This window comes from Rhodoplanes tepidamans (assembly GCF_030813915.1).
Taxonomy (GTDB): domain Bacteria; phylum Pseudomonadota; class Alphaproteobacteria; order Rhizobiales; family Xanthobacteraceae; genus Rhodoplanes; species Rhodoplanes tepidamans.
The window spans coordinates 57,672-113,145 of record NZ_JAUSUJ010000001.1 but is presented as its reverse complement, the minus strand read 5'-3'; the positions used below and the strand labels follow the sequence as shown (position 1 = coordinate 113,145).

Here is a 55,474-nt window from a genome sequence, read left to right as displayed (position 1 = left end):
GCCGCCCCCCGCACGTCTGGGGCCCGGCTCGCGCCGCACCGCTTCGCGCTACGCCGCGTCCGGGACACGGAGGCCGGACGTCGACGCCGGTCGATCCGCCTCCCCACATGCGGCGAGAGGTGGAAAGACACCATCCCTGGCGCGACTCTTGCTTGACTGTGCGGCTGCGAAACACCTCGCGGGCCCTCGCCCTGCGCCGTCGCCGGCCCTTGCATGGACGGCCCGGCCCAGACCAGGATGAGGGCTCTCGCCGCCACAACCCCGCCGGGATTCAGACTCCGTCATGATCCGAACCGCGCTCGACACGCTCTATCTCCTGGCCGGCTGGCTCGCCGGCGGCTTCCTGGTCCTCATCTTCGTGCTGATGATGCTGCTGTCGGCCGGGCGGCCGCTCGGCCTCAACATCCCGGCCGGCGACGACTTCGTGTCGTGGTGCATGGCCGCGATGGCGTTCCTCGGCCTCGCCCACACGTTCAGGTCCGGCGAGCTGATCCGGGTCGGTCTCCTGATCGACCGGTTTCCGGATCGCATCCGGCGGGTGTTCGAGATCGGCGCCCTGGTGGTCGGCTGCGGCTTCGTCGGCTTCTTCGCGTACAACGCCGTGGTGATGACCTGGTACTCCTGGCTGTTCGGCGACATGACCCAGGGGGTGGTCGCGATCCCGCTGTGGATCCCGCAGCTCGGCTTCACGTCGGGCCTGGTGATCCTCGCGGTCGCCTTCGTCGACGAGCTCGTGTGGATGGCGACCGGCGGAGCGAACCGCCACGAGAAGCCCCGGCCGAAGTCCGCCGAGGAGGTCGTCGAGCAGGCGATCCAGAGCGGCGTCTGAGGCGACCGTCATGGAGCTCCTGGAAATCGCGGCCCTGCTGCTGCTCCTGCTCGCGGTGCTGCTCGCCGGCGGCGTGTGGATCGCCATCACGCTGATGGCCTGCGGCTTCGTCGGCATGCAGTTCGTCGGCGGTCACATTCCGGCCGGCAGCGTGCTCGCCACCACCATCTGGGGCAACTCGGCGTCGTGGACGCTCGCCGCGCTGCCGCTGTTCATCTGGATGGGCGAGATCCTGTTCCGCACCAGGCTCTCGGAGGAGATGTTCCGCGGGCTGGCGCCGTGGCTCAACTGGCTGCCGGGCCGGCTGATGCACGTCAACGTGCTGGCCTGCGGCATCTTCGGCGCCGTGTCGGGCTCCTCGACCGCGACCTGTGCGACGGTCGCCAAGATCGCGCTGCCCGAGCTCAAGCGCCGCGGCTACGACGAGATGGTGAGCCTCGGCTCGCTCGCCGGCGCCGGCACGCTCGGCCTCCTGATCCCGCCGTCGATCATGATGGTGGTCTACGCGGCGACCGCCAACGTCTCGATCATCCAGGTCTTCCTCGCCGGCTTCCTGCCCGGCCTTCTGGTGATGGTGCTGTACTCGGGCTACCTGATCGTCTGGTCGCTGCTCAATCCGGCGAAGACGCCGCCGGCCGATCCGCCGATGACGTGGCGGGCGAGGATCCAGGAATCGGCCAAGCTGATCCCGGTCGCCCTGCTGATCCTGCTGGTCTTCCTGTCTCTGATTCTCGGCTGGGCGACGGCGACGGAGTGCGCCGCGTGGGGCGTGCTCGGCTCGCTCGCCATCGCCTGGTGGCACGGCGCGCTGACCCGGGAGCTGTTCTGGACCAGCGTGATGGGGGCGACCCGCGTCACCTGCATGATCATGCTGATCCTGGCCGGCGCCTCGTATCTGTCGACGGCGCTCGCCTACACGGGCATTCCGACGGCGCTCGCCGAGTGGGTGCAGGCGCTGGCGCTCAGCCCCTACGCCCTGATCGCCGCGCTGACCGTGATGTACATGGTGCTCGGCACCATGATCGACGGCATCTCGATGATCGTGCTCACCACCTCGGTGGTGATCCCGATGGTGCGCCAGGCCGGCTTCGATCCGGTGTGGTTCGGCATCTTCGTCGTGCTGGTGGTGGAGATGGCGCAAGTGTCGCCGCCGGTCGGCTTCAACCTGTTCGTCCTGCAGACCATGAGCGGCAAGGATTCCAACACGGTCGCCTGGGCCGCCCTGCCGTTCTTCCTGCTTCTCGTCGCCGCGGTCGCGATCATCACGGTCTTCCCGCAGATCGTGATGGTCGTCCCGCAGCTCGCTTTCTCGAACTGATCGATTTCAACGGAGGAGACTTCATGATCCGCTCGCTCGCGACGCTCGCCTTCGCGGCCGGTGCCGCCGTCCTCGTCTCGGGGCCGGCCGCCGCGCAGACCAAGTGGAATCTGCCGGCCGCCTATCCGCTCGACAATCCGCACACCGTCAACCTGATGGCCTTCGCCAAGGACGTCGGCGACGCCACCGGCGGCAAGCTGCAGATCGCCGTCCACGCCAGCGCCTCGCTGTTCAAGGCGCCGGAGATCAAGCGCGCCGTGCAGACCGGCCAGGCGCAGGCCGGCGAGGTGCTGATCTCGATCCACGAGAACGACGACCCGATCTTCGGCATCGACGTGATCCCGTTCCTGGCGACAAGCTATCCGGAGTCGCTGAAGCTGTGGAAGGCGAGCCGGGCGGCCGTCGAGCAGCGGCTCGACCGCCAGGGGCTCAAGCTCCTGTTCGCCGTGCCGTGGGGCCCGCAGGGCATCTACGCCAAGAAGGACATCGACAAGGTCGAGGACATGAAGGGCCTGAAGTGGCGGGCCTACAATGTCGGCACGGCCCGCATCGCCGAGCTGGTCGGTGCCCAGCCGGTGACGATCCAGGCGGCCGAGCTGCCGCAGGCGCTGGCGACCGGCGTCGTCAACTCGTTCATGACCTCGGGCTCGACCGGCTACGACAGCAAGGCCTGGGAGACCATGACCCACTATTACGACACCCAGGCCTGGATTCCGAAGAACCTCACCTTCGTCAACAAGGCCGCCTTCGCGGCGCTCGACAAGCCGACCCAGGAGGCGGTGCTGAAGGCCGCCGCGGTCGCCGAGGAGCGCGGCTGGAAGATGGCCGAGGAGAAGGCCACCTGGTACCTGGAGCAGCTCAAGGCCAACAAGATGAAGGTGCTGCCGCCGAGCCCCGAGCTGAAGGCCGGGCTGACCAAGATCGGCGACCAGCTCACCGCCGACTGGCTGAAGAAGGCCGGCCCGGACGGCGCCGCGGTGATCGAGTCTTATAAGAAGATGTGACGCCAGCGCCGCCCGCTGGCGGCGCTTCCTTCTCCCCGCTGGCGGGGAGAAGGTGGCTCGCCGCGCCGCGCCGCGGCGAGTCGGATGAGGGGGCGCCGCCCTATCCACCGAGCGGGCGCCGCCGTTCCACGAAACGCCCCCTCACCCGGACTTCGCGCCTGCCGGCGCAAAGTCCGACCTCTCCCCGCGCGGCGGGGAGAGGTGAGACCGCGCCGCGCGTCCGCGACAGATTACTCGTAGATCTCGATGACCCGGCGGGTGCGCGGGTCGACCACCACGCGGCGCTCGTTGACGACCGCGTAGGCGTAGGAATCGTGGCCCCGCACGGTGTGCAGCCTCACGCGCGGCGGCAGCGGCTGGCCGACGACGACGCGCTCCTCCACGGCGACCGAGGGGACGCGCTCGCGCATCACATAGGTGCGCACCTCCGCCGGCGGCGGGCCCAGCACCATGTTGGCGGCGCCGCCGACCGCGCCGGCCGCCCCGCCCACGATCGCCCCGACCGGGCCGCCCGTGGTGCCGCCGCGCTCGGCCCCGACCGCCGCACCGCTCACCGGATCGTTCTGGGCCGAGGCCAGCGGCGGCGCCGCGACCACGAGAGCCAGCGCTCCGAGAAGAACCTTCGTCCGCATCGTCTGCCTCCTCTGTCGATACGACTGCGGGGTGAACGTGAAGACCGGGCCCGCGTTCCCGCTGCGGACGGGCGGACTCCGCCGGCCGGATCGTCTATGCTGCGTTGCAAGATCCGGCACAGGATCCAGCGCGGGATCCGGCGCGGGATCCGGCGCGGGATCCCGGGACCAGGATCCGGTGCAGGCTCGGGAGGAGGCGATGTCGATCGAGACCCCGTGCATCAAGGTGTGCAGCGTCGATCGGGCGACGAACCTGTGCGTCGGCTGCGGGCGGACGCTGGCCGAGATCGCCGACTGGTCCGACCTGTCGCCGGAGGAGCGCCGCCGGATCATGGCCGAATTGCCCGGCCGGCTCGACCGCCTGCCCTCCGGCCCGCCCCCACGCGTCGCCGTCGCCTGACAGTGACCCGGGCTTCCTTCCCCAGCAGACCGCCCTCGAAACGGGCGGGGCCCGGAACGGTTTCCCGCCCGGGCCCCAAACGATCAGCCGGCCTGTAAGCCGGGTTCTGTAGGGCGGCGGGTCGCCCCGCCGCGCGACGGCCATTCCTCTGGGACGCCGGTTGCCCGGCGCCTCGAGCGACCTACCCGGACGGCTGGATCCAGACATCGATCCGCAGGCGCGCCCCTTGCGAGGCGAGCCTGCGCGCCGTCCCTATTCGGTTTTGCTCCCGGTGGGGTTTGCCGTGCCGCTTCCGTTGCCGGACGCGCGGTGCGCTCTTACCGCACCGTTTCACCCTTGCCGACGGCCAGAACGCAACGCGGCCGCAGGCGGTCTGTTCTCTGTGGCACTGTCCCTGGGGTCGCCCCCGCCGGACCTTATCCGGCACCGTATGTCCATGGAGCCCGGACTTTCCTCCCCGGCCACCTTTCGGTGCTCGCCGGGACGGCCGTCCGGCCGACTGACGGACCAGGAATGGGGAGGCGAGGCTGCGACGTCAAGGCCCCACCTCCCCACACCGGCAGTGCGGCCAGTGTCCGAAGCACGTCCGTCCCGCGAAGTCGGAGGTCACCTTCGCGGGGAACGGAGGACGCGCCCTAGATGGACCGGCCGAGAATCCGGGGCGGCGCCAGCTTCTGCCGCACCCGCTGCGGCGACGGCGCGAACTGGGCGGCGCGGAACGACTCGCGGAAGAACTCCCCGGCCGCGCAGTACCCCGCCTTGGCCAGCGTCGCGAGACCGACCGGCCGGCCCGACTGGGCCCGGGGCAGCAGGCCCTGAGCCGCGGCATGCGAGAGTGGATGGCGGGGATGCATGGTGGTTCTCCCAATCGAATGACCACGACGGGTATGATATTCGGGAACGAGCGGCTGATAATCGGCCACCCCGGAAACGCATCTTGGACGCGACGGATCGAATTTCGCGCAAGCCTCTCTCCCCGCAATGAAAACCCGTCCCGATGCGCGACCGCGCAATGTTGCGTCGCGATAATGAATCGAGAGTCACTTCCTTCAGGGCAGCAAAAAGGCCCGACGGGCGAGCCCGCCGGGCCTCTTGGGCGGCCGGTCCGGCCTCCGGAGCGGGGCAGCGTCCGGAGCGGAACGGCCGGTCGGATCCGGCGGCGGGTCAGTGCCAGCCGGTGGGGGTCCAGGTGCGGATCGGCTGCGGATTCTTTCGCGCTGCAATCGTGTCGTAGTGTGCACCGCCGAGACGGTCGATCAGCCGAAGGAACCGGCTGGTCAGGGTCTCGGACGGACGGGCGCCATCCTCCAGGAGGGAGGCGTCGCCACGAAGCTCGTAGAGGGTCATCGGATCGTGCTCTTCACTGTGACGTTGGCTCTCCATGTATTCGAAAACCCGCCAAACATAATCACTTCCGCGAGAAAACGACCTTGGAATTCCAGGACCGAGTGAGGGAGCCCGCCTGATGGACCAGGTCACCGACATGCGGGCTTTCGTGCAGGTGATCCAGCGCGGCAGCTTCTCGGCGGCGGCCGAGGATCTGGGCCTCACCCCCTCGGCCGTGTCCAAGCTGGTGTCCCGCCTGGAGGACCGGCTGGGGGTCCGGCTGCTGCACCGCACAACGCGGCGGCTGGCGCTGACGCCCGAGGGCGAGACCTATCTGGTGCGGGCCCGCGACATCCTCAGCGCCATCGAGGACGCCGAGACCGAGGTGGCGCGGGCGAGCACGACCCCGCGCGGCAAGCTGCGGCTCAACACCGGCAGCGCCTTCATGCTGCACGAGCTCGCCGCCGCCCTGCCCGACTTCCTGGCCCGCCATCCCGAGATCGAGATCGAGATCACGGTGACGGACCGGGTCGACAACCTGGTGGAGAACGCCGACGTGGCGATCTGCATCGGGCCGATCGCCGACCGGTCGCTGGTGGCGCGGCGCTTCGCCTCGACCGAGCGCGGCATCTACGCGGCGCCCCGCTACCTGGAGCGGCGCGGCATCCCGCAGACGCCGGACGAGCTCGACAATCACGACTGCATCGTGCTGAGCTCGGTGCCCTCCATCAACCACTGGCCGTTCCGCGCCGGCAACGAGATCCGCACCTTCGAGGCGCGCGGACGGCTGGTGGTGGACGACGCCGAAGCGGCGCTCCGGCTCGCGGTCAGCGGCGCCGGGCTGGTGCATCTGAGCGATCTGCTGGTCGGGAACGCGGTGCGGCGGGGCGAGCTGGTGCCGCTCCTCACCCAGCACCACATGGTCGAGCCGGTGCCGGTGTCGGCCGTCTACCCGCAGGGCCGGCACCGCATGCTCAAGGTGCGGGTGTTCATCGACTTCCTGGTGGAGCGCTTCGGCGACGCCCCGTGGCGCACCCGGGTCGGCCGGCCCGGCCTGTCGAGCCCGACGCCCGCCGGGTCGTAGGCTGCGCCCGTCGGGCCGCCGGCGGTCCGGCGGCGGACCCGAGCGGCGGCGCCCCGGGCGTCCGGCGCGAGGCCGGACGCGCCGCGACCGCTCAGAAGCGCGGCATGTAGTAGGTGTTGAACGCCGAGTTCAGCATCGCCCGGGCGGCCCGGGAGAACAGGCCGGCCTTCTCGCCCTTCGGGGCGGCATGCTCGGCGGTCTTGGCGGCCTCGGTGCGGGCGATTTTCTCAGACATCAATTCATTCCTTTCGGGGGCGACTGCCGACCGGCAGCCGGCAACGTCCGTGTTTATACGCAGGACGCCCTCTCCCGAAAAGATGGTGCGTCGCACAACGACCTGTGAACGGCCGGACGCAATCCCTGAATCGTAGTTTTAGCCCACGACCCGATCGGTGTCGGGCTCAACAAGTGAATCTTTCTTCTCGATAATGCGCTGCAGGGTGGCGACCGTGGAGGCGTCGGCGATGCCGTCGACCCGGGCCGGGCGGAAATGGCGCTGGAACGCCGCGACCACCAGGGCGGTCGGCCCGCCATAGGCGCCGTCGCGCGGCACCGCGTAGCCGAAGCCGGCGAGCCCGGCCTGCAGGGCAGCGACCGCCTGCCCCTCGTCGCCGGGCGCGAGCGCCGGCCCCGGCGTGTCGAGCGGCGCCGGCGGCCCCCACAGGCCGACCCCGGCGCCGGCCAGGGCGTCCCACGGAAAGATCTCGCCGGGATCGCGCTTGCGGTCCGGCGCGACGTCCGAATGGGCGAGCACCCGGTCGGCCGGGATGCGGTGGCGGGCCAGGATGTCGCGGCACAGCGCCGTCACCGCCTCGATCTGCACGGGCGGGAACGGCGGGCAGCCGAAGTCGTGGCCCGCATTGGCGATCTCGATGCCGATCGCGCGCGAGTTCACGTCGGTGTCGCCGGCCCAGCACGACACCCCGGCATGCCAGGCCCGCCGCGCCTCGGCGACCATCTGCACCACCGTGCCGTCCTCGCGCACCAGGTAGTGGCACGAGACCTTGGCGGCCGGATCGCACAGCCGGGCCAGCGCCTCCACGGTCGAGACCATGCCGGTGTAGTGCAGGAGCAGGATGTCGGGGCGGCCGCCGCGCCGGCCGGCGGCGCGCGACTCGTGACTGGGCGACGGATGGATCTCGGCGACGAGCGGCGAATCGGCGGACGGCACGGGCATGGCCCCACTGTGCCGCCGCCGCCGGGCCGGACGCAATCCCGCGCCGCCGCGCGCGGACCGCGGCGGCCGAAACGACGAACGGCCCGGAGCGTGCTCCGGGCCGTTCGCCGGTCTCGTGGATCGGATCGGGATCAGCGGTTCGGCGTCCCGGTCGCGGCGCCCGAGCCGGTGCCCATGTTGGTGCGCGGCGTGGTCGCAGCGCCACCGCCCGTCCCGGCCGCGCCCGAGCCGGCGCCCGTCGTGGTGCGGTTGGTGTCGTCCGAGGTCTTGAACTCGGCCTGCTGCTGGAGCTGGTCCTTGGTCATCGACAGGCGGAGCTGGTCGGAGCTCGTGTTGTTGCGCCCGCTGTTCGCCGCGATCACCTGGAACGACGACACCGGCAGGGCGATGTCCTTCTGGCCGATGCCGAGGAAGCCGCCGACGCCGACGATCAGCGCGTCGACCTTGCCGGACTTGTCGAACAGCACGTCGCTGACGTCGCCGATCTTGGCGTCGTCGGTGCCGATCACGTCGGTGCCCATGAACTTCGACGCGAGCCACTGGTTCGGGCTCTGCTGGGTGATCACCGCGCCGGCGCCGGCGCTGGTGTTGGAGCCCATGGCGCCGGAGCCGGAGCTCGAGCCCATGCTGCTGCCGGTGCTGCTGCCGGTGCTGCCGGGCGTGGCGTTCGGCGCCGGCGACTGGGCCAGCGCAGTGGACATCATCAGGCCGCTCACGGCCGCGACGGCCACGAGATTGCGGATCATTGGAGTGCCTCCATCGTCGATGAATCGTGCAGGGCCGAGCGTCGCCCCGTGGCAGGGCCGAGCATCGCCCTGTGCCGTGACAACCCCCGCCCCGGACACCTGTTCCGCAGGTCTCGTGGTGAAACCCTACTGTGCGGCGGGCTGCGCCTCGCCCTCCGCCGGCGTGTCGCCGGCGGCGACGGAGCGGCGTACCACCGTCACGGTGCACGGCGCCTGAGCGACCACCTGGGCCGAGACGCTGCCAAGGTAGCGCCGCAGCGAGGACGAGCCGCGCGCCCCCATCACGATGTGGTCGACGTTGTTGTTGCGGGCGTATTCGACGATGGCGGCGGCCGGATCGGGCGACTCGAAGACGTGATAGGTGATGCGGTCGCCGTCGACCGGCAGCGGCCGCGCCCAGTGCTTCAGCTCGACCAGGCGCTGCAGATGCGGATTGCGGCCGTGCGCGTCTTCCAGCGGATCGAGGGCGATGCGCGAGGTCTTGAGCACGTTGACGCAGGCGAGCCGCGCGTCCGGCACGGTGGCGAGCACGCGACGCAACGCCGCGGCGATGGCGTCGCCGAGGTCGTCGGCGGCGCCGAGGTCGACGGCGGCCATCACGATCGGCGAGCGGTCGATGACGCCGGCGATGCTGCGCATCCGCAGCGGCGGCGCGTTGCGCACCTTCAGCCAGCGCGACAGCACGGTGAGCGGGCCGTCGCGGTCGCGCCGCGCGGCGCGCTCGGTCAGCGCGACGCCGTCGGGATGCTGCAGGTCGAAGCGCAGCTGCGCCGCCGAGGCGTAGCGGGCGTCGCGGTCGATCTCCAGGCAGCGCAGGATGATCTCCTGCAGCCAGGGCGGCACCAGCGGGTTCCAGCGGGTCGGCGGGAACGGATCGCGCCATAGCCGCCGGCGCCACTCGGCCTCGCGCTCCGGCTCGCCATAGGGCCGCTCGCCGGTCGCCAGGAAGTACATCGTCACGCCCAACGAGAAGATGTCGCTCCGCGGATCGCCGCGGAAGCGACGCACCTGCTCGGGCGCCACATAGGCGCCGGTGCCGACCGGCTCGTCGAACTCCTCGGCGATCAGGTCGGGCAGCTGGTCGTGCCGCGACAGGCCGAAGTCGATCAGCACGGCGGAGCCGTCGTCGCGCAGGATGATGTTGGACGGCTTGAGGTCGAGATGGGTGACGTGCTGGCGGTGGATGCTGTACAGCGCCTCGGCGATCGCGGCGCCGATGCTCGCCACCTGGGTGGCCGGCAGCGGCGTCTCGGCGAGCAGCGTCTTGAGCGGCCGCCCGGCGACGTGCTCCATCACGATGTAGGGCCGCTCGAAGTCGCCGGAGGCGACGAAGCGCGGCACGTGCGGGCCGGAGAGCCGCGCCAGGATCATCTGCTCCTGCTCGAAGCCGACGATGGTGAGCGGATCCTCGCCGCGCCGCAGCAGCGGGATCTTCATGATCAGCGGCAGCGTGTCGCCCTCGCGCGAGACGCGCCAGAAGTCGGCCATGCCCCCTGGGTCGAGCTGCTGCTCCAGCTTGAAGCCGTCGATCACCTGGCCCGCCGAAAGCGACCGCACATTGATCACGGGAGGGGGTCCTGTATGTCGACGGCGCCGCACCGCATGGCACGATCGTCGTGATCCGCTCGTCCCCGCGAAGGCGGGGACTCAGCGGCGACACGGCAGGACGGCTGGAGTCCCGTTTTCGCGGGAATGAACGGAGTGCGCGGCACCGCCACCTCAGTACCCCTCGTACAGCCGGTAGGCGAGGCCGACCGGGAGGCCGGCCTCGATGATCTTCCGGGCGGCGCCGTCGATGTCGTAGGGCACCCGGACATAGGTGAGCACGTCGGTGGCGTCGTCGAGCACGGCGTAGCAGGCGGCCGGGTTGCGGTCGCGCGGCTGGCCGACCGAGCCGATCACGGCGAGCCAGCGCCGGCGCTGGGTGAGCGGGATCTCGACCCGGTCGACCGGGTCGAAGCTCGCGAACTTGCCCGTCACCGACATGTGGAACAGGGCCGGCACGTGGGTGTGGCCGCAGAAGGTGACGTGCGCCTGGGTCGCCACCAGGGCCCGCGACGCCGAGTAGAGGTCGGTGATGTAGCCCCAGCCGGCCGGATCGACCGGGTCGGCGTGTACGTAGAGCACGCTGCCCCGCTCGGCCACCAGCGGCAGCCGCGCCAGGAAGTCGCGATGCGCGTCGCCGATCACGGTGCGGGTCCAGGCGATCGCGGCGGCCGCGTCGTCGTTCATGTCGGACCGGGTGCCGATCGCCGCCGCGTCGTGGTTGCCGAGCACCGCGACCGCACCCCGCGCGACGAAGTCCATCACGGTGTCGAGCACGAAGGCCGGATCGGCCCCGTAGCCGACGAAGTCGCCGAGGAAGACATAGGCGTCGATGCCCGACCGCGCGGCATGGTCGAGACAGGCCTCGAGCGCCTCCCGGTTGGCGTGAATGTCACTGATCAGGGCTGTGCGCATGAGCGGATGCCGCCCCCCGGCTGCCGGCAACGTTTCCTTAAGTTTAACCGCTGCTAATCGACGTGTCGCGGGCTCTCGTCGGGCCCGCGGATCACGCTGGATTCCATTGACGCCCATACCATCCCATGGTATCCCAACATTACCCAGCGTTCATGTCCTTGTCCGCCCCGGCCGGCGTGCCCGGCGCCCGGCGGACCGCGTACGAGGCCAGCGTCAGGCCGGCGTGGAGTCCGCAGTCGCATGGACCGCTTCGTGGGACAGTTCACGGCGCGGCTCGATGCCAAGGGACGGGTGTCGATTCCGGCCCCCTTCCGCGCGGTGCTCGCCCGGGACGGCTTCGAGGGGCTGTACTGCTATCCGAGCCTGGACCGGCCGGCGGTCGACGTGGGCGGGCATGCCCTGCTCGGCGAGATCGAGCAGCTGATCGCCCGGTTTCCGCCCTACTCGGACGAGCGGGAGGAGTTTCTGGTCGCGCTCTACGGGCGGAGCGAGACCCTGCGTGTGGACGGCGAGGGCCGGGTGGTGCTGACCGAGATGATCAAGACTCACGCCGGGATCGGCGACACGGTCGGCTTCGTCGGGCTCGGTCACAAGTTTCAGATCTGGGAACCGGACGGCTTCCGCGCGCATCTAGCCAAGGCCACTGCGACGGTGCGCGCGACGACCAAGCGGCTGGGTTCCGAGCGCGGGGCGCCTGGCGCCGGAGCACGGGAATGACGGCGGGCCGCGACGCCCCCGGCCGAGAGGCCCACGGGGGTGTCGCTGGCGGACCGGCTCGCCACATTCCCGTGCTCGCCGCCCCCGCCATCGACCTGCTGGGGGTCCGGGAAGGCTTGGCGGTCCGCGACGCGCCGAACACCGGGGCTCTCTACATCGACGGCACCTTCGGGGCGGGCGGCTACACCCGCGCCATTCTCGATGCCAGCCCCGCGGCCCGCGTGATCGCGCTCGACCGCGACCCGACCGCCATCGCGGCCGGCCGGGACCTCGTCGACGCGTCGGGCGGCCGGCTGACCCTGGTCGAGTCCCGCTTCTCCGAGCTCGACGCGGTCGCCGCGCCCGGCACGGTGGCCGGCGTCGTGCTCGACATCGGCGTCTCCTCGATGCAGATCGACGACCCGGAGCGCGGCTTCTCGTTCCGCTTCGACGGCCCGCTCGACATGCGCATGGGCCCGGACGGACCGTCGGCCGCCGACCTCGTCGCCCGCGCCGCCGAGCGCGATCTCGCCGACGTGATCTTCCAGCTCGGCGAGGAGCGCCACTCGCGCGCCGTCGCCCGCGCCATCGTGCGGGCCCGCGCCGAGGCGCCGATCGCCACCACGGCGCGGCTCGCCGAGATCGTCGCCCGGGTGGTCCGCCACAAGCCCGGCGACATTCATCCCGCGACCCGCACGTTCCAGGCGCTGCGCATGATGGTCAACGACGAGCTCGGCGAGCTGGCGACCGCCCTCCTCGCCGCCGAGCGCGTGCTGGCGCCGGGCGGCCGCCTCGTCGTCGTCTCCTTCCACTCGCTCGAGGACCGGCTGGTGAAGACCTTCCTGGCCGGCCGCTCCGGCGCCGGCGGCGTCTCCCGCCACATGCCCGAGACCGCCCGCCCCGCCGCGAGCTTCACGGTGCTGACCCGGCGGCCGGTGACGGCCGACGACGCCGAGCTCGCCGCCAATCCGCGCGCCCGCTCGGCCAAGCTGCGCGCCGCCGAGCGCACCGCCGCGCCGGCCTGGACGGCGGCGCCGGCCGGCCTGCCGCCGCTGCCCGACCTCGACGCCATGCTGCGGGGAGGCTGACATGCGGCTGCTCAACGTCATCGTCGTGGTGCTGCTCGTCGTCGCGGCGGCCTATGTCTACAAGATCAAGTTCGAGGCGACCGTCGAGGCCGAGCGGGTCGCCAAGCTGCGCACCGAGATCGCCCGCGAGCGCGACAAGGCGGCGGCGCTGCGCGCCGAGGCGGCCAAGCTCGAGAATCCCGGCCGCATCCAGGCGCTGGCGCAGCGCCACCTGAAGCTCCAGCTCCTCGACGCGACCCAGATCGAGTCGTTCGACAAGCTGCCGCCCCGCCCCGCCCCGCCGGCGCCCGTCGACGCCGATCCGATCGGCGCCATGCTGGACGCCGCCGCCCCGGCCGAGGCCACCGGCAGCGTGCCGTCCGGCGCGCCCGTGACGGGCGTGGCAGGAGGCCGCCGATGACCACGCCGCCCCCCGGTCCGCCCTCCGGCCAGCCGGCCGCCCAGCCGTCCGCTGCGCCGGCCGCGCCCGACGCGCCGCACGTGCCGTGGCACCGCCGGCTGATCCAGGTCCTGCTCTACGACCGCAAGATCGACCGCACCCGCAAGACCCGCGCCCGCATCGGCCTCGCCGTGCTGGTGTTCGGCTGCATCTACGCCGTGATCGGCGGCCGGCTGGTGCTCTACGCGGTCGCCCCCGAGACCCATGCCAGCCGCCGCTCCGGCGGCTCCGACGCGGTGGCGACGGCGCGGCCCGACATCCTCGACCGCACCGGCGAGATTCTGGCGACCGACGTGCGGGTGCCGTCGCTGTTCGCCGAGCCGCGGCGGCTGATCGACGCCGACGAGGCGGCCGAGCTCCTGACCGCGGTGATGCCGGATCTCGACACCGGCGACCTGCGCGACCGGCTCGACTCGAAGAAGGGCTTCGCCTGGCTCAAGCGCGAGATCTCGCCCAAGCAGCAGAAGGAGATCCATCGCCTGGGCATCCCGGGCGTCGGCTTCCTCAACGAGAACAAGCGCGTCTATCCGAACGGCCGCGAGGTGTCGCACCTCATCGGCCACGTCAACGTGGACAACCAGGGCATCGCCGGGCTGGAGAAGTATCTCGACACGCGCGGGCTGGCCGACCTGCACCGCGCCGGCTTCGCCTCCGACCGCCAGCAGGAGCCGCTGCAGCTCGCCGTCGACCTGCGCGTCCAGCACGCCATGCACGACGAGCTCGGCCGCGCCCGCGAGAAGTTCAAGGCCAAGGCCGCCGCCGGCGTCGTGCTCGACGTCGACACCGGCGAGATCGTCGCCATGGTCTCGCACCCCGACTACGACCCGAACAACCCGAAGGAGGCGCTCGATCCCAACCGGATCAACCGCCTCACCACCGGCGTGTTCGAGATGGGCTCGGTGTTCAAGGCGCTGACCGTCGGGATGACGCTCGATTCCGGCAAGATGACGCTGAACTCGTCGGTCGACGCGCGCGGCGCGCTGCACTGGGGCAAGTTCAAGATCAGCGACTATCACGCCCAGAACCGCGTGCTCTCGGTGCCCGAGGTGTTCACCTACTCGTCGAACGTCGGCGCCGCCAAGATGGCGCTGGCGGTCGGCGTCGAGGGCCACAAGCAGTACCTGCGCAAGATCGGCCAGCTCGACCGGCTGCGCACCGAGCTGCCGGAGAGCGCCGAGCCGATCGTGCCGAAGCGCTGGGGCGAATTGAACACCATCACCATCTCGTTCGGACACGGCCTCTCGGTCGCGCCGCTGCAGGCGCTGATGGGGGTCGCCGCGCTGATGAACGGCGGCTGGCTGATCCAGCCGACCTTCCTCAAGCGCAGCCCGGAGGAGGCGCGCGCCGTCGCCAAGCGGGTGATCAAGCCCGAGACCTCGGTCGCCATGCGCTACCTGATGCGGCTCAACTCCGAGAAGGGCTCGGGCAAGACCGCCGAGGTGAAGGGCTACTATGTCGGCGGCAAGACCGGCACGGCCGAGAAGGTGGTCGGCGGCCGCTACTCCAAGACCAAGCTCTTGTGCGACTTCATCGCCGTGCTGCCGGCCGACAAGCCGCGCTACGTCGTGCTGATCATGCTCGACGAGCCGCAGCCGACGCCGGAGACGCACGGCTACGCGACCGCCGGCTGGAACGCCGCGCCGACCGCCGGCAAGGTGATCGCCCGCATCGCCCCCCTGCTCGGCCTGGAGCCGCGCTTCGACCTGCCGCCGGCCGACCAGCTGATCCTCGGCCGCGGCGTCGGCCGCAGCGCCGACCTGACCTCCTCGACCACCCGCCGCGAGGCACGCCCCGCCTCCCGCCCGGCCGCGGCGCCGCCCACCTCGCTCCAGCCCCCGGCCGTCCGCCCGCCCGCCTCGGTGCCGGCGACAGGGCGGTGAGGGGTTCCAAACCGTAGAACCGTAGGATGGGAGGAGCCGCAGGCGATAACCATCCTACGCGCCGTGAATCGGCGCGTAGGTGACCGACACGTCCACATGCAGGCCGATCGGATCGTCCGGACGGCCGGCGAAGCTGCCCGAGATCGGGCTCGCCTGCGCCGCGTCCCGGGTCGTGCCGACCCGGATCAGGTTCGCGCCGGCGAGCAGGCCGTTGGTCGGGTCGTACTCGACCCAGCCGGCGCCCGGCAGGTACACCGAGCACCAGGCGTGCGTGCTGCCGCCGCCGACCGTGCCGCCCGACGTGTCGTCGTAGAGATAGCCGGTGACGAAGCGGGTCGCGACGCCGAAGCTGCGCAGCGCCTCCATCATCAGGACGGCGAAGTCCCGGCAGGTTCCGCTGCCGCCCCGGATGGTGTCGGCCGCGGTCTGCGTCCCCTCCTCGTAGCGGGCCCGATAGCCGAACTGCGCCTTGATCGCGCGGGTCATCGCCGCGAGGACGTCGAGGGTGTCGGACGATCCCGCCTCGCCGAGCATGCGCCGCGCCCAGGCCGCCACGGTGCCGTCCGGGTCCGGCTCCTGCGGCACCGCCAGCTGCCCGAGATCGGCGCGTTCGCCCGCGGCGTAGGCGAACGGAAACGCCTCCGCCTGCGGCTCGAGGATGTAGCGGGGCAACGGCGGCCCGTCGGGATGATGCGTCAGGTCGAGCGTCGAGACGATGGTCAGCCGGTCGGTCCGCGTGGCGTCGCTCCAGTCGAGGAAGCAGATCGAGTTGCCGAAGATGTCGTGCTTCCAGGTCGTCCGGGCCGGGGCCGGCGCGACGACCAGGTCGGCCCGGTGCAGGCGCAGGTCGTGGCTCTCGTCCGGCCGCACCATCAGCCGGTGCCGCCCGAGCCCGACGGGCGTGCGGTAGGCGTATTCGGTCGTGTGGACGACTTCGAGCCTGGCCATGGACCTGATCACGACGGCGGGGTGACGGAGCGATCGCCGTCGGTCACGACGACGGCGCACGCGTGCTCCACGCCGCGATCGTAGCCCGGGTCTCGCCGCAGGCGAAACCCGGGATCTGTCGCCCGGACCGCGCAAGCGCCGAACGTGGCTCCCCTCGTCCGACGTGCTGCTTGACGCCGTAGGACAGTTGCCCTAGAAGATTTTAGGTCAAATGTCCTACGGCGCGGGCGATGGCATCCTGTCTCCGCGCCCCTGTCCGCGGAGGCGAGTCGTGACGGCGAGCGAGACCCGTCGGCAGATCGTCGTTGCGGCGGACCGGCTGTTCTACGAGCGCGGCTTCGAGGCGACCTCGTTCGCCGACATCGCCGGCGCGGTGCGGCTCTCGCGCGGCAACTTCTACTATCACTTCCGGACCAAGGACGAGATCCTGCAGGCCGTGATCGCGCATCGCATCGACGCGACGCAGGCCGTGCTCGACGCCTGGGAGGCCGGCGCGGACTCGCCGGCCGAGCGCATCCTGAGCTTCGTCCGCATCCTGATCACCAACCGGACCGCCATCATGGCCCACGGCTGCCCGGTCGGGACGCTCTGCAACGAGCTGTCCAAGCTGGATCATGCCGCGAAGGACGACGCGGTCCGCCTGTTCACGCTGTTCCGCGGCTGGCTCGTCCGTCAGTTCACGGCGCTGGGCCGCGAAGCCGATGCCGATGCCCTGGCGCTGCACGTGCTGATGCGCAGCCAGGGCGTCGCCACGCTCGCCACCGCGTTCCGCGACGAGGCGTTCGTTCGTCGCGAGATCGACGACGTGGCGGCGTGGCTGACGGCCCAGTGCCCGCCCGCCTCGCCACCGGCGTCCCGCCCGCACCCCTGAAGGAGACATCCATGTTCGTCGTCACCCTCCGCTTCGCCGACAAGACGAAGGCCCCTCGCCTCATGGACGGCCACGACGCCTGGATCAGGCGCGGCTTCGACGACGCCGTCTTCCTGCTGGTCGGCAGCATCCGGCCGAACGCGGGGGGTGCGATCCTGGCGCACAACTGCTCCCGCGCCGAGATCGAGCGCCGCGTGCAGGACGATCCCTTCGTCGCCGAAGGCGTGGTCGCCGCCGAGATCGTCGAGATCGCCCCCGGCCGCGCCGACCCCCGCCTCGCCTTTCTCCAGGCCTGAGCGGGCATCGCCCGACGAGCGCGGAACCGGAAGGAACCGGCTGCGCTGCTGCGTCAACAGCAGACGGAGTCGCGGCTCATCCCGCGAGAGCCTCCTCCAGCACCGCGACGAGAGCATCCCGTTTTTCCGTCGGAACCTTGTCGAGATTCAACCGGCGCCACTTCACGGCGGGCAGCGCGGCGGCGGCGGGCACGCCCAGCAATGACCAGTCGGGTTGTCCCCGTTCGAAGGAGACGAGGAACCGACGATGCTCGTGAGGCATCCTGCCGACGATGTCCGCAACGAGGCGTTCGCGGACCTCGACCAGCTCGTCGATGGACACGGGTTCGCCGGTCATGCCCTCGAAACCGCGGGCGAACTCGGGGGCGATGTCCAACCGGGTCGGGCGCAGAACCTCGGCCATCGGACGGTCGTGACTCAACAGGTAGATGACGAAGGCACGGCGCAGCGCATCGTCGATTCCCTCGTTGGCGAGAAGGTCGCGCACGTCGAACAGATCGCGCGGATGCTGCCGGTCGAGCGCGGCGACGATCTTGCCCGCATAGAGGTCGGCGAACGACACGATCTGCATCTCGGCGAAGCCGAACGCGTCTTCGACGGCTCCGGAGACGCTCCGCTGCTCGGGGTCGAAGACGCAGCCGCGCAGCACCGGGGTGACCTCGACCTTGGTCTGCACGCCGTCCGCCCGGACCAGCAGCTTCGTCACCGTTCCTTCGATCGCGCTCTCGTCGGCCCTCGCGCCTTTGATCTTGTCCCTGACGCGAGCGCCGATCCGCTTCATCGCCGCGTCGATCGCCGCGAGCGAGGCGGCGCGCGGCTCGACCGGCAGGTAGGTGAGGTCGGCATCGACAGAAAGCCGGGGCATGTCGCGAACGAACAGGTTGATCGCCGTTCCACCCTTCAGCGCGAACACCCTCTCCTCGGCGACGAGGGGCAGGACGCGCAGGAGCAGGGCGGCCTGTCGGCGATAGATCTCAGCGAACCCCATTCAGGTCCCCCGGGACCGTGATCTGATAGGTCCGGTCGAGCTTCCCTCCCTTGACGAGCGATCGCTTGCCCTCGCCGAGCGAGACGGCATCCTTGTCGAGCCGCCCGAGCCAGGCGTGCCGATGGCGGTCGGCGAAGAAGAAGAACAGCCGCTTCACCTTCACGCTGCGGCATTCGGTCAGCAGTGCCTGGAGGCGCCGGGGGCTGAGCGTCGAGAGGCCGTCCATCAGCATGTCGACCTGATGGAAGCTCTCGCGATCGGGCAGCTCGTCGAGAAGCTCGAGGACGGCACGCTCCGGCGTGGACAGGGTCAGCGGCCAGTCCCATTGGCCCCAGGGCTGCACCGTCCAGTGTCCATGAGGATCGAGCGGGGCCGATCCGCTCCAGTCGAGCCGGCCGGGCCCTCTCCGGCCCACGGCGTCGCCGAACAACCTGCGATCGTTGTGATGAACGAAGCGCGTGTCGAGCGGCAGCTTGTCCAGCCACCCGGGTGGCGCCTCGGGGCCGTAGAGATGCACCTCGGTGACGGCGTGCGGAAGGTAATGAGCGTAGCCCTGCAGGTCGAGGGCCGTGCGACCGCCGACGAGAAGCGACCGGCCCAAAAGGGTCTGCAGCGAGACCACGACCTGCTGCCAGGACAGGGACCCTCGCGGACGGCGGTAGACGCCACGGGCGGGCTGCTCCAGCCACCCTGCCCGCACATACTTGCTCCGCAGGGAGGTGGAGTAGCCGTGCGCCGTGAGCCATCCCGCGTCGACGACGAGCCCTTCGGGAAGGCTGCGCTCCAGCCAGTTCAGCTTTCCTGCGAAATGCGTAGCCATGCTACGTATATTGGCAGATTCTCAAACCGGCATCCAGCCCGTCGTCGCAGTCGAGCCCCCGTAGCCCGGGTTTCGCCGGGGGCGAAAGCCGGGAACCTTCGCCGAGACCGGGCCGGAAGGACCCGGCCTTCGCTTGCGCTCAGCCCGGGCTACGAGCTGCGAGCGAGGGAGCGATCGATCAGCGAGCGCGCCGGCCAACGCGTCGACGATGCCGCCGATCGGGCCGGCAACCACGTTGCTGACCGCGCCGAGGACGAGGGATGCCATGTTAGAGGAGCAGGCCAAATGCTGGATCGTGCGCGAGAGGCGTCGTCAAAAAGTCGCTCGGAACGACTGAGTGGTCCACAACATATATTCTATTGCCCTCAAACCGCTTTTAGCGTTAGGATTACAATCAGCGACACTCCACCGCAAAGAATCGCGTATTGCGTGGGCTAGGATTACGCGGAATTCAATTCCACGTTAATTCGCTATTGGCTGTAAAGCAGCACCGGTCCAAATGTCATGTTCTCGGCAGCACGACGCGCGGCTACTCTTGCTATTTTAACTCTTCAACCAACGTATGTAGGCTTTGATATGCGCGATGACGGCACACTGATAGTTGCAATCCCGTCAAATGGCGGCTTGGTGATCGCGTCCGACAGCCGGTTAAGCGTGGAATCTTCGTTTTGCGACGGCGTTGAGAAGTTCATTGAACTTCAACGCCCGGAACGCTTGTTACTGTTTGTAACCGGACGTCGCGGATTTTGGCCCGCCTCAATAACTATTGCGCCAGACCCTTGCACTTTCATTAAAACAAACTCTCGTGAGTTTGATTTTGGAGAGACAGCCAAAGCGTACATTGAGAATTTCTCCGGACGACCTTCTGAACTCGACCTGAAATCCCTTTCAGATCATTGCATAAAAGCACTGACAACATATATCGGCGAGCATCCATATCGACTTAACGGAATGAGCGTGACCTCATCACTTACGCTTGCTTCTTTTGATATCGAGACTTCAACTTATCAAATAAATACTATTGAATTTAGCACTGAAATGACCTCAGGAGGAAATATAAGTTCGAAATTGATTTTAGACGCAAAAGGATCCGGAGATGACGAGCTAGCTGAGCCATATGTATTCGGAGAGCTAGATTACTACCAGACGCATGTGCATAATCGCCTTAAGGATGAGCCCATCCGCCAGTCGACAAGACAATTTCTCTCGAAAGCGCAAAAGGTCGGCGAGACATCGCCACAAGACGCCGCAGATCGCGCCGCCGATATGATCGAGGCTGCATCCCGCCGCACGTTGGTGGTCCCGGCGTCAAGCGGAATCGGCGGCCCTGTTGCTGTGCGATTGGTGGGCGCAACGGCACGCCCCAGTAAGTTGACCATTTCGCCACCGCCATGAAGAGGGTGATCGTTTTGGCGCCACAATCCAGCGTCGAACGGCGGATTAGCGTCGCCGATCAAAACGGTTGAGACCGATAGAAATGGAATCTGTCGAAAACGGTAGGATATTCGAACACAAACGCGATCCGTCGCGCCCAGGCCTCGGGCAAGTCGTTCTCGGCGACGGCGCGCCCCGAGTAGGCGTGCACGATCGTGCGCGAGCCGGTGGCGATCGCGGCGTGCTTGGCCGGAATCACGGCGACAGTGCACTCAATTGCTTAGGCCTCGGCGCGCATTTGCTGAGCACCGCCCCCGTAGCCCGGGTTTCGCCGCAGGCGAAAGCCGGGATCCTCCGCCGAGGCCGGGCCGGAAAGTCCCGGCCTTCGCTTGCGCTCAACCCGGGCTACGGGCTGCGGCTTCGGTCCGGGCCACGACCTGCAACGCCCCCCCCTCACAGCCCCAGCGGCCACACCAGCGGGCATTCCGTCGTGGGGTACTCGCACAGGCCGGCGCGGTCGCTGTTGCAGGGCGGGTCGTAGCGCCCCAGCAGGTCCTGGGCGATCTCCTGGCGGCGGGCCGGGTTGCCCTCCAGGCGGACGAAGATGCTGTTGGCGCCGATGCGCTCGAAGCACGCGGTGCGGCAGTGGGTCAGCGGGCTGTCGGAGAGGTCGCGGGTCTCGCCCACATAGACGTTGCGATACGTGAACCCGTCCGACACCGGATAGCGGATCGCCACCACGTAGACGGCGCCGGCGGACTTGAACTCGGTGTCGCGGTCGTAGGCGAGGAACTCGTAAGCCTGACCGGACTGCCCCGTGAACGTCGCGGTTGCGAGCGAAGCCATGGCCACCCCCTAAAACATCGACGACCGGCCCACGCGCCACGCGGCGGGGCGCCGGACCCCGGCGAATTCTACCAAAAGGCGAGCCTGATGGCGAATTAGGCAGATGCAAACACCGCTCAACTTTTGGGCTCAAGGACTTGGCGGCGATTGCTGATGCTGCGTCGCAGCATTCGATCCGGCCCGGTCGCTTCCCCCGGTTAACGAACATGCTAAACCGGAGCCGCCGGAGCGCCTGCTTCGGCGGCCGGCCGCACGGGCCGGCCCGATGCACGCGGGGCGGGGACATGCGGCTGCGCGATCTTCTCGATCCGGACGCTCGCTGGGAGGCGCGGCACGGCGACGTGCCGGTCACGGCGGTGACGGCCGACAGCCGCGCCGCGACGCCGGGCGCCCTGTTCGCGGCGGTGCCGGGCACCCGGGCGGACGGGCTGACCTATGTGCCGGCCGCGCTGGCGAACGGCGCCGTGGCCGTGATGGCCGAGCGGGCGCCCGCCACGCCCCTGCCCGACGGCGTCGCGCTGGTGCTGGTGGAGAACGTCCGCGCCGCGCTGGCCCGCGCCGCCGCGCGTCTCCACGCCCGCCAGCCGGCCGTGATCGCCGCCGTCACGGGCACGAGCGGCAAGACCTCGGTCGCCTCCTACACGCGCCAGCTCTGGGCGGCGCTCGGCCACCAGGCCGCCTCGATCGGCACCATCGGCCTGGTGACGCCGACCGAGGAGCATTACGGCTCGCTGACCACGCCCGACCCGGTCGCCCTGCACGCGACGCTCGACCGCATCGCCGGCGAAGGGGTGACGCATCTGGCCCTGGAGGCCTCCTCGCACGGCATCGAGCAGCACCGGCTCGACGGGGTGCGGGTGGCGGTCGCCGGCTTCACCAACATCACGCGCGACCACCTCGACTATCATCTCACCTTCGAGGCGTATCTCACCGCCAAGCTGGGCCTGTTCGAGCGCCTTCTGGCGCCCGACGGCACCGCCGTGATCGACATCGACCACCCGCATGCCGACGCCGTCCTCGACGCGGCGCGCGCCCGCGGCGTGCGGATCCTCACGGTCGGGCGCAGCAGCGCCGCCGACATCCGCGCCGCGGCCGAGGAGATCGACGGCTTCTCGCAGACCGTCACCATCGTGCATGCCGGCCGCAGCGCGCGGGTGCGGCTGCCGCTGGTCGGCGCCTTCCAGGTCGACAACGCGCTGGTCGCCGCCGGCCAGGTGATCGCCACGGGCGGCGAGCCCGCCGCCGTGTTCGAGCAGCTCGAAGGCCTCGAGGGCGCCAAGGGGCGGCTGGAGCTGGTCGGCCACCGCTGCGGCGCGCCGATCTTCGTCGACTACGCCCACAAGCCCGACGCGCTCGCCAAGACGCTCGACGCGCTGCGCCCCTACGCCAAGGGACAGCTCGTGGTGGTGTTCGGCTGCGGCGGCGACCGCGACACCGGCAAGCGGCCGCTGATGGGCGCCATCGCGGCCGAGAAGGCCGACCGCGTCATCGTCACCGACGACAATCCGCGCAGCGAGGACCCGACGGCGATCCGCGCCGCGATCCTGGCCGCCGCCCCGGGCGCGGTCGAGATCGGCGACCGCCGCGAGGCGATCCGGCAGGCGATCGACGACCTCGCCGAGGGCGACGTGCTGGTGGTCGCCGGCAAGGGCCACGAGACCGGCCAGACCATCGCGGGCACCACCCTGCCGTTCAGCGACCACGAGGCGGTGACGTCCGTCCTGCGGGAGAAGACCTCGGCCCACCGGGAGAAGAGCGCATGACCACGCCGCCGCTGTGGACCGTCGGCGACATGGCCGCCGCCATGTCGGCAGAGGGGTCCGGCCCCCTGCCCGCCGCGATCGTCGGCCTGTCGATCGACAGCCGCACCGTGTCGACCGGCGAGGCCTTCTTCGCCATCGTCGGGGAACGGCTCGACGGCCACGACTTCGTCGCCAAGGCGCTGGCGAACGGCGCCGCGCTCGCGGTGGTGTCGCAGGCCCGGCGGGCCGAGTTCCCGGCCGACGCGCCGCTGCTCGTGGTGCCCGACGTGCTGGAGGGCCTGCGCCACCTCGCCCGCGCGGCGCGCGCCCGCTCGCCCGCCCGGGTGATCGCCGTCACCGGCTCGGTCGGCAAGACCTCGACCAAGGAGGCGCTGCGCGTCGCGCTGCGCGCCGACGGCGAGACCCACGCCTCGACGGCCTCGTTCAACAACCACTGGGGCGTGCCGCTGTCGCTCGCCCGCCTGCCCGAGACGGCGCGCTATGCGGTGTTCGAGATCGGCATGAACCACGCCGGCGAGATCACGCCGCTGGTCGCGCTGGTGCGGCCGCACGTGGCGATCGTCACCACGGTCGAGCCGGTGCATCTCGAGTTCTTCCCCGACGTCGCCGCCATCGCCGACGCCAAGGCCGAGATCTTCGGCGGGCTCGAGCCCGGCGGCGCCGCCGTGATCAACCGCGACAACCCGCATTTCGAGCGGCTGAAGCGCCGCGCCGCCCAGGCCGGCGTCGAGCGCATCGTCTCCTTCGGCGAGAACGCCAAGGCGGACGCGCGGCTGCTCAAATACGCCCTGCAGGACGACGGCTCGACCGTCGAGGCGTCGATCCTCGGCAGCGTGGTCGACTACCGCATCGGCGCCCCGGGCCGCCATTTCGTGCTCAACTCGCTCGCCGTGCTGGCGGCCGCGAGCCTCGCCGGCGCCGACCTCGCGCTGTGCGCGCTGGCGCTCGCCGGGCAGCGCCCGGCCGCCGGCCGCGGCACCCGGATGGAGCTCGCGATCCCGGGCGGCCGCGCGCTGCTGATCGACGAGAGCTACAACGCCAACCCGACCTCGATGCGGGCCGCGCTGGCGGTGCTCGGCCGGGCGCCGGTCCACGGCCGCGGCCGCCGCATCGCCGTGCTGGGCGACATGCTGGAGCTCGGCGCCGCGGCGACCGGCCTGCATGCCGGCCTCGCCGAGGCCGTGGTGGAGAGCGGCGTCGACCTCGTGTTCTGCGCCGGCCCGCTGATGCGCGCCCTGTGGGACGCGCTGCCGGCCGACCGGCGCGGCGGCTGGGCCGCCAATTCCGAGGAGCTCGAGCCGCAGGTGCTCGCCGAGATCCAGCCCGGCGACGCCGTGATGGTGAAGGGCTCGCTCGGCTCCCGCATGGGGCCGATCGTCAAGGCCCTGGCCCGCCGCTATCCCGCCCCCGCGGCGTCCGACGACCTTCCAGTGCGAGGCTGATCCGCATGCTCTACTGGCTCGCCGACCTCTCCGATGTCTTCACGGCGTTCAACGTCTTCCGCTACATCACCTTCCGGGCCGCCGGCGCGATCGTCACCGCGGCCCTGTTCGTGTTCCTGTTCGGGCCGACCATCATCCGCATGCTGCGGGTGAAGCAGGGCAAGGGCCAGCCGATCCGCGCCGACGGGCCGAAGTCGCATCTGCTCACCAAGGTCGGCACGCCGACCATGGGCGGGCTGATGATCCTGTCCGGCCTCGTGGTGTCGACCGTGCTGTGGGCGAACCCGGCCAACCCCTATGTCTGGATCGTGCTCGGCGTGACGCTCGGCTTCGGGATGATCGGCTTCTACGACGACTACCTGAAGGTGACCAAGCAGACCCATGCGGGCTTCTCGGGCAAGACCCGGCTCGCGCTGGAGACGCTGATCGCCGTGATGGCCTGCTTCGCCCTCGCCATGCTGGGCCGGGCGCCGCTCGCCACCTCGCTCGCGCTCCCCTTCGTCAAGGACATGGTGCTCGATCTCGGCTGGTTCTTCCTCGCCTTCGGGGCCTTCATCATCGTCGGCGCCGGCAACGCCGTGAACCTGACCGACGGCCTCGACGGGCTCGCCATCGTGCCCGTGATGATCGCCGCGGCGAGCTTCGGCGGCATCTCCTGGGTGGTCGGCAACGCCGTGTTCGCCGACTACCTGCAGCTCAACTTCGTCCCCGGCGCCGGCGAGCTCGCGGTGCTGTGCGGCGCGATCCTGGGCGCCGGGCTCGGCTTCCTGTGGTTCAACGCCCCGCCCGCCTCGGTGTTCATGGGCGACACCGGCTCGCTGGCGCTCGGCGGCCTGCTCGGCTCGATCGCGGTGGTCACCAAGCACGAGGTGGTGCTCGGCATCATCGGCGGCCTGTTCGTGCTGGAGGCCGTCTCGGTGATCGTCCAGGTGGTCTCGTTCAAGCTGACCGGCAAGCGGGTTTTCAAGATGGCGCCGCTGCATCATCATTTCGAGCAGCTCGGCTGGACCGAGCCGCAGATCGTGATCCGCTTCTGGATCATCTCGGTGGTGCTGGCGCTGGCCGGCCTCTCCACCCTGAAGCTGAGGTGAGCCGATGATCCCCGTCACCACGCTGGAAGGCAAGAAGGTGGCGATCTTCGGGCTCGGCACGTCCGGGCTCGCCACCGCGAGCGCGCTGTTCGCCGGAGGCGCCGACGTGGTCGGCTGGGACGACAGCGAGGAGCGCATCGACTACGCCACCAGCGCCGGCATCCCGACCGCCGACCTGCGCACCATCGACTGGTCGCGCGTCTCGGCGCTGGTGCTGGCGCCCGGCGTGCCGCTCACCCATCCGGCGCCGCACTGGACGGTCGGGCTCGCCCGCGCCGCCGGCGTCGAGGTGATCGGCGACATCGAGCTGTTCTGCCGCGAGCGCGCCGCCCACGCGCCGAACGCCCATTTCGTCGCCGTCACCGGCACCAACGGCAAGTCGACGACGACGGCGCTCACCGCCCACCTGCTCGCCGCCGCCGGCCGCGAGGTGCAGATCGGCGGCAACATCGGCACCGCGATCCTGTCGCTGAAGCCGCCGCAGCCCGGCCTCGTCCACGTCATCGAGGTGTCGTCGTTCCAGATCGACCTCGCACCGAGCCTCGACCCCTCGGTCGGCATCCTGCTCAACGTCACCGAGGACCACCTCGACCGCCACGGCACCATGGAGACCTATGCGGGCCTCAAGGAGCGCCTGGTCGCCGGCGTGCAGGAGGGCGGCACCGCGGTGATCGGCGTCGACGACGACTGGAGCCAGGCCGCCGCCGACCGGGTCGCCCGCGCCGGGCGCGACGTGGTGCGCGTGTCGGTGCGCCGGCCGCTCGCCGACGGGATCTATGTCGAGGGCGGCCGCATCCTGCGCGCCGAGGGCGCCGCGTCGCGCGAGATCGCCCTGCTCGGCGGCATCGCCACGCTGCGCGGCACCCACAACGCCCAGAACGCCGCCTGCGCGGCCGCGGCGGCGCTCGCGCTGGGCCTCTCGCCGGCGCAGATCCAGGCGGGCTTGCGCACCTATCCGGGCCTGCCGCACCGGATCGAGGAGGTCGGCCGCTACGGCTCGATCCTGTTCGTCAACGATTCCAAGGCGACCAACGCCGACGCGGCGGCGCGCGCGCTCGCCTGCTTCTCCGACATCTTCTGGATCGCCGGCGGCAAGCCGAAGACCGGCGGCATCGCCCCGCTGGAGGGCTTCTTCCCGCGCGTGCGAAAGGCCTATCTGATCGGCGAGGCGGCCGAGGAGTTCTCCAGGACGCTCGACGGCAAGGCGCCGTGGACGATCGCCGGCACGCTCGACAAGGCGGTCGCCCAGGCCGCCGAGGACGCCGCCGCGGCCCATCTGCAGCAGGCCGTGGTGCTGCTGTCGCCCGCCTGCGCCTCCTACGACCAGTTCAGGAACTTCGAGCTCCGCGGCGACGCCTTCCGCAAGCTGGTGAAGGCGCTGCCCGGGGTGAAGTGAAGCCGGGTGCCGTCATTCCGGGGCGCGAACCCACCTGACGTCGCGACTCGCGTCACCGCACCGCGATGGCGATGTCGCGCAGGACGTTGGCCTCCAGCTCGATCTCGGAGATGCGCGACTTCAGCACGTCGCCGATGCTGATCACGCCGACGATGGCGTCGCCCTCCTTCACCGGCAGGTGGCGGATGCGGCGCAGCGTCATCACCTTGGCGACCTCCGCGACGGTGTCCTGCGGGCTGCAGGTGATCACGGTCCGGGTCATCAGATCGGCGACCTGGAGCACCGGCAGGGTGGCGCCGTGCTCGGCGAGCCCGTAGGCGACGTCGCGCTCGGACACGATGCCGTCGAGGCTGCGGCCGTCGCGGCTGACCAGCATCACGCCGACGCGGGCGGCGCGCAGGCGCGCGGCGAGCGCCTCGACCGACAGCGTCGGCTCCACCATCATCACGGCGTCGGGCTTGCCCTTCAGAAGATCGGCGACACGCATGCAGGCCTCCTCGGCCGCCGCGGCGCCGCCGGCGACCGCTCGCCCGCCAGCCCGCGGCCGGCCCCTCCGGGAACGAACCACAGGGGCCGATGCTAAGCCGCGGGCCGCGGCGCCGCCACCGGCCGCGCGGTCACAAACGCGCGCGGTCGGCTTACGAAGTGGCGCGATGCGACACTTGCGAAGGGTCTGGCGGCGGGTCTCGCGGCGATCGCGGCGCCGGCCGCCCGCGGGCGGCCGGTGCGGCGCGGCCGGCTCACGCCGCCTTCAGCACGGCCCGCCGGTCGGCCCGGGCGATGCGCGAGATCAGGTACTCGACCTCGCCCTTGGCCGCGGCGTTGAGGGTCGCGCCGGGCTTCCTCTGGGCGTCGCAGGCGATCAGGCCGCGGCGCATGTAGACGTATTTGCGCACCGCGAGGCCGAGCGGGCCCTGCTGCTGCTCGTAGCGCAGATAGGGCAGATGCGCGTCGAACAGGTCGTGCGCGTCGTCGCGCCTGCCGGCCGCCGACAGCTTCACCACGTCGACCAGCATCTCCGGGAAGGCGTAGCCGGTGTTGGCGCCGTCGGCGCCGCGCTCCATCTCGAAGTCGAGGAACAGGCCGCCATTGCCGGTCAGGATGGCGATGTGGCGCATCGCGCCGTCGGCCTCGAAGCCGCGCAGCGCCGTGATCTTGTCGAGCCCGGGCCAGTCCTCGTGCTTGAGCACCACGCAGCTCGCGTTCTCGGTGACGATCCGCCGGATGACGTTCGGCGTCATCACCACCGAGAAGGTGAGCGGATAGTCCTGCAGCACGAAGGGCACGTCCGGGCCGATCGCCTCGGCGGCCTGGCGGTAGTAGCCGACGATCTGGTCGTCGGTGCGCAGCGTGTTGGGCGGGCCGATCATCACGCCGGAGGCGCCGAGCTCCATCGCCTCGCGGGCGAGCGAGCGCATCGCCGCGAAGCCGGGCGCCGAGACGCCGACGACGATCGGCGCCTTGAAGCGCTTCGCCACCAGCTCGACGATGGCGCGCGCCTCCGAGAACTCGAGCTTCGGCGCCTCGCCGAGCTGGCCCAGGATGGTGATGCCGTCCACCCCGCAGGCGGCGAAGTGGTCGGTGAGCTTCGCCATCGAGTCCATGTCGACCCGGCCGTCCGCATGGAACGGGGTCGGGGAGATCGGGATCACGCCCTTGATGGCAGACGTCAGGCTCACGGTGTCGTCTCCTCGCTCGTGCAACCGCCGGGTGTTTTCGGGATCGACCGGCCGGGCGGCCGCAGGATGGTCTCGGGGAGCGCGACTGTGCCCCCTCGCAGGGCTGCGGTCCAGAGCCCGATGCCGCCGCGCCGCATGGGGGCGCTGCGGCGGCGGCAGCGCCCGTCGCGGCGTGCTCCTTCGGCGCGCGCCTTCAGATCGACTCGGGCGGCTCGCCCGCGAAGGCGCGGGCGATCAGCGCCGCGATCGCGGCGCGCTCGAGCGGCCGCGGATTGGGATAGGGCCGCGCCAGCGCCCGCTCGGCGGCGAGCGCGATGCCGTCCGCCGGCATGCCGAGATCGGCGAGCGCCCGCTTCGCCCCGACCGCCCCGGCCAGATCCCACAGCGCCCGCGCCGGATCGGCGCCGAGCACCCCGGCGAGCCGCGCCATCGCCTCCGGCACGGCCGGCGCGTTGTAGGCGAGCGCGTGCGGCAGCACCGCCGTGTGGGTCTCGGCGTGCGGCAGGTCGAAGCTGCCGCCGAGCGTGTGGCAGAGCTTGTGATGCAGGGCCATGCTCACCGAGCCGAGGCAGACGCCGGAGAGCCAGGCGCCGTAGAGCGCGTCGGTGCGGGCCGCGACATCCCGCGGATCGCGCACCAGCGCGGGCAGCGCGCGATGCAGCGCGGCGATCGCCTCGACCGCCATCAGCGCGACGATCGGATTGCGGTCCGGCGCGTAGAGCGCCTCCACCGCATGGGCGAGCGCGTTGATGCCGCTCGTGCCGGACAGCGCCGGCGGCAGGCCGAGCGTGAGATCGACGTCGTAGACGACCACCTCCGGCCGGATCGCCTCGCTCGATTGCGTGACCTTCTGGCCGTCCCTGGTCTCGCCGAGGATCGGGCTCATCTCCGAGCCCGCATAGGTGGTCGGCACGACGATCTGGGGCATGTCCGTGCGCAGCGCGATCGCCTTGCCGAGGCCGGTCACCGAGCCGCCGCCGATCGCCACCACGCCGTCCGCGCCGGTCTCGGCGACGAGCTGCATCGCCGTCTCGGTGACGGCGACCGGCGTGTGCATCACGGCACCGGGAAAGATCGCGGCGGCGCGCGGCCCGAGCGCCTTTGCCACCGCCTCCGCCGTCGCGGCGCTCGACCGCGTGGTGACGATCAGGACGCGCGACAGCCGCAGCCGCTCGACCTCCTCGGGAACCGCCGCGACGGTGCCGCGGCCGAACACCACCCGCACCGGGTGGGACGCATAGACGAACCGGTTCATTGCAGACTCACTGGATGAGCGGGCGGAGCCTCGTGGGCGCCGAGAGGGCTTTGCACGGCCTCTCGGTCGTCGTCGTCCGCGCAGGCGAGGGCTTTGCAGAATCCGTCATTCCGGGGCGCGCCACCCGGGTCGGCGCTTCGCGCCGCCCGAGTGCAGGCTCCGGCGCGAACCCGGAATCCAGCTCCGAACTCGGCATTCCGGGCTGGATTCCGGGTCCGACGCTCCGCGTCGTCCCGGAATGACGAGTTCTGCAAAGTGGGGCGAGCCCGCGCGCGAAGCGTCCGTCCATGCGACGGCTGGTATCGCCCGCCATGTCGTCACCCGGCGCACAGCGACAGCTCTTCGGCCGCCTCGCGCAGCAGCGGCAGGATCTTCTCCACCATGTCGGCGACCGACATGCGCGATGCGTGGGCGCCGACGTTCAGGGCCGCCGTCGCGGCGCCGTCCGCCGACAGGATCGGCACCGCGATCGAGCGCAGCCCGAGCTCCAGCTCCTGGTCCATGACCGAGTAGCCGGCCGCCCGCACCCGCAGGATCTCGGCGCGCAGCGCCGCGACGTCGCGGATCGTGTGCACGGTGAACGGCTGGAAGGTCACGCGGGCGAGGCGCTCGTCGAGCTCGGCCGGCGGCCGATGGGCGAGCAGCACCCGGCCCATCGACGTGAACGCCGCCGGCAGCCGGCTGCCGACATGCAGGTCGATGGTCATGATGCGCGACACCGAGGCGCGCGCCACGTAGACGATGTCGTCGCCGTCGAGGATGGCGATCGAGCACGACTCGTTGAGCGTGTCGGCGATCCGCCGCAGCAGCGGCTGCGCCACCCGGGCGAGCGGGATCGAGCTCAGATAGGCGTGGCCGAGCGCCAGGATGCGCGGGCGCAGCACGTACTGGCGGCCGTCGTCGGTGTCGGCGAAGCCGAGCGCCCGCAGCGTGTAGAGGCAGCGCCGCACGGCGGCGCGCGGAATGCCGGTCTTCTGGCTGATCTGCGAGATGGTGAGCGAGGCGCTCTCGCGCGAGAACGCCTGGATCACGGCGAGCCCGCGCACCAGCGACGTCATGATGTTGGGATCGCCGGGCACCGGCCCCTCGGCCGCGTGTCCGGCCGCGGGGGCCTCGTCGGGGTCGTCGGGATCCATCTCGGTCATGGCGGGCCTGCCGCGCTGTGCGGCCCGCCGCCGGCCGCCACACGGCGACCGGACGAATCGGCGGGCACGCCGTTCGATTATCGCGCATCTCCTATCCCGTCGTGACGGGTTCGACCAGCCCCGTCGGTCCGCAGACCGAGACACGCGTGCATGCGGTCTCACCATACCCGTTTTCGAACGTCCGTGCGATTACAGAACTTGACGATCTCCGATGATGGAGGCACGGTGCTGCGCGTTAATCGAACGGATGTGCGAATTTGTGCATCGCACCATCGAGTGGAGGCCGCATGAACAAGATCTGCCCATCGCTGGAGGAGGCGGTGTCCGACGTCCCGGACGGTGCCTCGATCATGATCGGAGGCTTCGGCGACGCGGGCGTGCCGTTCGAGATGATCGACGCGCTGGTGGCGCAGGGCGCCAAGGAGCTGACGATCATCTCCAACAACGCCGGCACCGCGCAGGAGGGAATCGCCAAGCTGATTCATCTGGGCCGGGTGCGGAAGATCGTCTGCTCGTTCCCGCGTCAGGCCGATTCGAAGGCCTTCGACGAGCGCTACCTGTCGGGCGAGCTGACGCTCGATCTGGTGCCGCAGGGCAATCTGGCCGAGCGCATCCGCGCCGCCGGGGCCGGCATCGGCGCCTTCTTCACCCCGACCGCCTACGGCACGCTGCTCGCCGAGGGCAAGGAGACCCGCGAGATCAACGGCCGCCACTACGTGCTGGAATACCCGATCTCGGCCGACTACGCGTTCATCAAGGCGTTCAAGGGCGACGCGCTCGGCAACCTCGTCTACCGCAAGACCGCCCGCAACTTCGGGCCCGTGATGGCGACCGCCGCCAAGTGCACGATCGCCCAGGTCACCGAGGTGGTCGAGGTCGGTGCGCTCGATCCCGAGACCGTCGTGACGCCCGGCATCTTCGTCAAGCGTGTCGTCCAGGTGGGCCCCGCCCACGCCGACGGCCCCGCCCAGCACTGAGCGACATCGTCCGGAGACTTCCATGAGCCAAGACTTCCAGCGCCTCTCCCGACGAGAGATCGCCATCCGCGTCGCCGCCGACATCCCCGACGGCTCCTACGCCAATCTCGGCATCGGCGCGCCGACCGAGGTCGCCGACTGCCTGCCCGAGGGCGTGACCATCATCCTCCACACCGAGAACGGCCTGCTCGGCATGGGCCCGAAGCCGCCGCCCGGCGAGGAGGACGTCGACCTGATGAACGCCGGCAAGCAGTACGTCACCGCCCTGCCCGGCGCCTCCTACTTCCACCACGCCGACTCCTTCGCGATGATGCGCGGCGGCCATCTCGACTACTGCGTGCTCGGCGCCTACCAGGTGTCGGTGAAGGGCGACCTCGCCAACTGGCACACCGGTGCCAAGGACGCGATCCCGGCGGTCGGCGGCGCCATGGACCTCGCCATCGGCGCCAAGTCGGTCTTCGTGATGATGGACCTGCTCACCAAGAAGGGCGTCTGCAAGCTGGTCGAACGCTGCACCAGCCCGCTCACCGGCGTCGCCTGCGTGCGCCGCGTCTACACCGACCACGCCACCTTCGACATCACGCCCGCCGGCGTGGTCGCCCACGATCTCGCGCCGGGCCTGACCCACGAGGCGCTCGAAACCCTCTGCGGCCTGAAGCTGCTGCGCAAATCCTGACCGGACAGGGACCGACCATGACCAGACACGCCGTCATCTGCGACGCGATCCGCACCCCCTTCGGCCGCTACGGCGGCGCCCTCGCCGCCGTCCGGGCCGACGACCTCGGCGCCGTCCCGATGAAGGAGCTGATGAAGCGCAACCCGTCGGTCGACTGGGCGGCGCTCGACGACGTCTTCTACGGCAACGTCAACCAGGCCGGCGAGGACAACCGCAACGTCGCCCGCATGGCGCTGCTGCTCGCCGGGCTGCCTGAGACGGTGCCGGGCGTCACGGTCAACCGGCTGTGCGCGTCCGGCATGGAGGCGATCGGCCAGGCGGCCCGCGCCATCGCGACCGGCGAGATGGAGCTGGCGCTCGCCGGCGGCGTCGAGAGCATGACCCGCGCCCCCTTCGTGATGGGCAAGGCGACGGCGCCGTTCGCCCGCGACGCCCAGATCTACGACACCACGATCGGCTGGCGCTTCGTCAATCCGCTGATGAAGAAGATGTACGGCGTCGACTCGATGCCGGAGACGGCCGAGAACGTCGCCACCGACTTCCGGATCTCGCGCGCCGACCAGGACCTGTTCGCCCTGCGCAGCCAGGAGAAGACCGCGAAGGCGCAGGCGAACGGCTCGCTCGCCGAGGAGATCTGCGCGGTCGAGATCCCGCAGAAGAAGGGCGACCCGGTGCGGGTCGACCGCGACGAGCATCCGCGCGCCACCACGCTCGAGGCGCTCGGCAAGCTGCGGCCGGTGGTGCGGCCGGACGGCACCGTGACGGCCGGCAACGCGTCGGGCGTCAACGACGGCGCCTGCGCCCTGATCGTCGCCAGCGAGGAGGCGGCCAAGCGCCACGGCCTGACCCCGAAGGCGCGCATCCTCGGCATGGCCGCCGGCGGCGTCGCGCCGCGCGTGATGGGCGTCGGCCCGGTGCCGGCGGTGAACAAGCTGCTCGGCCGCCTGTCGATCGACATCGCCAAGATCGACGTCATCGAGCTCAACGAGGCCTTCGCGGCGCAGGGCCTGGCGGTGCTCCGCCAGCTCGGCGTCGCCGACGACGACCCGCGCGTCAATCCGTACGGCGGGGCGATCGCCCTCGGCCATCCGCTCGGCGCCAGCGGCGCCCGGCTGGTGACGACGGCGGTCTATCAGCTGCAGCGAACCGGGGGCCGCCATGCGCTGTGCACGATGTGCGTCGGCGTCGGACAGGGGCTCGCGATGCTGATCGAACGACTGTGACGCCGGCGCGCCGACCGGCGCTTCCGACCTCACTCTGATGTCCCCCGTCTCACCGCGAGGCCGCAGGGCCGCGACGCGCACGCCGGCACGACTCGAATCCCGACACCCGAAGGGCAGAGTTTCGTGCCATGACGTTCCTGAGCAAGTCGAACTATCGATGGGTCATCCTCATCGCCTGCATGCTGGTCTACTGCACGTCGCAGCTGGTGCGCTGGAACTACGCCAGCATCACCAAGTACCTGATGGAGGATCTCCATATCGGTAAGCCGGAGCTGGGCCTGCTCGGCTCCGCCTTCTTCTACGCCTACGCGGTCGCCCAGATCCCATGGGGCACGGCCGCCGACGTCTGGGGCAGCCGCCGGGTGATCCCGGTCGGCATCGGCATTCTCGCATTGTTCCTGGCCGGCTTCGCCTTCAGCGGCACCTTCACCGAGGCGCTGATCTGGCGCGCCGCGATGGGCGTCGTGGCGGCGGCCGGCTACGTGCCGATCACCTCGGCGCTGGCCAAGTGGTTCTCCATCAAGGAGCGCGGCTTCGCCATGGAGATGTATTCCGGCCCCGGCGGCGGACTCGGCGAGGTGATGACCTTCCTGCTGATCCCGATCTTCGCCGTCGTACTGGCCCATGGCGGCCTGTTCGGCGTGACGGGCTGGCGAGCGTCCACCATCCTGATGGCGATGGTCGTCTTCGTCATCGCCATGCTGGCGCTCCTGCTGCTGCGCGCCTCGCCCACCGAGATGGGCCTGCCGTCGATCGAGAAGCAGGAGGACAAGGAGGAGCACCAGCAGCTCTCCTACCGGCAGACCCTCGGCATCATCGCCAAGGATCCGGCCCTGTGGATCATGTCGCTGGTGTGGTCGGCCTACATGGTGGCGACCCGCCTCGTGCCCGGCTGGCTGCCGCTCTACGCCACCGACTTCTACATCCAGGAAGCCGGCATGTCGAAGGAGGCCGCCATCATCGCGGGCGGTGGCATGGCGTCGGTCTACGTGATCGGCCGCGTCGTCGGCACGCCCGGCGTGGGCTGGCTCTCCGACAAGCTGCTCAAGCACGGCATTCCGCGCGCCGTCGTGATCGGCGGCGGCCTGGTGTTGATCGGCCTCACCTTCTTCCTGTTCACGCTGCACATCCCGAACACCTTCTCGCTGGCGGCGCTCGCCTTCTTCGCCGGCGTGGTGATCAACATCTTCCCGCTGATCAACGCCTCGGCGGCCGAGATCTGGTCGGTCCGCTCGGCCGGCTTCACCATGGGCATCATCAACATGGTGGGCCAGTTCGCCGGCGCCATCGCGCTGTCGGTGTCGGGCTTCATGGCGGCGAAGTTCTCGTATGCCGGCGGGGCCTTCTACACGGAGTTCGTGGGCATCTGGTATCTCGGCATCATCACCAGCATCCTCGGGGCGCTGGCGACGCTCTACATGGTCGTCCGCGAACGCCGTGCCGTGCTGGCCAAGATCGCCAAGGCGGCGTGAGACGAACCGATCACCAGACGACGATCGACGGAACGGGGCGCCACGGCGCCCCGTTTTCGTTCCGGCGACGACGCGGGCTTGCATGATCCGTCGTTCCGGGGCGCAGACCGCAGGTCCGCGAGCCCGGAATCCATGCCCCCGGTGCCGATGCCTCTCGACAGACAGGGCGTGGGGGTTCCGCGCTCGCGGAGCCTGTGCTCGGGCGGCGCGAAGCGCCGACCGAGCACGCCGCCCCGGGATGACCAATTCCGCACCCCCGCCTGCGGGAAGCCTCAGTCCTCCTGCAAGTTTGCGACTGATTAAAGACGCGACTAAAGCCAGGCCTTGATTGCGCGAAAGACCGCGGCGGCCTAGCCTGCCTACGCAAGTTGCGTCGCGCGACTGGTGCACCGTATCAGCCGGCAGAGCTTCTCTAGCTTTTTTGCTGTTTGCAGCTCACGCTATTCTCTGGTGGCAACAATCCAGGCACATCCCGGAGAGCATCGCGCAGAGCAATTCGAAGGGTAGGAAGGAAAGTCAGCACCGCAGACTAAGGGCCGTAAAAATGGATAACAATCCGCAACAGAAAGATAACTCGAACCACACTGGAAGAGCACAACCGGAAGAAACAACTGCACCCGCGACTTTTTTTGGCCAACGTTTGGTTCCGGAATCACCAAAAAACGAGCACGACCGATATCTGGAAGAGATCAAGCTTCGGAAGCTGAATACATTTTTAACCGCCATCGGCGCGATCATCGGTAGTTTAAGCACAGCCCTTGCTCTTTTCGCGCTACTCGCCAGCCAAGATGCTGCAAGAAGCTCTCGGATAGCGGCGACAGAAGCGAAACGCCAAGCTGATGCCGCGCTGGCCGATCAACGAGCCTGGCTGGGATTAGAGAGTGTCGAACTGACTGATGCCAATCCGCTTTGGTTTGATAGTACTGGAAGCGAGCGCAACTGGCGTTTGCGGGTCAAGTACACCGTCCGCAATAGCGGTCGATCGCCTGCAAGGGAGTTCAGACTAGATTGGAAGGCAATTGTTCGCGCCGACAATGAAAGTCATCTCAAGTGGCGCCCCACCCAAGATAATGTCTGCGATAACGTACTTGTACTTGCTAATATAGGACAAGCAGCGGGCGACCGCTATATGATTCTGCCCGGCGCAACTCTATCGCAGTGGGATATAATTAAGATTCCGATCAAACAGGAAGCACCATTCTCCGCTGATATTGTCGGCTGCATCACCTATCGCACGACGATCGATGAGGCACCCCATCAGTCAGGTATTACATTTACTCTTTCGGCCCCCGGCCCCTCCAGCAAATACGACGATATATTCCCGTCGATTGCTATCGGCGATCCAAAAGTCGTCCCAAAGGACAAGCTACAAATTTCTCGCGTATTCACCGCCGGCCGCGTTGATTGATGCGACGCCGGAGTTTCTCATCAGAAATGCTGCGAATTCCGGGTTCGCGGACCTGCGGTCCGCGCACCGGGATGACGGATGACATTCCGCCCCCCCCCCTCGCCTGTGCGGACGACGACGATCGAGACGTCGCGCGATCACCGGCGATCCTGTCGGCATGTCGAACAGCCGACTGCACGACACGCCTCGGCGGACCGCCCGTACGCGGAAAGCATCAGCCATGCCGCAGCGCGGAACATCCGCGCGTCCCGCGCGCATGGCCGACCGGCGCGGTCCGCCGGCACGGCTACGTTGTTTGCCGATCCCTACACTCATTCGGATGACCTAATACGTTCCTGGCTTTCACGATCGCGAGCGGCCCGATTCGTGACCAGACCCTCCCACCATGCGCTGGCGTCCCGTGCCCCCGGACCGGGTGGAATGCCGTCGCCCGCGGTCTGCGCTCCCCGCCCGCGCCCTGAACCAGCCCCACGACGCCGGCCCGCGCCGACCGGCCGGGCGTCCATGCCGATTCCCCATCCAACGGAGACCGACCCATGACGGAGAAGATGCTCGACTGCCTCGGCGAGGCCTGCCCGGTTCCGCTGATCCGCACCCAGAAGGCGCTCGGCGAGCTCGCCGTGGGCGACGTGCTGGTGGTGTCGATCGATCACTCCTGCGCCATGAAGAACATTCCCGAATGGGCCAACAAGGAGGGCCACAACTTCGAGATCGAGGAGGTGAGCGAAGGCCAGTGGGAGGTCGTCATCGAGAAGACCCACTGACCGTGCGGACCGTCCGATCCACCACAGGCCCGTCCTCGCCGGCGGGGACGGGCTCGCGAGACCCGCCATGACCGACATCACCGCGCTTCCCCGCCCCCCGGAGACGTCGCTGCTCAAGACGCTCCGCCAGACCGCCACCTTCAAGGCGATCCTGGTCCAGCCCTGGACCTACCTGACCGGCGCCGTCCTGCTCGCCGTTCTGGCCGCTTCGCTCCTGAACGCCACCGGGAGCGTGTGGGGCGTCACCACGGCGCTGACCTACTGGGCCGCCTGGGCCTGGAACCTGATCGGCGGCGACGCCCACCAGTGGGCCTACTTCAAGGAGGCCTCGCGCGCCTTCAACGCGCCGAACCTCTGGTTCTTCAACGACGCCGGGACGCTGATCGACGTCGGGCTGGTGTTCGGCGCGCTGGTCGCCACGCTGCTCGCCAGCCAGTTCAAGATCAAGCACGTCAAGTCGGGCCGGCAGGTCGCCGCGGCGATCCTCGGCGGCCTGCTGATGGGCTTCGGCGCCCGCCTGTCGTTCGGCTGCAACATCGGCGCGCTGTTCTCCGGCGTGCCGTCGATGTCGCTGCACGGCTGGGTGTTCATGCTGTTCATCTTCCTCGGCGCGATGGTCGGCTCGAAGCTGCTGGTGACGGTGTTCATCGGCGCGGCCAGCATGACGCCGGTCGCGCCGCCGGCGGCCGCTCCCGCCGCGGCGCCGGCCGGCTCCGCCCCGGCCTCCGCCGGCGGCGGCGGCGGCGGCATCCGCCGCATCCAGCGCACCCGGGTCGAGCGCAAGGAGAACGTCACCCAGTTCCCGATCGGCATCGCCATCCTGGTCGCCCTGGCGGTCGTCGCCTACTGGTACGTCGACGTGCAGAAGGCGCCGCGGCTCGCGATCTTCTGGGTGATCGGCATCGCGCTCGGCTTCACCCTGCAGCGGGCGCGGTTCTGCTTCACGGCGGCGATGCGGGACCCGTGCCTCACCGGCGGCACCAACCTGACCAAGGCCGTCATGGTGGCGCTGGCGGTGTCGACCCTGCTGGTCTCGGCCCTGCAGCTCGGCGCCTATGTCCGCACCGGCAATTTCGACGCGGCGGTCAAGATCGGCCTGATCTCGCCGGTCGGGCTGCACACGGCGGTCGGCGCCTTCCTGTTCGGCATCGGCGCGGTGATCTCCGGCGGCTGCGCCTCCGGCACCCTGATGCGGGTGGGCGAAGGCTTCGTCCAGCAGTGGATCGCGCTGCCGTTCTTCTGCGTCGGCGGCCTGATCGGCGCCGCCACCTGGCCGGTGTGGCGCGACGTGCTGATGGTCGACATGACCAGCGCCGTCTACCTGCCCAAGGTGCTGGGCGGCTTCGCCCCGGCGCTGGCGGCCCAGCTCGTCGCCCTGTTCGCGATCTGGCTGCTCGCCGACTGGTGGTCGAAGCGCCACACCGCCTGACCGGCATCGCTCCGCGGCGCGGACCGAAGGGCCCGCGCCGCCTCCGCCCGATCGCATCCACGACCCCCAGGACCAACAGCCCGATGCCCGTGAGCAAGGACCACCAGCACTACGATCTCGTCGTCATCGGCGGCGGCCCGGCCGGCCTCACCGCCGCCCTCTACGGCGGGCGGGCCCGCCTCAAGACCCTGGTGATCGAGAAGGGCCTGATCGGCGGCCTCGCCACCTACACCAACGAGATCGCCAACTATCCGGGCTTTCCGGAGGGCATCACCGGGCTCGAGCTGGCGAAGAAGTTCGAGAAGCAGGCCCGCCATTTCGGCGCCGAGTTCAAGAACACGCCGGTGAAGCGGGTCGACCTGACCGGGCGCGACAAGGTCATCGAGACGTTCCGCACCGTCTACCACGCCAAGGCCGTGATCATCGCCACCGGCGGCAAGCCGCGCCTGCTCGGCGTACCGGGCGAGGAGAGCTTCCTCTACGACAAGGGCATCTCGTTCTGCGCCACCTGCGACGCGGCGAGCTGCAAGGACAAGGTGGTGATGGTGATCGGCTCCGGCGACGCCGCCGTCGAGGAGGGCCTGTTCCTCACCAAGTTCGCCTCGAAGGTGATCATGTCGGTGATCCACGAGGAGGGCCACATGGACGCCAACGCCGCCGCCCAGGCGGAGGCGATGCGCGAGCCCAAGATGGAGTTCCGCTGGAACACCGTGGTCGACCACTTCGAGGGCGGCGAGCGGCTGGAGGCCGTGATCCTCAAGGACACCCGCTCGGGCGAGCTCGTCCCGGTGCCGGTCGACCGCTGCTTCTACTTCATCGGCTACCTGCCGGCGACCGAGCTGTTCCAGGGCCAGGTCGAGCTCACCGAGCGCGGCTACATCCCGACCAACACCCGCATGCAGACCAATCTCGACGGCGTGTTCGCGGCCGGCGACGTGCGCCAGACCTGCCTGCGCCAGGTCGCCACCGCGGTCGGCGACGGCGCCATCGCGGGCTTCGAGGCGGAGCGCTACATCGCCGAGCTGGACGTGTTCGAGAACCAGCTCCTGCAGTGCGAGCTGCCCGGCATGATCTACGTCTACTCGCCGATCGACGAGCGCTCGCGCGACTTCATGCCGACCGTGCGGGAGATCGAGCGCCGCTACGCCGGCCGGGTGCGGCTCGGGCTGGTCGACACCTACAAGGGCGAGTGCCTGGCCGCCCGCCTCGGCGCCGTCGACACGCCCTCGCTGGTGTTCACCCAGGACGGCAAGGTGGTGGCCAAGACGCGGGTGCTCGACCCCGCCCGCATCACCGCCGCCCTCGACGCCCTGGTCGACCACCGGGAGCCCGAGCTGGCGGAGTGAGAGAGGGACGCCTGCGGGGGCACGATGCCGTTCGGATCACGCCACCCGGCGTGGCGTGATCCCCGAATAGTCGTGCGCCGCCTCGGCCTCGGAGAGGTCGTGGGCGGCCTGCAGGTTGATCCAGAAGCGCGGGTCGGTTCCGAAGTAGCGCGCCAGCCGCAGCGCGCTGGGCAGACGTCGCCGGGAAACAGCCGTTCGGTCTCGGCGTCGCCGAAGCTCCGGATCATGCTGTAGTATGTGATACGTCTAACATATCGGCAACTCCGGCCGCCCGCACGGCGGCACGCCCGGCGCGGGGTCCGGCTTTCGTTAATCACCCGCGCGGGTTTTCCGCTCCGCGGACGCGTGTCCGCCGGCCGGCGGGAGTATCCTGGGGCAAATCGAATCCGAGCGTGGAGATCGCCATGCGGATCGCGACGCTGCTTCTCGCCGGCGTGCTGGGCTTGGTCGCCGGCGCGGCCGCCCGGGCCGACACCGGCTATCCGGTGTCGGGCCGGTGGACCTACCAGGACCCGAAGGGGGACGGCCCCTCGAAGACCTGTGGCGGCCGGGTGATGACCTTCGCGGGGCAGCAGCGCTTCGACACCGGCGGCGGCGTCTCCCAGTTCCGCAACGTCTCGACCGAGCGGGTCGACGCGACCACGTACCGGATCGTCGACGAGTTCTTCAACGTGATGATCCGCGGCAAGCTCGGCTTCGAGCTGCAGGTCCGCGACCCCGACCATGTCGCCATCCTGCTCGACACCGGCGAGGGCTACCTGCTCCGCCGCTGCGCCGGCGCCGACGGCGGCGGCGACGAGGCCGACGACGAGGGCGGCGAGGACGAGGACGGCGACGAGGGACGGGACGCCGGCCGGGCCGGCGGCGACCCGCCGCAGTGATCCCGGGACCGGACGTCCGGGGCCAGGAGGTCCCGGGACCGGAACGCCGAACGGCCGCGGGTCGCCCCGCGGCCGTTCCGTTTCGTCCCTGCGGCCGGTCAGGCCGGGCGGTCAGCTCGCCTGCTGGATCGCCGAGAGCATCCAGGCGCCGCCGCGCGGCCGCCGGAAGGTCCACACCTCGGTGACCGTCTCGCGGTCGCCGCCCGACACCAGCCGGCCGGAGGCGCGGTCGACCATCCGGTCGAGCAGCGAGTAACGCATGGCCACGCTGGCGTATTCGGCATCGCCCTCGCGCCACGCCTCGGACAGGTCGCCCTGCTCCAGCTTGACGTCGGCGATCTCGTTGATCACCCCGCGGCCGGCATTCTCGGCGAACTGCTCCGAGAAGTAGGACAGCATCTCGGGCGTCACCCGGGTGCGCAGGGCCGAGAGATCCTCCTTGGCATAGGCCCCCTGGACCTCGCCGAGCAGCCGCTCGAAGGCGTCGTAGTCGGCCGGCCCGATGCCGAGATCGTCGGACGGCTCCGCCGCGCGGGCGCCGAGCCCGCCACCGAGACCACCGCCCAGCCCGCCACCGAGCCCGGCGCCCATCGCGCCGAGGCCGCCGCGCGGCGGCTCGCCACCGTTCACGTCACGGTACTGCGGGCCATGCGCCATGGCGGGCTGCGGGACGCGGCGCGCCTGCCACATCCGCCACAGGAACATGCCGACCAGCGCCACCAGGCCGATCTGCAGCAGGAAGCCGAGCATCGAGGCGAAGCCGCCGATGCCACCCATGAAGCCGTTCCCGAACAGCATGCCGAGCAGGCCGGCGCCGAGGAAGCCGGCCGCCAGGCCGCCCAGCAGACCGCCGCCGAAGCCGCCGAACAGGCCGCCCCGGTTCGGCTGCGCAGCCGCCGCCGGACCCGCGGCGTTCGGCCGCGCGGGCTGGGTCATCGAGCGCTCCATCGGCGCCGTGGTGGTCGGGGCCGTGCGGGTCGGCGCCGGCGCCGAGAAGGTGCGGCTGCCGCGGCTGCCGAAGCTCGAGCCGCCGCCGGCGCGCGACCAGGCGACGTCGCCGGCCACCAGGACCAGGGCGGAAGCCACTGCCAGCGAAAGGAAAATCGGGCGCGTGCGCGAACCGAACATGCGTATCCTCCACAGCCCCTGCACACAGCAGGGGCGTTTCTCCGCGTCTTATATCGGCACTGGCGGCACGAGGGGGAAGTGGCGCTTTGTCGCTACGGGCCGCCGCGTACGGCCCGGAAAACCGCGCCGGGCGGGCCCTCGGGCGGCGGTCAGCCCGCCCGGGCGATCGCCCCGGCCTCGGCCGGCGCGGCGGCAGGGGTCGCCGCCGCAGCCTCGGGCGTCGCCGATGGGGACGGCTCGGCCGGTTGCGGCCCGGGCGGCGATCCCGTGTCGCAGAGGATCTCGGCCGCCGGCATGTCGGCCTCCCAGCGGAAGCCGGCGGGATCGTAGGCGACCGTGACGACGGCGGCGAGCGACGCCTCGGTCAGCTTCTGGATCACGGTGGAACCGAAGCCCACCCGGGTCGGCGGCGCCACCGGCGGCCCGCCGCTCTCGTGCCAGACGAGCCGCACCCGCTCCGTCCCGTCGGTGCCGGCCGTCACGCTCCAGCCGATCCGCACGATGCCGCCGGCCTGGCCGAGGGCACCGTACTTGTTGGCGTTGGTGGCGAGCTCGTGCAGGGCGAAGCCGAGATTCTGCACCGCCTCGGGCCGCAGCAGCAGCGGCGGGCCGTCGACCTGCAGCGAGGCCGCCTCGCCGACGAAGGGCGCGAGCTGGAAGCGCACCAGCTCCTCCAGGCCGGCGCCGCGCCAGTCGGTGTGGACGAGCAGGTCGTGCGAGCGGGCGAGCCCGTGCAGCCGGCCGGTGAACTTCGCCTCGAAGTCGGAGAAGTCGTCGCTCTGGCGGGCGGTGCGGCGTGCCATCGCGATGATCACGGTGATCAGGTTCTTGGTGCGGTGCGACAGCTCGCGCATGACGAACTGGATGTGCGCCTCGTTGCGCTTGCGGCGGGTGATGTCGTGGGCGATCACCGAGATGCCGACCAGCGTCCCGTCGGCGCCGCGGATCGGCGCGGCGTCGAGCGACACCTCCACGGGCGTGCCGTCCCGGCGCAGCCGGATCGTCTCGAGCCGCAGGCTCTGCCCGGCGATCGCGGCGGCGAGCTTGTCGTCGAGCTCGCCCATCCGGTCGGCCGGCAGCAGCATGGCGTGCGGATGGCACACGGCCTCCTCGGCCCGGTAGCCGTAGAGCTCCTCGGCGGCGGCGTTCCAGGAGAGGATCTCGCCGTCGAGCGAGACGCTCATGATGGCGTCGCCCGACGACGAGACGAGCGCGGCCAGATGGGCGTTGGCGATCTCGCCCTTGGCGCGGTCGTGCGACGCCTGGGCGAGCGCCTGCCCGACCTCGTTGACCTCGCGGATGCCGGTCTCCACCGTGTCGATCACGCCACCCGCCCCGATCACGGCGGCGGCGCGCGACAACTCGCGGGTCGAGCGGATGATCCATTCGCCGACCAGCGCCGAGCACGACACGGCGAGCACCGAGAAGACGATCAGGCTCCACAGCACGTCGGTCTTCCAGCGCCGCATCGGCGCGTCGACGGTGGCGCGCGGCACCGCGGCCAGCACGGTCCACTCGTTGCCGAGCCGCTGCCACCCGACCTGCAGATCCCCGCCGTCCATCGCGGCGCCGGTCCAGCCGTTGGCCTCGCCGGCGAGCCGGCCGCGCAGCGCAGCGGGCAGGCGGGTGCCGCTCACCCCGCCGGCGGCATCGCCGCGGGCGATCACGACCCCCTCCCGGTCCACCAGGGTGGCGAGCCAGCCGCCCGGCGTCTGGCGCGCCATCACGCCGGCGAGATGCTCGATCGGCAGCGAGCCCGACAGCACGTAGTCGGTGTCCGGCACCGGGCACAGCAGGGTGACGACGTAACGGTCCGCCAGCACCGAGCGGAACAGGTCCGTGGTCGCACAGGCCCCGGTCTCGACGACCCGGTGGACCAGCTCCGGCGCCCGGCTCGGCGGCAGGACGCGGCCGAACGGCTCCAGCGTGTTGAGGATCTGCCGCCCGTCGGCGCCGAGCAGGACGATCCAGCCCGGCACCGCGGCGACGCTCTGGCGCGCCTGGGCGTGGAATCCGGCGAGGTTGTCGGTGGCGAGAAAGGGCGAGGTCGCGAGCACCGCCAGCTGGGCCTTCTTGACGGCGATCTCGCGCGTGATGTCCTCGGCGATCGCGCGGGCGTAGAGACGCCCCTGGCGCTCGACCTCGGCCTGCTTCTCGGCGACGACGACGCGGTACTCGACGGCGAAGAAGGCGAGGCTCGGCAGCAGCGCCGCCAGCGCGAGCAGCGACAGCGCCACCCGCAGCGGCACGGGCCGCTGCAGCAGGCCCTGGAATCGCCGGGCACTGGCCTTCCGACCGAACACGCGCGCCGACAATCCCGCTCCTCCTGCGCCGCCTCCGCGACGGTAGCACCCTGTGGCTTTTCACGCCGGCGTGCAAGCGATCGGGACGAGCTAAACCGATCCGGACGTTAACGGATCGGGCCGGACCGGCATGCAGGGCGGGTGCTGTTCCGGACGCCGTGAAGGGCCCGTGCCGGGGCACCCGCGTGGAGCACGACGACGGAGAGGGGCCGGGTCTTCCGTCACCGGGTGGGCCGCAGCCCCCCGAAGACATGGTCGGCGAGGCGGCCGGCCCAGTCCGGGGTGAGCGGAGCGTGGGGGACGAGAATGCGGTACCAGATCGGCCCGTAGAGCGCGTCGACGACCACGTCGAAATCCAGGTCGTCCCGCAGCTCGCCATTGGCGACGCCACGCGCCAGCACCTTCTTGGCTTCGTCCCGGCGGGGCAGCACATAGCCGTCGAGCAGCGCCCGCAGCGCTTCCGGATCGCTCTGGCCCTGCGCCACCAGGGCCGAAATGGTGCGTCCCACCTTCTGCCCATACACCTCGGCGACCCGCATCATCTGGCCTTTCATGTCGGCGATGGCCGAGGACGTCACCGGGTAGCCGATCTTTTGGGCGGTCTCGGCGAGAAAACCGGCAATCGCCAGCGCACCACGGTTGGGCCACCAGCGATAGATGGACGAACGGGCCGCTCCCGAGCGCGTCGCGACGGCGTCGATCGTAAATCCCGCGAGGCCTCGCTCCTCGAGAAGTTCGTTCGCCGCTTTGAGGATCGCGATCTTGACCTCGTCACCTTGCGGACGGCCGCGGCGACGGGCAGTCGATTTGGAGATGCTCAAAATATACACCCAAGCCCCAGATTTTGCTCAGATTATCGCCAGTCCCTCAACTTGACAATTGGCGGGACTAATTAAAACTACATAGTGTCGCTTTTAGCCGAAACCAGGAGCCAGAGCCATCCGTGCGGCGCCGGCCAGCGCCCCGTTCCGTCAAGACCGAACCCCAACGAGGGACTTGCGATGACAGGCGTGCTCACCCCCGAACAAGTCGCCCATTTCAAGCAGGAAGGCTATCTCTGCCCCATCCGGGCCTTCAGCGCCGAAGAAGCGCGAAGCTATCGAAACAGGATCGAGGATTTCGAGGCCCGGTCCGGCGAGGAAGTGAACAAGAGACTGAAGATCAAGGCCCACCTCGCCTTCCCCTGGCTGGTGGAGCTGGCCCGCCACCCCCGCATCGTCTCCGCCGTGCAGGCCCTCCTCGGGCCGGACGTGCTGCTGTTCGGCTCGTCCGCCTTCGCCAAGAACGCCCGCGATCCGCGCTTCGTCTCTTGGCACCAGGACTCCGCCTACTACGGCCTCGATCCGCACCAGGAGGTGACCGTGTGGCTCGCGCTGTCGCGGGCGAGCTCGCTGAGCGGCTGCATGAAGGTGATCCCCCGCAGCCATCTCGGCCCCGACCTCGTCCACGAGGAGACGTTCGACGCCAACAATCTGCTCGCCCGCGGCCAGCGGGTGACGGTGGACGAGAGCCTCGCCGTGGAGATGCCGCTGGAGCCGGGCGAGTTCTCGATGCATCACGAGCGCACCGTGCACGGCTCGCCGGCCAACATGTCGGACGATCGCCGCATCGGCATCGCCTTCTTCTACATGCCGGCCCATTGCCGCTCGCTGCTCGGGCGGCGCTCGGCGCTCCTCGTGGCCGGCGAGGATCGCCACGGCCACTGGGACCGCGATCCCGAGCCGCGCTTCGACCTCGATCCGGACAGCCTCACCTTCATGGAGAACGTCTGGGCCAGCTATCGCGACGACACCACCACGGTCCAGGCCGCGCGCCTCGCCTGATCTCCGTCCGGCCGGGCCATGGTCCGGCCGGGACGTGCCCAGCCATCTGGAAGCCGCCTCAGTCAGCTCCCCCCGTCAACCGAGAGCGCAGTCCATGAAAGCCCCCGTCCTCCTCGGCACCGCCCTGTCCCTTCTCGTCGCCGTCCCGGCCCTCGCCGGCCCCGTCAAGGTCGGCGTCATCCTGCCCCAGACCGGGGTCGGCGCGGTCCTCGCCAAGCAGATGCAGGCCGCCATCGAACTGGCGGTGAGCCACGAGGGCGGCAAGCTCGGCGGACAGGACGTGGAGTTCTTCTGGGGCGACAGCCAGGGCAAGGCGGACGTCGCCAAGCAGCTCGCCGACGAGATGGTGAAATCGAAGCGGGTCGAGTTCCTGATCGGCCCGCTCTTCTCGTCGGAGATGATGGCCGTGCACGGCGGCCTCGCCCGCACCGACGCCTTCGTCATCTCGCCGATCGCCGGCCCGGCGCCGATCGCCGGAAAGTCCTGCTCGGCGAACTTCTTCAACGTCTCCTCGCAGAACGACCAGCAGGCGGAGGCGCTCGGCGCCTATCTGGAGAAGCAGGGCGTCAAGCGCGTCTACGCGATGACGGTGAACAACCAGGCCGGCAAGGACATGGTGTCCGGCTTCAAGCGCAATTTCAAAGGCGAGCTGGTCGGCGAGGTCTACACCCGCTTCGGCCAGGTCGACTTCGCGGCCGAGCTGAGCGCGCTGCGGACCGCGGCGCCGGCCGCCACCTTCGTCTTCTATCCGGGCGACATGGGCGTGCAGTTCGTCAAGCAGTACGCCCAGGCGGGGCTGACCAGGACGACGCCGCTCTACACGGTGTGGACCGTCGATCAGGCCACCCTGCCGGCGGTCGGCGACGACGCCATCGGGGTGCGCTCCGGCAATGTGTGGAGCATCGATCTGCCGAACCCCGTCAACGCCCGCTTCGTCGCCGACTTCAAGCAGAAGAACGGGTTCCTGCCGAACGACTACGCGGCCCACACCTACGACTCCATCCTGCTCGTCTCCAGCGCCGTGAAGGCGGTGGGCGGCGACATGAGCCGGAAGGACGACATCCGCAAGGCCCTGAAGGCCGCCGGCTTCGCCTCCAACCGCGGCAAGTTCGCCTACAACAGCAACAACTTTCCGATCGAGAACTACTATGTCCGCGAGGTCGTGAAGGACGCCGACGGCGTGCTCGTCACCAAGACGGTCGAGACGGTGATGACCGACGCCAAGGACGCCTACTACCAGGAGTGCCCCCTCACCAAGTGAGGCGACCGCGCGCGCCCACCCCTCCTGTCAAGCGGGACCGCGGCCATGCACCTCCTGTTCGTCGAGCAGATCCTGAACGGACTGCAGCTCGGGATCATCCTGTTCCTGATGGCCGCCGGGCTGACGCTCACCTTCGGCATCATGAACCTGGTGAACCTGGCGCATGGCTCGCTGTTCATGCTGGGCGCCTATCTCGGCGTCACGTTCCAGCTCCTGACCGGCTCCTTCGTGCTGGGCTTCGGGTTCGCCGGCGTCGCCACCTTCCTGATCGGTCTCGTGATGGAACGACTGGTGATCCGGCATCTCTACGCCCGCAGCCATCTCGACCAGGTGATGTGCACGGTCGGCCTCGTCTACGTGTTCAACGAGGCGACCCGGATGGTGTTCGGGCCGGAGCCGCTGCACGCGCCCGTCCCGGCCCTTCTCTCCGGAACCGTGGAGCTGATCCCCGGGGCGCCCTACCCGGCCTACCGGCTCGCCATGATCGTGGCGGGCCTCGCCATCGGCGGGCTGCTCTACGGGCTGATCGCCAAGACGCGCACCGGAATGCTGATCCGCGCCGGGGCGAGCAACCGGGTGATGACCAGCGTGCTGGGCGTGAACATCGGCACCATCTACGCGGTGGTGTTCGGCCTCGGTGCGGCGCTGGCCGGATTCGCCGGCTTCATCGCGGCGCCCATTCTCACCGTCTATCCGGGCATGGGCGACAACGTCCTGATCCTGGCCCTGGTGGTGCTGGTGGTCGGCGGCATGGGCTCGGTCAAGGGCGCGTTCGTGGCGGCCCTGCTGGTCGGCGTCATCGACACCATCGGCCGGGCCTACCTGAAGGACGTGATGGGGCTGATGCTGTCGCCGGTCGCCGCCAACACGGTGGCACCGGCGCTCGCCTCGATGCTGATCTACATCCTCATGGCCGTCGTCCTGTTCTTCCGACCGGAGGGCCTCGTGCCGGCCGCCGGGATGCGCCGGCCCGAGGCACCCTCGGAGTCCTCCTCGGATGCGCCGCCCGGCGCCGGGCTGCTGGCGCGCTGGCGCGTGCCCGCCCTCGGCCTGCTCGGCGGCGGCCTCCTGCTTCTGCCGCTCGTCGCCGGGCTCGCGGATTCACCGTTCTGGGTGGACGTCGGTCTCAGGGTCGTGATCTTCGCCATCGCGGCGCTCAGCCTCGACCTGATCCTCGGCCGGACCGGCCTCGTCAGCTTCGGCCATGCGCTCTATCTCGGCGTCGGCGCCTATGTGGTCGGCATCCTGGCCGACAAGGGGATCGAGAGCGGCTTCGTGCAGTGGCCGCTCGCCATGGCGGTGTCGGCGGCGCTCGCCGCGGCGCTGTCGGTGGTGGCCCTGCGCACCTCCGGCACGTTCTTCATCATGATCACGCTCGCCTTCGCACAGATGATGTTTTACGGCGCCTCCAGCCTCTACGACTACGGTGGCGACGACGGCATGCATCTTCCGGTGCGCAGCACGTTCGGCGGGCTGGTCGACCTCTACGACGCGACCCAGTTCTACTATCTGGCGCTGGCCCTGCTGGTGCTGCTGGCGGGACTGAACATCCGCCTCGCGCGTTCACGCTTCGGCCTGGTGCTCAGGGGCATCCGGGTGAACGAGAGCCGCATGCAGGCGGTGGGCTTCTCCACGTTCCACTACAAGCTGGTCGCCTGCGTCGTCGCGGCTGCGGTGTGCGGGCTGGCCGGCGCCATGCTGGCCAACGCGGCCGAGTTCGTCGGCCCGCAATTCATGGACTGGACCCGCTCGGCCGAGCTGATGATCATGGTGGTGGCGGGCGGGCTCGCCACGCCGTTCGGTCCGATCGTCGGGGCGCTCGCCTATCTGGGCCTCGAAAAATATCTTTCCGACCTCACCATCCACTGGCGGCTCGCCTTCGGCGTGCTGCTGATCCTGCTCGTCTTCGTCGGCCGCGGCGGCCTCGGCGCGCTGTTCGCACCGGCGCCGGGCGGCGAGGCGGTTCCGGCTCACAAGGGATCCTTCCGATGGGCGAGGCCATTCTTCAGACCGCGGGCCTGACCAAGCGATTCGGCGGCCTGAACGCCGTCGATGCGGTGGACTTCGCGCTCGCGGCGGGTGAGCTGGTGGCGGTGATCGGGCCGAACGGCGCCGGCAAGACGACCTTCGTCAACCTCCTCTCGGGCGCGCTGCGGCCCGACACCGGGGCCGTGCTGTTCGAGGGTCGCGACATCTCGCGGCTGCCCGTGCATGCCCGTGCGCGGCTCGGCATCACGCGCTCGTTCCAGATCGCCAGCATCTTTCCCGAGCTGACCGTGGTGGAGAACGTCGCTCTCGCGGCGCAGGCCCATGCGGGACACAGCTTCCGCTTCTGGCGCGAGATAGCGCACGAGGCGCCGCTGCGCCGCAAGGCGCAGGCGCAGCTCGGCGAGCTCGGCCTCGCCGACTGCGCCGACCGGCCGGCCGCTCAGCTCTCGCACGGCGAGAAGCGGCTCCTGGAGATCGCCATGGCGCTCGTCACAGCGCCGCGCGTGCTGCTGCTCGACGAGCCGATGGCCGGGCTCGGCATCGCCGAGGCGCGGCGCATGATCGACTTCGTCGCCGGGCTGAAGGGCCGCTTCACCATCCTTCTGGTGGAGCACGACATGGAGGCAGTGTTCGCCCTCGCCGATCGGATCTTCGTGCTCGCCTCCGGGGCCCGGGTGGCGGACGGCCTCCCGCACGCGGTGCGGGCCGATGCGCGGGTGCAGCTCGCCTATCTGGGCGCCGAGGACGAGGATCTCTAGATGCTGGAGCTGCGCCAGGTCGGAGCCGCCTACGGGTCGAGCCGCGTGCTGTTCGGCATCGACATCGCCATCGCCGAGGGCGAGGTGGTGGCGCTGCTCGGCCGCAACGGCATGGGCAAGACCACCACGGTCAACGCCATCATGGGTCTCGTCCCCCTCACCCAGGGCGACATCCGCTTCTCCGGCGAGCGCATCTCGGGCCTGCCGCCCTACAAGGTGGCGCGCAGCGGCCTCGCCCTGGTGCCGGAAGGCCGCCAAGTGTTTCCCAACCTGAGCGTCGAGGAGAACCTCGTCGCCACCGCCGCCAATCACGGGCGGGCCGCGGCGCCGTGGACGCTCGGTTCCGTCTACGACCTGTTCCCCGCCCTCACCCCGCTGGCGCGGCGCAGCGCCGGCCTGCTGTCGGGCGGTGAGCAGCAGATGCTCGCCATCGGTCGCGCGCTGATGACCAATCCGCGACTGCTGATCCTCGACGAGGCGACCGAAGGCCTCGCCCCGCGCATCCGCCGGGAGATCTGGACCGCCCTGGAGCGCATCCGCGGGCGCGGCCAGTCGGTGCTGGTGATCGACAAGAACATCAGGATGCTCGGCCGTATCGCCGACCGGCACTACATCCTGGAGAAGGGCCGCATCGTGTGGAGCGGCGCGTCCGACCGGCTGCTGTCCGACGACAGCCTGCGCACCCGGTTTCTCGGCGCCTGACTCGAGACCGGGCCCTTGTTCTTCGGGCCCACCGCGCGGCGGCTGTCGGGAGGCGGCGGGGCGATGGATCGGTTCGATGCCGCCGAACGCGACGCCGGGTCCGGGCTCAGTCCTCGCCCGGGACCGCGGACGGAAGGTCGCGATCCTCGTCGAACCGCGATTCCTCCCCCCGGGCCGCGCGCTTCTTCTTCGCGGCGATCGAGCCGGTGACGCCGAAGTCGGGGCGCTGCGCCGCGTAGCCGCCCTTGGCGCGGGCCCGCGCCGCGACCACCTCGCCCGGCACGGCGGCGGGCTGGCAGATCCGCCGGCCCGAGGAGCGGCGCATCAGGTCGACATGGATGTGGTCGTAGTGGAAGACGTTCGAGCCCGGGGCCAGGACCGTGGAGAACAGCTCGCAGGCCGACACCTGGACGTCGCGCAGGAAGCCCTGCTCCTCGGGGGTGCCGCGCCAGCCGCCCTTGATGGTGATCACATGGCCGTCGGCGAGCCTGAAGCTGGCGATGTCCAGGGCGTTGCCGAAGGCGTGCTCGGAGATGCGGGCGCGCGGATTGCCGTTCATGCCGCGGCACGAATAGGCGGAGATCTGCTTGATCTCGACCACCGGCTGGCGAAACCAGCGCTGCGCCGCCGGCTGGACGCCCTCCAGCACCCAGCGGTCGAGCTGCGACACCAGCGGGCAGGCGAGCGTCGCGGCGGGCGTCACGGCGGCGGGCACCGCCGCGGTGGTCAGCGGCTCGACCCGGGAGGGGCCGACCGGCACCGGCTCGCCCATGCTCGGATACTGCGGCGGGTAGCGCGGCGGATAGACCGAGGCGGTCTGGTGCGGCGCCGGGTCCGGCTCGGCCGGATCGTCGCGATAGGGCGAGGTGCGGTCGATCGGGGTCGGCGAGAAGCCCGGCTCCTCGTAGACGAGGCCGCCCTGCGGGGTGCGCCCGGCCGCGGCATCGCGCACCGGCGGCAGGCTGCCGCGGGCGACCGCCGCGCGGCCGCGCGGCTCGGCGGCGGCGCCGTAGGACGGCATCGGGGCGTGGCGGGTGCCGGGCCGGTCGGCGGCCGGGGCCGCGACGCCCGGCGGCGTCAGCGAGGTCGGACCGGTGGACGGGCCGGCGGCGGGCCGGGTGGTCGGCGGCGGACCCGAGGGAACGCGCAGATAGCCGGGCGGAGCGCCGAGGATGCGGCCGGGCGGTGCCGACTGGCCCCCTTGCGGGATGCCGCCGGGCGGCCGCACCGGATCGTCGGCCCAGCCGAGCGCCGGGCTGTCGCCGAGCGCCGCCACCTTCATGGGGAAGTCCGCGCCGCAGACGCCGGGCCCGTCGATCGGCGACAGCAGTGCCACGGCCGGGCCCTGCTTCACGGAGCCGGACTTCAGGCACTGAACCTCGGCCTCACGCCGCCACGGCTCGCGCTGCGCCATGAAGTTGCGGGCGCAACCGGCGAGCGTGAGGAGAACGAGCGAGCCGACGAGATACCAACGAACGTCGCGCGTCATGTCCCGACAATGCCGGCGACTCCGTTAAGGACCTCTTGACGCTACCCGACGGTTGCAGTGGCGGTGCGTTTTTCCGATCACGCCGGGAGCCGTCCGGCCGCCGGCAGGCCACACCTGCAGCCGGGACGACTTGATCGGCGAGCCGCTTCGGGCATAAGCGCCGGAGCCCCCTCCCCCTTCCCAAGGAGCACGCCTTGTCCAAACCGCTGGTCAGCCCCCTGAGCGCCCTCGATCTCGCCCGCCGGGTGGAGGCGGGCGCGATCACGCCGGCCGGGGTGGTCGACCTGTGCGTCGAGGCGATCGCCGCCAAGGAGGCCGAGATCGGCGCCTTCGCGGCGGTCGATCCGGAGCGGACCCGGGCGCGGGCCGAGGCGGCCGTGGCGGCGCTGACGGCGTCGCCGCTGCGCGGCCTGCCGGTCGGCGTGAAGGACATCTTCGACACCGCCGACATGCCGACCGGCTACGGGTCGCCGATCTATGCCGGGCACCGGCCGGCGACCGATGCGGCGCTGGTGTCGATGGTCCGGCGGACCGGCGGCCTGGTGCTCGGCAAGACGGTGACGACCCAGTTCGCCTTCATGGACGCCGGCGACACCAGGAACCCGCACGATCCGGACCACACGCCGGGCGGCTCCTCGTCCGGCTCCGCCGCGGCGGTGGCGGCCGGCATGCTGCCGGTCGCCATCGGCACCCAGACCGGCGGCTCGGTGGTGCGGCCGGGCGCCTATTGCGGGGTCGCCGCCTACAAGCCGTCCTACCGGATGCTGCCGATGGTCGGCTGTAAGTGCTTCTCGTGGTCGCTCGACACGGCCGGCCTGTTCGCCGCCGGCATCGCCGACGTCGCCTTCGCGGCCGCGGCCCTCGCCGGCCGGGATCTCAGGGTCGACCGCGCCGCCCCGTCCGCCCCGCGCATCGGCCTCGCCCGCACCCATATCTGGCCCGAGGCGAGCCCGGCCATGCAGGCGGCGGTCGAGCGGGCCGCCCGCCTCGCGGAGGCCGCCGGCGCGACCGTCCGCGACGTGACGCTTCCGCCGGTCTTCGAGGACGCCTTCCGGGCCCATGCGGCCATCCAGGACCACGAGGCGGTCCGGGCTCTCGCCTTCGAATACGACCAGCACCGCGACCGGCTGGGGCCCCAGCTCCGGGCCCATCTCACGGCCTCCGCCGACATCCCGCCGGAGGCGTATGACGACGCCCGGCGGATCGCCAAGCGGGCCCGACACGCCCTCGCCGACCTGATGACGGAGGTCGACGTGCTGCTGACCCCGTCCGCCCCGGGCGCGGCGCCGCGCGGGCTCGGCTCCACCGGACAGTCGATCTTCAACAGGCTGTGGACGCTGATGGGCACGCCGTGCATCAATGTTCCAGGCATGTTCGACGAATCGGGCCTGCCGCTCGGTGTCCAGGTCGTCGGCCGGTTCGGACGCGACCGCGCGGCGCTCGAAGCGGCTCTGTTCGTCGAGCGCGCCCTCGCGTCGCCGGCCGGTGCGTGACCGCACGGATGCGCCGTCCGGGCAGCGTCGACGAGTTCCACTGACGTTTCCCGCCAGCCCGGCGCCGCGGCCGGGCCTCCGGACGAGGTCGGCTGCATGAGACCGTTTGCATTGGTCGCCGCGTTCGGCGCCGTCCTGGCCGCCGGCGGGCTCGTCGGCGCGCCGTCGCACGGCCAGGTGCGGTCGACGACGTCCGCGGTGACGCTGGCGCCCGGCGCCTCCGCCACGATCTCGCTCGAGGAGAACGTCACCACCGGCTATTCCTGGCGCTACGATCCGGCGCACAGCACCGATCCGGGCTGCGTGACGATCGAGGATCTCGGCCACGCGCCGCGCAGCGGCGATCCGGCGGTCGGGGCGGCCGGGCTGCACCGCTGGCGGCTGACCGGCGCGACGCGCGGCCACGCCGAGCTGCGCTTCGTCTACCAGCGGCCATGGGAGCAGCACAGCGTCCGCGAACACGTCGTCGCAGTCGATGTCCGCTGACGGCTTCCAATTGGTGAGAAAACGTCTCGGAAGCACTGCACGACGATGTTGCAGTGCGCAATTGGTTCGGACTTCAGAACATGTTCGCGCTGTGCTAGAGTTCGCCCGGTTCAACGTCCCGAGGAGACGACATTGGTTCATTCGATCGACCTGAACCGCGTGGCGATCTACGCCGTGTTCGTGTTCGTCACCGCCATCGTTCTGGGCGCGTTCTGATCGGATAGGATGCACACCAACCGGCGGGCGCTCGCGCGACACACCGCCGCTGGGACACCGAAGGGACACCGGAGAACCCGTTCTCCGGTGTTTTGTTTTTTCGGACGTGCCGTCGCTTTTCCGCGACATGGTCCGACGTCATGGTCGGTCGGCGCCGCCGAGGACGTGATCGACCGCGTCGGGGCCGCTGCTCACGATCGGCCGCCTCATCATCCGCTTGTGTCCGGCCGCGCGGCGGATGCACGCTCCACCGACGCGAGTCGTCCCTCGCGTCCGTGTCGTCTCTCCGGAGTTCGCGAATGTCCCCCAGAACGCTCCTCGAGCTGGCCGGCGTCACGGCGCTGCCGGCGCGTCTCTCCGACACGGTGCTGGTCGTGATCGACGCTCAGCAGGAGTATGTCGACGGCCTGCTGCCGCTCCCCGGCATCGACGGGGCGCTCGACCAGATCGGCATCCTGCTGGAGCGCGCCCGCAAGCTCGGCACGCCGGTGATCCACGTCGTCCATCACGGCCGCACCAGCGGCGGCCCGTTCGCGCCCGGCAGCCGCGGCGTCGAGATCGCCTCGCCGGCGGCGCCGGCACCGGGCGAGCCGGTGGTCACCAAGAGCCTGCCGAACGCCTTCGCCTCGACGGATCTGGCCGACCGCCTGCACGCTC

The 55,474-nt window shown here is 70.3% G+C and carries 53 protein-coding genes, 1 other RNA gene and 1 pseudogene (1 of these 55 running past the window's edge); 34 read left to right on the top strand and 21 right to left on the bottom strand.

What is annotated here, in order from left to right:
- The first annotated feature begins 283 nt into the window (after positions 1-283).
- Genes J2S22_RS00490 through J2S22_RS00480 form a run of 3 tightly spaced genes read left to right on the top strand, consistent with a single transcriptional unit; the run spans position 284 to position 3,151 of the window.
- Entirely contained in the window at positions 284-829 is a 546-nt protein-coding gene (locus J2S22_RS00490) for a TRAP transporter small permease (RefSeq protein WP_272776203.1), read from the top strand.
- A gap of 10 nt (positions 830-839) precedes the next feature.
- A complete protein-coding gene (locus J2S22_RS00485; protein ID WP_272776204.1) occupies positions 840-2,147 on the top strand; it encodes a TRAP transporter large permease in 1,308 nt (435 codons plus the stop codon).
- 23 nt (positions 2,148-2,170) lie between these two features.
- Entirely contained in the window at positions 2,171-3,151 is a 981-nt protein-coding gene (locus J2S22_RS00480) for a TRAP transporter substrate-binding protein (protein WP_272776205.1), read from the top strand.
- Between the two features lie 230 nt (positions 3,152-3,381).
- On the opposite strand, the gene J2S22_RS00475 is transcribed toward J2S22_RS00480, so the two are convergent.
- A complete protein-coding gene (locus tag J2S22_RS00475; RefSeq protein WP_272776206.1) occupies positions 3,382-3,783 on the bottom strand; it encodes a DUF1236 domain-containing protein in 402 nt (133 codons plus the stop codon).
- 199 nt (positions 3,784-3,982) lie between these two features.
- Here J2S22_RS00475 and J2S22_RS00470 point away from each other — a divergent pair, with 199 nt between their 5' ends.
- Positions 3,983-4,183 (top strand): DUF1289 domain-containing protein, encoded by a 201-nt coding sequence (locus J2S22_RS00470; protein ID WP_272776207.1) that lies wholly within the window; start codon positions 3,983-3,985, stop codon positions 4,181-4,183.
- Between the two features lie 79 nt (positions 4,184-4,262).
- On the opposite strand, the gene rnpB is transcribed toward J2S22_RS00470, so the two are convergent.
- From rnpB to J2S22_RS00455, 3 genes are all read right to left on the bottom strand, one after another.
- Positions 4,263-4,686: RNase P RNA component class A (gene rnpB / locus J2S22_RS00465), an RNA gene on the bottom strand.
- Positions 4,687-4,818: 132 nt separating this feature from the next.
- Positions 4,819-5,037 carry a hypothetical protein gene (locus J2S22_RS00460; RefSeq protein ID WP_272776208.1) on the bottom strand — a complete coding sequence of 73 codons (219 nt, stop codon included), beginning with the start codon at positions 5,035-5,037 and terminating at the stop codon, positions 4,819-4,821.
- A 310-nt stretch (positions 5,038-5,347) separates the two neighbouring features.
- Positions 5,348-5,530 carry a hypothetical protein gene (locus J2S22_RS00455; RefSeq protein WP_272776209.1) on the bottom strand — a complete coding sequence of 61 codons (183 nt, stop codon included), beginning with the start codon at positions 5,528-5,530 and terminating at the stop codon, positions 5,348-5,350.
- Between the two features lie 118 nt (positions 5,531-5,648).
- Here J2S22_RS00455 and J2S22_RS00450 point away from each other — a divergent pair, with 118 nt between their 5' ends.
- A complete protein-coding gene (locus tag J2S22_RS00450; RefSeq protein WP_272776210.1) occupies positions 5,649-6,593 on the top strand; it encodes a LysR family transcriptional regulator in 945 nt (314 codons plus the stop codon).
- Positions 6,594-6,684: 91 nt separating this feature from the next.
- On the opposite strand, the gene J2S22_RS00445 is transcribed toward J2S22_RS00450, so the two are convergent.
- The 5 genes from J2S22_RS00445 to J2S22_RS00425 all read right to left on the bottom strand — a co-directional run bounded on the left by J2S22_RS00445 (position 6,685) and on the right by J2S22_RS00425 (position 10,976).
- Positions 6,685-6,828, bottom strand: a complete 144-nt coding sequence (locus tag J2S22_RS00445; protein WP_272776211.1) for a hypothetical protein — start codon at positions 6,826-6,828, stop codon at positions 6,685-6,687.
- Positions 6,829-6,966: 138 nt separating this feature from the next.
- A complete protein-coding gene (locus J2S22_RS00440; RefSeq protein WP_272776212.1) occupies positions 6,967-7,770 on the bottom strand; it encodes an N-acetylmuramoyl-L-alanine amidase in 804 nt (267 codons plus the stop codon).
- A gap of 131 nt (positions 7,771-7,901) precedes the next feature.
- On the bottom strand, positions 7,902-8,516 hold the full coding sequence (locus J2S22_RS00435) for a PRC-barrel domain-containing protein (RefSeq protein ID WP_272776213.1): 615 nt from the start codon (positions 8,514-8,516) through the stop codon (positions 7,902-7,904).
- Between the two features lie 126 nt (positions 8,517-8,642).
- Positions 8,643-10,082 carry a bifunctional serine/threonine-protein kinase/universal stress protein gene (locus tag J2S22_RS00430; RefSeq protein ID WP_307155778.1) on the bottom strand — a complete coding sequence of 480 codons (1,440 nt, stop codon included), beginning with the start codon at positions 10,080-10,082 and terminating at the stop codon, positions 8,643-8,645.
- 153 nt (positions 10,083-10,235) lie between these two features.
- Positions 10,236-10,976 carry a metallophosphoesterase family protein gene (locus tag J2S22_RS00425; RefSeq protein WP_272776214.1) on the bottom strand — a complete coding sequence of 247 codons (741 nt, stop codon included), beginning with the start codon at positions 10,974-10,976 and terminating at the stop codon, positions 10,236-10,238.
- Positions 10,977-11,216: 240 nt separating this feature from the next.
- Between J2S22_RS00425 and J2S22_RS00420 the strand changes: the two genes are divergently transcribed.
- The 4 genes from J2S22_RS00420 to J2S22_RS00405 are packed head-to-tail and all read left to right on the top strand — an operon-like array spanning position 11,217 to position 15,079.
- Complete coding sequence (locus J2S22_RS00420; RefSeq protein WP_272776215.1) at positions 11,217-11,693, top strand: division/cell wall cluster transcriptional repressor MraZ; 477 nt, start codon at positions 11,217-11,219, stop codon at positions 11,691-11,693.
- Positions 11,690-12,760, top strand: a complete 1,071-nt coding sequence (rsmH, locus tag J2S22_RS00415) for a 16S rRNA (cytosine(1402)-N(4))-methyltransferase RsmH (protein ID WP_272776216.1) — start codon at positions 11,690-11,692, stop codon at positions 12,758-12,760. The genes J2S22_RS00420 and rsmH overlap by 4 nt, the downstream gene beginning before the upstream one ends.
- A gap of 1 nt (position 12,761) precedes the next feature.
- On the top strand, positions 12,762-13,160 hold the full coding sequence (gene ftsL, locus J2S22_RS00410; RefSeq protein WP_272776217.1) for a cell division protein FtsL: 399 nt from the start codon (positions 12,762-12,764) through the stop codon (positions 13,158-13,160).
- On the top strand, positions 13,157-15,079 hold the full coding sequence (locus J2S22_RS00405; RefSeq protein WP_272776218.1) for a peptidoglycan D,D-transpeptidase FtsI family protein: 1,923 nt from the start codon (positions 13,157-13,159) through the stop codon (positions 15,077-15,079). Before ftsL ends, J2S22_RS00405 begins: the two co-directional genes overlap by 4 nt.
- Positions 15,080-15,133: 54 nt before the next feature.
- Here the strand turns inward: J2S22_RS00405 and J2S22_RS00400 are convergent, their stop codons facing one another.
- A complete protein-coding gene (locus J2S22_RS00400) occupies positions 15,134-16,027 on the bottom strand; it encodes a transglutaminase family protein (RefSeq protein WP_272776219.1) in 894 nt (297 codons plus the stop codon).
- 271 nt (positions 16,028-16,298) lie between these two features.
- Here J2S22_RS00400 and J2S22_RS00395 point away from each other — a divergent pair, with 271 nt between their 5' ends.
- The gene (locus tag J2S22_RS00395) at positions 16,299-16,898 is read left to right on the top strand and encodes a TetR/AcrR family transcriptional regulator (RefSeq protein ID WP_272776220.1); all 600 of its coding nucleotides are present in this window, start codon (positions 16,299-16,301) and stop codon (positions 16,896-16,898) included.
- 11 nt (positions 16,899-16,909) lie between these two features.
- Positions 16,910-17,194, top strand: a complete 285-nt coding sequence (locus tag J2S22_RS00390) for a YciI family protein (protein WP_272776221.1) — start codon at positions 16,910-16,912, stop codon at positions 17,192-17,194.
- Between the two features lie 76 nt (positions 17,195-17,270).
- Here J2S22_RS00390 and J2S22_RS00385 read toward each other — a convergent pair whose 3' ends face one another.
- Both J2S22_RS00385 and J2S22_RS00380 read right to left on the bottom strand, forming a co-directional pair.
- On the bottom strand, positions 17,271-18,182 hold the full coding sequence (locus J2S22_RS00385) for a nucleotidyl transferase AbiEii/AbiGii toxin family protein (protein ID WP_272776222.1): 912 nt from the start codon (positions 18,180-18,182) through the stop codon (positions 17,271-17,273).
- On the bottom strand, positions 18,169-19,002 hold the full coding sequence (locus tag J2S22_RS00380) for a type IV toxin-antitoxin system AbiEi family antitoxin domain-containing protein (RefSeq protein ID WP_272776223.1): 834 nt from the start codon (positions 19,000-19,002) through the stop codon (positions 18,169-18,171). The genes J2S22_RS00385 and J2S22_RS00380 overlap by 14 nt, the downstream gene beginning before the upstream one ends.
- Before the next feature lie 504 nt (positions 19,003-19,506).
- Between J2S22_RS00380 and J2S22_RS00375 the strand changes: the two genes are divergently transcribed.
- A complete protein-coding gene (locus J2S22_RS00375) occupies positions 19,507-20,397 on the top strand; it encodes a hypothetical protein (RefSeq protein WP_272776224.1) in 891 nt (296 codons plus the stop codon).
- 432 nt (positions 20,398-20,829) lie between these two features.
- Here the strand turns inward: J2S22_RS00375 and J2S22_RS00370 are convergent, their stop codons facing one another.
- Entirely contained in the window at positions 20,830-21,222 is a 393-nt protein-coding gene (locus tag J2S22_RS00370) for a hypothetical protein (RefSeq protein WP_272776226.1), read from the bottom strand.
- 284 nt (positions 21,223-21,506) lie between these two features.
- On the opposite strand from J2S22_RS00370, the gene J2S22_RS00365 reads away from it, so the two are divergent.
- From J2S22_RS00365 to murD, 4 genes are read left to right on the top strand one after another with little or no spacing between them, the layout of a single operon-like run.
- Positions 21,507-22,985: a UDP-N-acetylmuramoyl-L-alanyl-D-glutamate--2,6-diaminopimelate ligase gene (locus J2S22_RS00365; RefSeq protein WP_272776227.1), complete on the top strand. Its 1,479-nt coding sequence runs from the start codon at positions 21,507-21,509 to the stop codon at positions 22,983-22,985.
- Complete coding sequence (locus J2S22_RS00360) at positions 22,982-24,427, top strand: UDP-N-acetylmuramoylalanyl-D-glutamyl-2,6-diaminopimelate--D-alanyl-D-alanine ligase (protein WP_272776228.1); 1,446 nt, start codon at positions 22,982-22,984, stop codon at positions 24,425-24,427. Before J2S22_RS00365 ends, J2S22_RS00360 begins: the two co-directional genes overlap by 4 nt.
- 5 nt (positions 24,428-24,432) lie before the next feature.
- Positions 24,433-25,518, top strand: a complete 1,086-nt coding sequence (mraY, locus tag J2S22_RS00355; protein WP_272776229.1) for a phospho-N-acetylmuramoyl-pentapeptide-transferase — start codon at positions 24,433-24,435, stop codon at positions 25,516-25,518.
- 4 nt (positions 25,519-25,522) lie between these two features.
- Positions 25,523-26,914 carry a UDP-N-acetylmuramoyl-L-alanine--D-glutamate ligase gene (gene murD / locus J2S22_RS00350; protein ID WP_272776230.1) on the top strand — a complete coding sequence of 464 codons (1,392 nt, stop codon included), beginning with the start codon at positions 25,523-25,525 and terminating at the stop codon, positions 26,912-26,914.
- Between the two features lie 52 nt (positions 26,915-26,966).
- On the opposite strand, the gene J2S22_RS00345 is transcribed toward murD, so the two are convergent.
- The 4 genes from J2S22_RS00345 to J2S22_RS00330 all read right to left on the bottom strand — a co-directional run bounded on the left by J2S22_RS00345 (position 26,967) and on the right by J2S22_RS00330 (position 30,993).
- Positions 26,967-27,401, bottom strand: coding sequence for a CBS domain-containing protein (locus J2S22_RS00345; protein ID WP_272776231.1), 435 nt, complete (start codon positions 27,399-27,401; stop codon positions 26,967-26,969).
- A 253-nt stretch (positions 27,402-27,654) separates the two neighbouring features.
- Entirely contained in the window at positions 27,655-28,593 is a 939-nt protein-coding gene (locus J2S22_RS00340; RefSeq protein ID WP_272776232.1) for a dihydrodipicolinate synthase family protein, read from the bottom strand.
- A 193-nt stretch (positions 28,594-28,786) separates the two neighbouring features.
- The gene (locus tag J2S22_RS00335; RefSeq protein WP_272776233.1) at positions 28,787-29,848 is read right to left on the bottom strand and encodes a maleylacetate reductase; all 1,062 of its coding nucleotides are present in this window, start codon (positions 29,846-29,848) and stop codon (positions 28,787-28,789) included.
- Positions 29,849-30,165: 317 nt separating this feature from the next.
- A complete protein-coding gene (locus J2S22_RS00330) occupies positions 30,166-30,993 on the bottom strand; it encodes an IclR family transcriptional regulator domain-containing protein (protein ID WP_272776234.1) in 828 nt (275 codons plus the stop codon).
- 287 nt (positions 30,994-31,280) lie between these two features.
- Between J2S22_RS00330 and J2S22_RS00325 the strand changes: the two genes are divergently transcribed.
- The 9 genes from J2S22_RS00325 (at position 31,281) to J2S22_RS00280 (ending at position 41,169) form a co-directional block, all read left to right on the top strand.
- Positions 31,281-31,970 carry a 3-oxoacid CoA-transferase subunit A gene (locus J2S22_RS00325; protein ID WP_272776235.1) on the top strand — a complete coding sequence of 230 codons (690 nt, stop codon included), beginning with the start codon at positions 31,281-31,283 and terminating at the stop codon, positions 31,968-31,970.
- A 22-nt stretch (positions 31,971-31,992) separates the two neighbouring features.
- Entirely contained in the window at positions 31,993-32,646 is a 654-nt protein-coding gene (locus tag J2S22_RS00320) for a 3-oxoacid CoA-transferase subunit B (RefSeq protein WP_272776236.1), read from the top strand.
- 17 nt (positions 32,647-32,663) lie between these two features.
- Entirely contained in the window at positions 32,664-33,869 is a 1,206-nt protein-coding gene (gene pcaF, locus J2S22_RS00315; RefSeq protein ID WP_272776237.1) for a 3-oxoadipyl-CoA thiolase, read from the top strand.
- A 128-nt stretch (positions 33,870-33,997) separates the two neighbouring features.
- Entirely contained in the window at positions 33,998-35,341 is a 1,344-nt protein-coding gene (locus J2S22_RS00310; RefSeq protein WP_272776238.1) for an MFS transporter, read from the top strand.
- Between the two features lie 544 nt (positions 35,342-35,885).
- Positions 35,886-36,749 (top strand): hypothetical protein, encoded by an 864-nt coding sequence (locus tag J2S22_RS00305; protein WP_272776239.1) that lies wholly within the window; start codon positions 35,886-35,888, stop codon positions 36,747-36,749.
- 536 nt (positions 36,750-37,285) lie between these two features.
- A complete protein-coding gene (locus tag J2S22_RS00300; protein ID WP_272776240.1) occupies positions 37,286-37,513 on the top strand; it encodes a sulfurtransferase TusA family protein in 228 nt (75 codons plus the stop codon).
- 67 nt (positions 37,514-37,580) lie between these two features.
- Positions 37,581-38,942: a YeeE/YedE thiosulfate transporter family protein gene (locus J2S22_RS00295; protein WP_272776241.1), complete on the top strand. Its 1,362-nt coding sequence runs from the start codon at positions 37,581-37,583 to the stop codon at positions 38,940-38,942.
- Positions 38,943-39,025: 83 nt separating this feature from the next.
- Positions 39,026-40,288 carry an FAD-dependent oxidoreductase gene (locus tag J2S22_RS00290; protein WP_272776242.1) on the top strand — a complete coding sequence of 421 codons (1,263 nt, stop codon included), beginning with the start codon at positions 39,026-39,028 and terminating at the stop codon, positions 40,286-40,288.
- 404 nt (positions 40,289-40,692) lie between these two features.
- Positions 40,693-41,169, top strand: coding sequence for a hypothetical protein (locus tag J2S22_RS00280; RefSeq protein WP_272776243.1), 477 nt, complete (start codon positions 40,693-40,695; stop codon positions 41,167-41,169).
- 111 nt (positions 41,170-41,280) lie between these two features.
- Here the strand turns inward: J2S22_RS00280 and J2S22_RS00275 are convergent, their stop codons facing one another.
- The 3 genes from J2S22_RS00275 to J2S22_RS00265 form a co-directional block, all read right to left on the bottom strand.
- The gene (locus J2S22_RS00275) at positions 41,281-42,255 is read right to left on the bottom strand and encodes a TIM44-like domain-containing protein (protein ID WP_307155777.1); all 975 of its coding nucleotides are present in this window, start codon (positions 42,253-42,255) and stop codon (positions 41,281-41,283) included.
- Positions 42,256-42,446: 191 nt separating this feature from the next.
- On the bottom strand, positions 42,447-44,612 hold the full coding sequence (locus J2S22_RS00270; protein ID WP_272776245.1) for an HWE histidine kinase domain-containing protein: 2,166 nt from the start codon (positions 44,610-44,612) through the stop codon (positions 42,447-42,449).
- A gap of 209 nt (positions 44,613-44,821) precedes the next feature.
- Positions 44,822-45,421 carry a TetR/AcrR family transcriptional regulator gene (locus J2S22_RS00265; RefSeq protein ID WP_272776246.1) on the bottom strand — a complete coding sequence of 200 codons (600 nt, stop codon included), beginning with the start codon at positions 45,419-45,421 and terminating at the stop codon, positions 44,822-44,824.
- Between the two features lie 180 nt (positions 45,422-45,601).
- On the opposite strand from J2S22_RS00265, the gene J2S22_RS00260 reads away from it, so the two are divergent.
- From J2S22_RS00260 to J2S22_RS00235, 6 genes and pseudogenes are all read left to right on the top strand, one after another.
- A complete protein-coding gene (locus tag J2S22_RS00260; RefSeq protein ID WP_272776247.1) occupies positions 45,602-46,423 on the top strand; it encodes a phytanoyl-CoA dioxygenase family protein in 822 nt (273 codons plus the stop codon).
- A gap of 94 nt (positions 46,424-46,517) precedes the next feature.
- Complete coding sequence (locus J2S22_RS00255) at positions 46,518-47,684, top strand: ABC transporter substrate-binding protein (protein ID WP_272776248.1); 1,167 nt, start codon at positions 46,518-46,520, stop codon at positions 47,682-47,684.
- A 45-nt stretch (positions 47,685-47,729) separates the two neighbouring features.
- Positions 47,730-48,638, top strand: a pseudogene (locus J2S22_RS00250) (branched-chain amino acid ABC transporter permease); the annotation flags it as partial.
- A gap of 6 nt (positions 48,639-48,644) precedes the next feature.
- Positions 48,645-49,706, top strand: coding sequence for a branched-chain amino acid ABC transporter permease (locus J2S22_RS00245; protein WP_272776298.1), 1,062 nt, complete (start codon positions 48,645-48,647; stop codon positions 49,704-49,706).
- Positions 49,673-50,431: an ABC transporter ATP-binding protein gene (locus J2S22_RS00240; RefSeq protein ID WP_272776249.1), complete on the top strand. Its 759-nt coding sequence runs from the start codon at positions 49,673-49,675 to the stop codon at positions 50,429-50,431. Before J2S22_RS00245 ends, J2S22_RS00240 begins: the two co-directional genes overlap by 34 nt.
- Complete coding sequence (locus J2S22_RS00235; protein ID WP_272776250.1) at positions 50,432-51,133, top strand: ABC transporter ATP-binding protein; 702 nt, start codon at positions 50,432-50,434, stop codon at positions 51,131-51,133. It begins immediately after the preceding gene.
- A gap of 106 nt (positions 51,134-51,239) precedes the next feature.
- Here the strand turns inward: J2S22_RS00235 and J2S22_RS00230 are convergent, their stop codons facing one another.
- Positions 51,240-52,622: an extensin family protein gene (locus J2S22_RS00230; RefSeq protein WP_272776251.1), complete on the bottom strand. Its 1,383-nt coding sequence runs from the start codon at positions 52,620-52,622 to the stop codon at positions 51,240-51,242.
- Positions 52,623-52,816: 194 nt separating this feature from the next.
- Between J2S22_RS00230 and J2S22_RS00225 the strand changes: the two genes are divergently transcribed.
- The 3 genes from J2S22_RS00225 to J2S22_RS00215 form a co-directional block, all read left to right on the top strand.
- A complete protein-coding gene (locus J2S22_RS00225; RefSeq protein WP_272776252.1) occupies positions 52,817-54,115 on the top strand; it encodes an amidase in 1,299 nt (432 codons plus the stop codon).
- A 96-nt stretch (positions 54,116-54,211) separates the two neighbouring features.
- Positions 54,212-54,601: a protease inhibitor I42 family protein gene (locus tag J2S22_RS00220; RefSeq protein ID WP_272776253.1), complete on the top strand. Its 390-nt coding sequence runs from the start codon at positions 54,212-54,214 to the stop codon at positions 54,599-54,601.
- Between the two features lie 515 nt (positions 54,602-55,116).
- Positions 55,117-55,474, top strand: partial view of a cysteine hydrolase family protein gene (locus J2S22_RS00215; RefSeq protein ID WP_272776254.1) — the 5' portion only. It continues 245 nt past the right edge of the window; 358 of the gene's 603 nt are visible here — the first part of the coding sequence; it begins with the start codon at positions 55,117-55,119; its stop codon lies beyond the right edge, outside the window.

Excerpts from the sequence above, each read along its gene's own strand:
- J2S22_RS00490 (WP_272776203.1), top strand. The coding sequence starts at position 284 with ATGATCCGAACCGCGCTCGACACGCTCTATCTCCTGGCCGGCTGGCTC.
- J2S22_RS00485 (WP_272776204.1), top strand. The coding sequence starts at position 840 with ATGGAGCTCCTGGAAATCGCGGCCCTGCTGCTGCTCCTGCTCGCGGTG.
- J2S22_RS00480 (WP_272776205.1), top strand. The coding sequence starts at position 2,171 with ATGATCCGCTCGCTCGCGACGCTCGCCTTCGCGGCCGGTGCCGCCGTC.
- J2S22_RS00475 (WP_272776206.1), bottom strand. The coding sequence starts at position 3,783 with ATGCGGACGAAGGTTCTTCTCGGAGCGCTGGCTCTCGTGGTCGCGGCG.
- J2S22_RS00470 (WP_272776207.1), top strand. The coding sequence starts at position 3,983 with ATGTCGATCGAGACCCCGTGCATCAAGGTGTGCAGCGTCGATCGGGCG.
- J2S22_RS00460 (WP_272776208.1), bottom strand. The coding sequence starts at position 5,037 with ATGCATCCCCGCCATCCACTCTCGCATGCCGCGGCTCAGGGCCTGCTG.
- J2S22_RS00455 (WP_272776209.1), bottom strand. The coding sequence starts at position 5,530 with ATGACCCTCTACGAGCTTCGTGGCGACGCCTCCCTCCTGGAGGATGGC.
- J2S22_RS00450 (WP_272776210.1), top strand. The coding sequence starts at position 5,649 with ATGGACCAGGTCACCGACATGCGGGCTTTCGTGCAGGTGATCCAGCGC.
- J2S22_RS00445 (WP_272776211.1), bottom strand. The coding sequence starts at position 6,828 with ATGTCTGAGAAAATCGCCCGCACCGAGGCCGCCAAGACCGCCGAGCAT.
- J2S22_RS00440 (WP_272776212.1), bottom strand. The coding sequence starts at position 7,770 with ATGCCCGTGCCGTCCGCCGATTCGCCGCTCGTCGCCGAGATCCATCCG.
- J2S22_RS00435 (WP_272776213.1), bottom strand. The coding sequence starts at position 8,516 with ATGATCCGCAATCTCGTGGCCGTCGCGGCCGTGAGCGGCCTGATGATG.
- J2S22_RS00425 (WP_272776214.1), bottom strand. The coding sequence starts at position 10,976 with ATGCGCACAGCCCTGATCAGTGACATTCACGCCAACCGGGAGGCGCTC.
- J2S22_RS00420 (WP_272776215.1), top strand. The coding sequence starts at position 11,217 with ATGGACCGCTTCGTGGGACAGTTCACGGCGCGGCTCGATGCCAAGGGA.
- rsmH (WP_272776216.1), top strand. The coding sequence starts at position 11,690 with ATGACGGCGGGCCGCGACGCCCCCGGCCGAGAGGCCCACGGGGGTGTC.
- ftsL (WP_272776217.1), top strand. The coding sequence starts at position 12,762 with ATGCGGCTGCTCAACGTCATCGTCGTGGTGCTGCTCGTCGTCGCGGCG.
- J2S22_RS00405 (WP_272776218.1), top strand. The coding sequence starts at position 13,157 with ATGACCACGCCGCCCCCCGGTCCGCCCTCCGGCCAGCCGGCCGCCCAG.
- J2S22_RS00400 (WP_272776219.1), bottom strand. The coding sequence starts at position 16,027 with ATGGCCAGGCTCGAAGTCGTCCACACGACCGAATACGCCTACCGCACG.
- J2S22_RS00390 (WP_272776221.1), top strand. The coding sequence starts at position 16,910 with ATGTTCGTCGTCACCCTCCGCTTCGCCGACAAGACGAAGGCCCCTCGC.
- J2S22_RS00385 (WP_272776222.1), bottom strand. The coding sequence starts at position 18,182 with ATGGGGTTCGCTGAGATCTATCGCCGACAGGCCGCCCTGCTCCTGCGC.
- J2S22_RS00380 (WP_272776223.1), bottom strand. The coding sequence starts at position 19,002 with ATGGCTACGCATTTCGCAGGAAAGCTGAACTGGCTGGAGCGCAGCCTT.
- J2S22_RS00375 (WP_272776224.1), top strand. The coding sequence starts at position 19,507 with ATGTTCTCGGCAGCACGACGCGCGGCTACTCTTGCTATTTTAACTCTT.
- J2S22_RS00370 (WP_272776226.1), bottom strand. The coding sequence starts at position 21,222 with ATGGCTTCGCTCGCAACCGCGACGTTCACGGGGCAGTCCGGTCAGGCT.
- J2S22_RS00365 (WP_272776227.1), top strand. The coding sequence starts at position 21,507 with ATGCGGCTGCGCGATCTTCTCGATCCGGACGCTCGCTGGGAGGCGCGG.
- J2S22_RS00360 (WP_272776228.1), top strand. The coding sequence starts at position 22,982 with ATGACCACGCCGCCGCTGTGGACCGTCGGCGACATGGCCGCCGCCATG.
- mraY (WP_272776229.1), top strand. The coding sequence starts at position 24,433 with ATGCTCTACTGGCTCGCCGACCTCTCCGATGTCTTCACGGCGTTCAAC.
- murD (WP_272776230.1), top strand. The coding sequence starts at position 25,523 with ATGATCCCCGTCACCACGCTGGAAGGCAAGAAGGTGGCGATCTTCGGG.
- J2S22_RS00345 (WP_272776231.1), bottom strand. The coding sequence starts at position 27,401 with ATGCGTGTCGCCGATCTTCTGAAGGGCAAGCCCGACGCCGTGATGATG.
- J2S22_RS00335 (WP_272776233.1), bottom strand. The coding sequence starts at position 29,848 with ATGAACCGGTTCGTCTATGCGTCCCACCCGGTGCGGGTGGTGTTCGGC.
- J2S22_RS00330 (WP_272776234.1), bottom strand. The coding sequence starts at position 30,993 with ATGACCGAGATGGATCCCGACGACCCCGACGAGGCCCCCGCGGCCGGA.
- J2S22_RS00325 (WP_272776235.1), top strand. The coding sequence starts at position 31,281 with ATGAACAAGATCTGCCCATCGCTGGAGGAGGCGGTGTCCGACGTCCCG.
- J2S22_RS00320 (WP_272776236.1), top strand. The coding sequence starts at position 31,993 with ATGAGCCAAGACTTCCAGCGCCTCTCCCGACGAGAGATCGCCATCCGC.
- pcaF (WP_272776237.1), top strand. The coding sequence starts at position 32,664 with ATGACCAGACACGCCGTCATCTGCGACGCGATCCGCACCCCCTTCGGC.
- J2S22_RS00310 (WP_272776238.1), top strand. The coding sequence starts at position 33,998 with ATGACGTTCCTGAGCAAGTCGAACTATCGATGGGTCATCCTCATCGCC.
- J2S22_RS00305 (WP_272776239.1), top strand. The coding sequence starts at position 35,886 with ATGGATAACAATCCGCAACAGAAAGATAACTCGAACCACACTGGAAGA.
- J2S22_RS00300 (WP_272776240.1), top strand. The coding sequence starts at position 37,286 with ATGACGGAGAAGATGCTCGACTGCCTCGGCGAGGCCTGCCCGGTTCCG.
- J2S22_RS00295 (WP_272776241.1), top strand. The coding sequence starts at position 37,581 with ATGACCGACATCACCGCGCTTCCCCGCCCCCCGGAGACGTCGCTGCTC.
- J2S22_RS00290 (WP_272776242.1), top strand. The coding sequence starts at position 39,026 with ATGCCCGTGAGCAAGGACCACCAGCACTACGATCTCGTCGTCATCGGC.
- J2S22_RS00280 (WP_272776243.1), top strand. The coding sequence starts at position 40,693 with ATGCGGATCGCGACGCTGCTTCTCGCCGGCGTGCTGGGCTTGGTCGCC.
- J2S22_RS00260 (WP_272776247.1), top strand. The coding sequence starts at position 45,602 with ATGACAGGCGTGCTCACCCCCGAACAAGTCGCCCATTTCAAGCAGGAA.
- J2S22_RS00255 (WP_272776248.1), top strand. The coding sequence starts at position 46,518 with ATGAAAGCCCCCGTCCTCCTCGGCACCGCCCTGTCCCTTCTCGTCGCC.
- J2S22_RS00245 (WP_272776298.1), top strand. The coding sequence starts at position 48,645 with ATGCGCCGGCCCGAGGCACCCTCGGAGTCCTCCTCGGATGCGCCGCCC.
- J2S22_RS00240 (WP_272776249.1), top strand. The coding sequence starts at position 49,673 with ATGGGCGAGGCCATTCTTCAGACCGCGGGCCTGACCAAGCGATTCGGC.
- J2S22_RS00235 (WP_272776250.1), top strand. The coding sequence starts at position 50,432 with ATGCTGGAGCTGCGCCAGGTCGGAGCCGCCTACGGGTCGAGCCGCGTG.
- J2S22_RS00230 (WP_272776251.1), bottom strand. The coding sequence starts at position 52,622 with ATGACGCGCGACGTTCGTTGGTATCTCGTCGGCTCGCTCGTTCTCCTC.
- J2S22_RS00220 (WP_272776253.1), top strand. The coding sequence starts at position 54,212 with ATGAGACCGTTTGCATTGGTCGCCGCGTTCGGCGCCGTCCTGGCCGCC.